This window comes from Pseudoxanthomonas sp. X-1 (assembly GCF_020042665.1).
Classification (GTDB): Bacteria; Pseudomonadota; Gammaproteobacteria; order Xanthomonadales; family Xanthomonadaceae; genus Pseudoxanthomonas_A; species Pseudoxanthomonas_A spadix_A.
On record NZ_CP083376.1, the window covers coordinates 4414306 to 4470232 of the forward strand.

The 55927-nt window shown below is 69.7% G+C and carries 53 protein-coding genes (2 of these 53 running past the window's edge); 30 read left to right on the plus strand and 23 right to left on the minus strand.

Annotated features, from left to right (window positions below; all coding sequences use genetic code 11):
- The 3 genes from LAJ50_RS19765 to LAJ50_RS19775 all read right to left on the minus strand — a co-directional run.
- On the minus strand, positions 1–730 hold the 5' portion of the coding sequence (locus LAJ50_RS19765; protein ID WP_138652361.1) for a class 1 fructose-bisphosphatase. Its footprint begins 272 nt before the window's first position; only the first 730 of its 1002 coding nucleotides appear in the window; its start codon is at positions 728–730; its stop codon lies off the left edge, out of view.
- Between the two features lie 316 nt (positions 731–1046).
- Positions 1047–1679 carry a response regulator transcription factor gene (locus LAJ50_RS19770; RefSeq protein ID WP_138652473.1) on the minus strand — a complete coding sequence of 211 codons (633 nt, stop codon included), beginning with the start codon at positions 1677–1679 and terminating at the stop codon, positions 1047–1049.
- 5 nt (positions 1680–1684) lie between these two features.
- Positions 1685–2785: a histidine kinase gene (locus LAJ50_RS19775; protein ID WP_138652363.1), complete on the minus strand. Its 1101-nt coding sequence runs from the start codon at positions 2783–2785 to the stop codon at positions 1685–1687.
- 6 nt (positions 2786–2791) lie between these two features.
- On the opposite strand from LAJ50_RS19775, the gene LAJ50_RS19780 reads away from it, so the two are divergent.
- From LAJ50_RS19780 to dld, 5 genes are all read left to right on the plus strand, one after another.
- The gene (locus LAJ50_RS19780) at positions 2792–3637 is read left to right on the plus strand and encodes a type II CAAX endopeptidase family protein (RefSeq protein WP_224096405.1); all 846 of its coding nucleotides are present in this window, start codon (positions 2792–2794) and stop codon (positions 3635–3637) included.
- Between the two features lie 18 nt (positions 3638–3655).
- Positions 3656–4231, plus strand: coding sequence for an isoprenylcysteine carboxylmethyltransferase family protein (locus LAJ50_RS19785; protein ID WP_138652365.1), 576 nt, complete (start codon positions 3656–3658; stop codon positions 4229–4231).
- A 181-nt stretch (positions 4232–4412) separates the two neighbouring features.
- A complete protein-coding gene (gene lldR, locus LAJ50_RS19790; RefSeq protein WP_138652367.1) occupies positions 4413–5243 on the plus strand; it encodes a transcriptional regulator LldR in 831 nt (276 codons plus the stop codon).
- Positions 5240–6403, plus strand: coding sequence for an FMN-dependent L-lactate dehydrogenase LldD (gene lldD / locus LAJ50_RS19795; RefSeq protein ID WP_138652369.1), 1164 nt, complete (start codon positions 5240–5242; stop codon positions 6401–6403). The genes lldR and lldD overlap by 4 nt, the downstream gene beginning before the upstream one ends.
- The gene (gene dld / locus LAJ50_RS19800) at positions 6400–8091 is read left to right on the plus strand and encodes a D-lactate dehydrogenase (RefSeq protein WP_138652371.1); all 1692 of its coding nucleotides are present in this window, start codon (positions 6400–6402) and stop codon (positions 8089–8091) included. Before lldD ends, dld begins: the two co-directional genes overlap by 4 nt.
- Before the next feature lie 398 nt (positions 8092–8489).
- On the opposite strand, the gene LAJ50_RS19805 is transcribed toward dld, so the two are convergent.
- The gene (locus LAJ50_RS19805) at positions 8490–9692 is read right to left on the minus strand and encodes an amino acid aminotransferase (protein ID WP_138652373.1); all 1203 of its coding nucleotides are present in this window, start codon (positions 9690–9692) and stop codon (positions 8490–8492) included.
- A gap of 242 nt (positions 9693–9934) precedes the next feature.
- Here LAJ50_RS19805 and LAJ50_RS19810 point away from each other — a divergent pair, with 242 nt between their 5' ends.
- Positions 9935–10237 (plus strand): YciI-like protein, encoded by a 303-nt coding sequence (locus LAJ50_RS19810; protein ID WP_138652375.1) that lies wholly within the window; start codon positions 9935–9937, stop codon positions 10235–10237.
- 12 nt (positions 10238–10249) lie between these two features.
- A complete protein-coding gene (locus LAJ50_RS19815) occupies positions 10250–10453 on the plus strand; it encodes a hypothetical protein (protein ID WP_138652377.1) in 204 nt (67 codons plus the stop codon).
- A 509-nt stretch (positions 10454–10962) separates the two neighbouring features.
- Here LAJ50_RS19815 and LAJ50_RS19820 read toward each other — a convergent pair.
- From LAJ50_RS19820 to adh, 8 genes are all read right to left on the minus strand, one after another.
- Entirely contained in the window at positions 10963–11334 is a 372-nt protein-coding gene (locus tag LAJ50_RS19820; RefSeq protein WP_138652379.1) for a DUF779 domain-containing protein, read from the minus strand.
- 31 nt (positions 11335–11365) lie between these two features.
- Positions 11366–13504 (minus strand): TonB-dependent receptor, encoded by a 2139-nt coding sequence (locus LAJ50_RS19825; protein ID WP_138652381.1) that lies wholly within the window; start codon positions 13502–13504, stop codon positions 11366–11368.
- 183 nt (positions 13505–13687) lie between these two features.
- Complete coding sequence (adhP, locus tag LAJ50_RS19830) at positions 13688–14716, minus strand: alcohol dehydrogenase AdhP (RefSeq protein ID WP_138652383.1); 1029 nt, start codon at positions 14714–14716, stop codon at positions 13688–13690.
- A 154-nt stretch (positions 14717–14870) separates the two neighbouring features.
- Positions 14871–15323 (minus strand): azurin, encoded by a 453-nt coding sequence (gene azu / locus LAJ50_RS19835; protein ID WP_224096406.1) that lies wholly within the window; start codon positions 15321–15323, stop codon positions 14871–14873.
- A gap of 207 nt (positions 15324–15530) precedes the next feature.
- Positions 15531–16769: a cytochrome c gene (locus LAJ50_RS19840; RefSeq protein ID WP_138652385.1), complete on the minus strand. Its 1239-nt coding sequence runs from the start codon at positions 16767–16769 to the stop codon at positions 15531–15533.
- 23 nt (positions 16770–16792) lie between these two features.
- Complete coding sequence (locus LAJ50_RS19845; RefSeq protein ID WP_138652387.1) at positions 16793–18505, minus strand: methanol/ethanol family PQQ-dependent dehydrogenase; 1713 nt, start codon at positions 18503–18505, stop codon at positions 16793–16795.
- Positions 18506–18549: 44 nt separating this feature from the next.
- Entirely contained in the window at positions 18550–20802 is a 2253-nt protein-coding gene (locus LAJ50_RS19850) for a TonB-dependent receptor (RefSeq protein ID WP_171044567.1), read from the minus strand.
- 285 nt (positions 20803–21087) lie between these two features.
- Positions 21088–22617 carry an aldehyde dehydrogenase gene (adh, locus tag LAJ50_RS19855; RefSeq protein WP_130532266.1) on the minus strand — a complete coding sequence of 510 codons (1530 nt, stop codon included), beginning with the start codon at positions 22615–22617 and terminating at the stop codon, positions 21088–21090.
- Between the two features lie 243 nt (positions 22618–22860).
- Here adh and LAJ50_RS19860 point away from each other — a divergent pair, with 243 nt between their 5' ends.
- The gene (locus tag LAJ50_RS19860) at positions 22861–24765 is read left to right on the plus strand and encodes a sigma-54-dependent Fis family transcriptional regulator (protein ID WP_138652391.1); all 1905 of its coding nucleotides are present in this window, start codon (positions 22861–22863) and stop codon (positions 24763–24765) included.
- A 237-nt stretch (positions 24766–25002) separates the two neighbouring features.
- A complete protein-coding gene (locus LAJ50_RS19865; RefSeq protein ID WP_138652393.1) occupies positions 25003–25917 on the plus strand; it encodes an NmrA family NAD(P)-binding protein in 915 nt (304 codons plus the stop codon).
- A 62-nt stretch (positions 25918–25979) separates the two neighbouring features.
- Here LAJ50_RS19865 and LAJ50_RS19870 read toward each other — a convergent pair whose 3' ends face one another.
- The 5 genes from LAJ50_RS19870 to phhA all read right to left on the minus strand — a co-directional run bounded on the left by LAJ50_RS19870 (position 25980) and on the right by phhA (position 29916).
- Positions 25980–26294, minus strand: a complete 315-nt coding sequence (locus tag LAJ50_RS19870; RefSeq protein ID WP_130551473.1) for a hypothetical protein — start codon at positions 26292–26294, stop codon at positions 25980–25982.
- 109 nt (positions 26295–26403) lie between these two features.
- Positions 26404–27057 (minus strand): HAD-IA family hydrolase, encoded by a 654-nt coding sequence (locus LAJ50_RS19875; RefSeq protein ID WP_205961520.1) that lies wholly within the window; start codon positions 27055–27057, stop codon positions 26404–26406.
- A gap of 390 nt (positions 27058–27447) precedes the next feature.
- Entirely contained in the window at positions 27448–28428 is a 981-nt protein-coding gene (locus LAJ50_RS19880; protein ID WP_130551472.1) for an alpha/beta hydrolase, read from the minus strand.
- Between the two features lie 87 nt (positions 28429–28515).
- The gene (locus tag LAJ50_RS19885; protein ID WP_130551471.1) at positions 28516–28959 is read right to left on the minus strand and encodes a hypothetical protein; all 444 of its coding nucleotides are present in this window, start codon (positions 28957–28959) and stop codon (positions 28516–28518) included.
- A 66-nt stretch (positions 28960–29025) separates the two neighbouring features.
- Positions 29026–29916, minus strand: a complete 891-nt coding sequence (gene phhA, locus LAJ50_RS19890) for a phenylalanine 4-monooxygenase (RefSeq protein WP_138652395.1) — start codon at positions 29914–29916, stop codon at positions 29026–29028.
- A 132-nt stretch (positions 29917–30048) separates the two neighbouring features.
- Here phhA and LAJ50_RS19895 point away from each other — a divergent pair, with 132 nt between their 5' ends.
- From LAJ50_RS19895 to LAJ50_RS19915, 5 genes are all read left to right on the plus strand, one after another.
- Positions 30049–30528 carry an Lrp/AsnC family transcriptional regulator gene (locus tag LAJ50_RS19895; RefSeq protein ID WP_138652397.1) on the plus strand — a complete coding sequence of 160 codons (480 nt, stop codon included), beginning with the start codon at positions 30049–30051 and terminating at the stop codon, positions 30526–30528.
- Between the two features lie 12 nt (positions 30529–30540).
- Positions 30541–30906: a hypothetical protein gene (locus LAJ50_RS19900; RefSeq protein ID WP_130551468.1), complete on the plus strand. Its 366-nt coding sequence runs from the start codon at positions 30541–30543 to the stop codon at positions 30904–30906.
- 9 nt (positions 30907–30915) lie between these two features.
- Entirely contained in the window at positions 30916–31530 is a 615-nt protein-coding gene (locus LAJ50_RS19905) for a glutathione S-transferase N-terminal domain-containing protein (protein ID WP_138652399.1), read from the plus strand.
- 18 nt (positions 31531–31548) lie between these two features.
- Positions 31549–31929, plus strand: a complete 381-nt coding sequence (locus tag LAJ50_RS19910) for a TfoX/Sxy family protein (RefSeq protein WP_138652401.1) — start codon at positions 31549–31551, stop codon at positions 31927–31929.
- A 61-nt stretch (positions 31930–31990) separates the two neighbouring features.
- Positions 31991–32635, plus strand: a complete 645-nt coding sequence (locus LAJ50_RS19915; RefSeq protein WP_138652403.1) for a CatB-related O-acetyltransferase — start codon at positions 31991–31993, stop codon at positions 32633–32635.
- Between the two features lie 117 nt (positions 32636–32752).
- Here LAJ50_RS19915 and LAJ50_RS19920 read toward each other — a convergent pair whose 3' ends face one another.
- A complete protein-coding gene (locus LAJ50_RS19920) occupies positions 32753–34984 on the minus strand; it encodes an NADP-dependent isocitrate dehydrogenase (RefSeq protein WP_138652405.1) in 2232 nt (743 codons plus the stop codon).
- Between the two features lie 320 nt (positions 34985–35304).
- On the opposite strand from LAJ50_RS19920, the gene LAJ50_RS19925 reads away from it, so the two are divergent.
- A complete protein-coding gene (locus LAJ50_RS19925) occupies positions 35305–36471 on the plus strand; it encodes a class I SAM-dependent rRNA methyltransferase (RefSeq protein ID WP_130551463.1) in 1167 nt (388 codons plus the stop codon).
- A gap of 296 nt (positions 36472–36767) precedes the next feature.
- Positions 36768–37226, plus strand: coding sequence for a DUF4240 domain-containing protein (locus LAJ50_RS19930; RefSeq protein ID WP_138652407.1), 459 nt, complete (start codon positions 36768–36770; stop codon positions 37224–37226).
- Between the two features lie 208 nt (positions 37227–37434).
- On the opposite strand, the gene LAJ50_RS19935 is transcribed toward LAJ50_RS19930, so the two are convergent.
- Genes LAJ50_RS19935 through LAJ50_RS19945 form a run of 3 tightly spaced genes read right to left on the minus strand, consistent with a single transcriptional unit; the run spans position 37435 to position 39847 of the window.
- A complete protein-coding gene (locus tag LAJ50_RS19935; protein WP_138652409.1) occupies positions 37435–37797 on the minus strand; it encodes a hypothetical protein in 363 nt (120 codons plus the stop codon).
- Between the two features lie 28 nt (positions 37798–37825).
- Positions 37826–39229 carry an XVIPCD domain-containing protein gene (locus LAJ50_RS19940; protein WP_138652411.1) on the minus strand — a complete coding sequence of 468 codons (1404 nt, stop codon included), beginning with the start codon at positions 39227–39229 and terminating at the stop codon, positions 37826–37828.
- A gap of 18 nt (positions 39230–39247) precedes the next feature.
- Positions 39248–39847 (minus strand): hypothetical protein, encoded by a 600-nt coding sequence (locus LAJ50_RS19945; protein WP_138652413.1) that lies wholly within the window; start codon positions 39845–39847, stop codon positions 39248–39250.
- A 191-nt stretch (positions 39848–40038) separates the two neighbouring features.
- Between LAJ50_RS19945 and LAJ50_RS19950 the strand changes: the two genes are divergently transcribed.
- From LAJ50_RS19950 to LAJ50_RS19985, 8 genes are all read left to right on the plus strand, one after another.
- Positions 40039–41277, plus strand: coding sequence for a dipeptidase (locus LAJ50_RS19950; protein ID WP_138652415.1), 1239 nt, complete (start codon positions 40039–40041; stop codon positions 41275–41277).
- A gap of 47 nt (positions 41278–41324) precedes the next feature.
- The gene (locus LAJ50_RS19955) at positions 41325–41732 is read left to right on the plus strand and encodes an MAPEG family protein (protein WP_138652417.1); all 408 of its coding nucleotides are present in this window, start codon (positions 41325–41327) and stop codon (positions 41730–41732) included.
- Between the two features lie 326 nt (positions 41733–42058).
- A complete protein-coding gene (locus LAJ50_RS19960) occupies positions 42059–42892 on the plus strand; it encodes a trypsin-like serine protease (protein ID WP_138652419.1) in 834 nt (277 codons plus the stop codon).
- Between the two features lie 252 nt (positions 42893–43144).
- Positions 43145–43480 (plus strand): hypothetical protein, encoded by a 336-nt coding sequence (locus LAJ50_RS19965; protein WP_138652421.1) that lies wholly within the window; start codon positions 43145–43147, stop codon positions 43478–43480.
- Positions 43481–43636: 156 nt separating this feature from the next.
- Positions 43637–44011, plus strand: a complete 375-nt coding sequence (locus LAJ50_RS19970) for a hypothetical protein (protein WP_138652423.1) — start codon at positions 43637–43639, stop codon at positions 44009–44011.
- A gap of 248 nt (positions 44012–44259) precedes the next feature.
- Positions 44260–44775 (plus strand): DUF2199 domain-containing protein, encoded by a 516-nt coding sequence (locus LAJ50_RS19975; RefSeq protein WP_138652425.1) that lies wholly within the window; start codon positions 44260–44262, stop codon positions 44773–44775.
- A 107-nt stretch (positions 44776–44882) separates the two neighbouring features.
- Positions 44883–45329: a hypothetical protein gene (locus LAJ50_RS19980; protein WP_138652427.1), complete on the plus strand. Its 447-nt coding sequence runs from the start codon at positions 44883–44885 to the stop codon at positions 45327–45329.
- A 247-nt stretch (positions 45330–45576) separates the two neighbouring features.
- Entirely contained in the window at positions 45577–46002 is a 426-nt protein-coding gene (locus LAJ50_RS19985; protein ID WP_138652429.1) for a VOC family protein, read from the plus strand.
- An 87-nt stretch (positions 46003–46089) separates the two neighbouring features.
- Here the strand turns inward: LAJ50_RS19985 and LAJ50_RS19990 are convergent, their stop codons facing one another.
- The gene (locus tag LAJ50_RS19990) at positions 46090–46578 is read right to left on the minus strand and encodes an Lrp/AsnC family transcriptional regulator (protein ID WP_130551450.1); all 489 of its coding nucleotides are present in this window, start codon (positions 46576–46578) and stop codon (positions 46090–46092) included.
- Between the two features lie 317 nt (positions 46579–46895).
- On the opposite strand from LAJ50_RS19990, the gene LAJ50_RS19995 reads away from it, so the two are divergent.
- The 6 genes from LAJ50_RS19995 (at position 46896) to LAJ50_RS20020 (ending at position 55906) form a co-directional block, all read left to right on the plus strand.
- Complete coding sequence (locus tag LAJ50_RS19995; protein WP_130551449.1) at positions 46896–49145, plus strand: TonB-dependent receptor; 2250 nt, start codon at positions 46896–46898, stop codon at positions 49143–49145.
- Between the two features lie 150 nt (positions 49146–49295).
- Complete coding sequence (locus LAJ50_RS20000) at positions 49296–50849, plus strand: amino acid permease (RefSeq protein WP_130551448.1); 1554 nt, start codon at positions 49296–49298, stop codon at positions 50847–50849.
- The gene (locus LAJ50_RS20005; RefSeq protein ID WP_130551447.1) at positions 50849–52300 is read left to right on the plus strand and encodes an amidase family protein; all 1452 of its coding nucleotides are present in this window, start codon (positions 50849–50851) and stop codon (positions 52298–52300) included. Before LAJ50_RS20000 ends, LAJ50_RS20005 begins: the two co-directional genes overlap by 1 nt.
- Positions 52300–52941, plus strand: a complete 642-nt coding sequence (locus tag LAJ50_RS20010) for an FMN-binding negative transcriptional regulator (protein WP_130551446.1) — start codon at positions 52300–52302, stop codon at positions 52939–52941. Before LAJ50_RS20005 ends, LAJ50_RS20010 begins: the two co-directional genes overlap by 1 nt.
- Positions 52938–53921, plus strand: coding sequence for an alpha/beta hydrolase (locus LAJ50_RS20015; protein ID WP_130551445.1), 984 nt, complete (start codon positions 52938–52940; stop codon positions 53919–53921). The genes LAJ50_RS20010 and LAJ50_RS20015 overlap by 4 nt, the downstream gene beginning before the upstream one ends.
- Positions 53918–55906: a S9 family peptidase gene (locus LAJ50_RS20020; protein WP_224096407.1), complete on the plus strand. Its 1989-nt coding sequence runs from the start codon at positions 53918–53920 to the stop codon at positions 55904–55906. Before LAJ50_RS20015 ends, LAJ50_RS20020 begins: the two co-directional genes overlap by 4 nt.
- Before the next feature lie 3 nt (positions 55907–55909).
- Here the strand turns inward: LAJ50_RS20020 and LAJ50_RS20025 are convergent, their stop codons facing one another.
- Positions 55910–55927, minus strand: partial view of a glycoside hydrolase family 30 beta sandwich domain-containing protein gene (locus LAJ50_RS20025; protein ID WP_138652431.1) — the end only. The gene runs 1419 nt beyond the window's last position; only the last 18 of its 1437 coding nucleotides appear in the window; the start codon falls outside the window, past its right edge; its stop codon occupies positions 55910–55912.

Sequence of the window (55927 nt, forward strand, 5' to 3'; positions counted from 1 at the left end):
CGATCCAGCGCATGTTGAAATCCTTGCCGCGCGGCCCGTCCCGGCCGGCCAGCAGGTCGGCCACGTAGGCCTGCATCTGCGGTTCCCAGTGGCGCTGGTTGGACATGTTGACGGCGAATTCGGCGGTCTGCGCCGGCACCTGCATGCGCGGATGGGTCAGCACGAACAGGCCCTGCTCGCGGTCCAGGGTGAAGCCATGGGTGCCGTGGCCGGTGGTCAGCACCAGCATGGTCTGCGGCCCGTAGATGCAGTAGCCGGCGGCGACCTGGTCGCGGCCCGGCTGCAGGAAGTCGGCGTCGGTGGGCGCCTCGACATGGTCCTTCGGGCAGCGCAGCACCGAGAAGATGGTGCCCACCGAGACGTTGACGTCGATGTTGGAGCTGCCGTCCAGCGGGTCGAACAGCAGCAGGAATTCGCCGTGCGGATACTCGTCCGGCACCGGCATGGCATGGTCCATCTCCTCCGAGGCGCAGGCGGCCAGGTGGCCGCCCCAGGCGTTGGCCTCCAGCAGGATGTCGTTGCTGATCACGTCCAGCTTCTTCTGCGCCTCGCCCTGCACGTTGCCGGTGCCGGCCTCGCCCAGCACGCCGCCCAGCGCGCCCTTGCTCACCGCCACCGAGATGCTGGTGCAGGCGCGCACGACGACGGAAATCAGCTGGCGCAGTTCGGCGCTGATACGGCCGGCGCGCTGTTCTTCGACCAGGTAGCGGGTCAGGGTGACGGGCTGCATCGTGGCATGGACCTTCGGGCGACGTGGGGGCCGGCATTGTCGCCGCAATCGCGTGACCGGGGATATGTCGGCGACGAATCTTGTCGTCCGGCGACGCACCCGCCGTCGCGCTTGCTCCCTCCCTTTCGCGAAGCGAAGGGGAGGGCTGGGGAGGGGTGCCTTTGCCTTTGCTTTTGCTGTTACCTGCGGCAAGAAGCAACAGCAACACCAACCCCAACAGCAAAAGCCAACCCCTCCCCAGCCCTCCCCTGCTACGCAAGGGAGGGGGCAGAGGCGCGTCGCCCGCTCCTGACGCGCGACGCGGCGCGATGAGGATTCAAATCACGCGCAGCGTGATCGCCTTCAGCACCGCCCGGGTGCGATCGCGCGTGCCGAGCTTGTCCAGGATCACCGAGACGTAGTTCTTCACCGTGCCCTCGGCCAGGAACAGCGTGCGCGCGATCTCCTTGTTGGAATAGCCGCCGGCCAGCAGCCGCAGGATCGCCACCTCGCGCTCGTTGAACGGCTCGCGCGGCGCGTCCTGCTCGCGGTAGGCGTAGCGCGCGCGCACCGGCTCGGTGCTGACCGGCTGCAGCAGCGTGTCGCCGCCGGCCACGCGCACGATGGCATCGCGCAGATCCTCCGGCGCGGCGTCCTTGAGCAGGAAGCCCTGCGCGCCGGCTTCGGTGGCGCGCAGCAGCAGGTCGGCATCGTCGAAGGTGGTCAGCAGCAGCAGCGGGGTGGCATCGCCGGCCGCGCGCAGCCGGGTCAGGGCCTCGATGCCGTCCACCCCGGGCATGCGGATGTCGCTGAGCACCACGTCCACCGGTTGGGCGGCCAGGCGCTCGATCAGCTCGGCGCCATCGCTGACTTCGAACGCCACCGCGATGCCCTGCTGCTGCAGCAGCGCGCGCAGGCCGGCACGCACCAGCGCCTGATCGTCGGCCAGGGCCACGGTGATGGAAGCGATGTGATTCATGCGGGAATCCTGGCGGTCAGGCGCAATGCGCCGTGCGGGGTGAGGTCGATGTCCAGGCGGCCGTGCGCGGCGGCGATGCGCTCGCGCATGCCGGACAGGCCGTTGCCCTCGCGCAGGCGCGCGGCGCGCTGGCCGTTGTCCTCGATGCGCAGCAGCAGCGCCCCGCCCTCGCGCGCCAGCCGCACGTGCAGCGTGTCGGCATCGGTGTGGCGGGCGGTGTTGGTCAGGGCCTCCTGCACCACGCGCAGCAGGGTCTCGGCCAGGGCCGGGTCGGTGACGGTGGCGTCGGCGGCGATGTCCAGCGCCAGCGCCGGGCGCGGCAGCGGCGCGGCCAGCGCGCGCAGCGCGGTGTGCAGGTCCAGCCCGCGCGTGTCGCGCAGGGCCTGGACCACGCTGCGGATGTCGTCGAGCAGCTCGCTGGACAGCTGCTGGGCGATGCGCACCTCGCTGCGGTCGGCCAGGGCCGGGTCGCTCGCCAGCGCGCGCAGGTTGAGCTTCATCGCGGTGAGCTTGTGCCCGGCCACGTCGTGCAGCTCGCGCGCCACGCGCAGGCGCTCGGCATCGCGCGCGCTGTCGGCCAGCAGCGCGCGCGTGGCCAGCAGATCGGCATTGACCAGGGCCAGCGCGTCGCGCGTGCGTTCGGCATTGCGCGCGTAATAAGCCACCAGCGCCGAGAACGCCTGGAAGCTGGCGTAGATGACGACCATCAGCCACTGCCGCTTGACGCCCACCGCATCCAGCGTCAGGTACAGGCCGACGTTGATCGTCAGCCCGAAGACCAGCACCATCGCCGGCCGCCAGCACATGGCCGCGTGCGCCACCAGCATCACCAGCAGCACCGGCGCGGTGCCCGCGCGCGGCTCCAGGTAGACCAGCCACAGCGCCAGCGCCGCCTGCATGCACAGCGCCGCATCGCGCAGGACCGCATGGCCCTTGATCCAGTCGTAGGCGATGAACAGCGCGGCGAAGCCGCCCAGCAGCCACCAGCGCAGGGCGCCGCCGTCGGCCTCGAAGCCGAACGACAGCGTCACCGCGGCCATGGTGATCAGGCCGGCGATGTTGAGGGGCTCGAAGAACTCGCGCAGGGTCGGATGCATGGGCCGATGCTCGCCCGCCTCCGCGCAACCGGCAATGGGCGGGTGGCAAGTCGTGACTTCCGGCAGGTCCTGGTCATGACGACCGGCCATGCCCTGGATCCGATCCGGGGCCGATGCTGGATCCTCCTCTCGCAGACCGCCCCGGTGCCTCTCATGGCGACCACCATGCCCCGCCCACCCATGCCGACCGCCTCGCTGGTCTGCGTCCTGCTGGGCTTTCCGCTAGGGTCGTTCCTGGTGTCGCTGCTGCTGTTGTGGCGGCCGGCGATGGCGGCGGCACATTGGGACGCGCAGGCGGTCGTCTTCGCCGCCGCCGCATGCTGGTACGCGGCGCAGATCGCGTTGCTGCGCTTCATCCTGAGCAAAGCCGGCTGGTCCTGGCGGGACATCGGCTGGGGATTCGGCCAGCGCGGCACGGCCTGGCTGATCGCGGCCTACCTGGTCTTCGCGTTCGCGCTGGTTGGCGGCGTGGAATGGGCGCTGGCGCATGGTCCGGCGGCCGACCCGGCGCGGCTGTCCGATCTGGCGAACCTGGCGCCACGCACGCTGCAGGCGCGCCTGATCTACGTCGTGATGGGGCTGCTGGGAGGCCTGTGCGAAGAGCTGGTGTATCGCGGCTTCGCCTTGCAGGGGCTGCGCCGCCGCGGCGTGCCGATCGTGGTCGCGTGCGTGCTGGCCTCCCTGGTTTTCGTCGCCCAGCACGGGCTGAAGTCCGTCAGCCAGTTCGGGTGGTTCTTCACGTGGGGTCTGGTGTTCTGCGCGCTGTTCCTGCTCTGCCGGCGACTGTGGCCGGGGCTCATCCTGCACTGGCTGGTCATCCTGTCAGCACTGCCCGCCGTTCTACCGCATTGACCGAAGGAGAATCCGACGATGAGGCTCGATCTGTCGCAACTGCTGTTCTGGATCGCCTGCGCCGCATGGTGGGCGGTGGAGGTGTTCATCAGCCATCGGCGCCGCAGCCAGGACGATCCGGCGCGCGACGGCGGCACGCTGCGCATGCTGTGGACGGTGCTGTACGCGGCGATCGTCGTGGCCGTGGTGCTGAGCGTGCTGGGCATCGGCCGCTGGCCGCCGGGCTGGCGCCTGCCGCTGCTGTGGACCGGCACGGCGATGGTGGTCGGCGGGCTGGCGTTCCGGCTGTGGGCCATCGCGGTGCTGGGGCGGCAGTTCACCGTGGACGTGGGCATCCAGCCTGGCCATGCGCTGATCACCGCCGGGCCGTACCGCTGGCTGCGCCATCCGTCGTATACCGGCGCGCTGGCGTGCTTCTACGGCCTGGGCGTGGGGCTGGGCAGCTGGGCCTCGCTGGCGGTGATCGCGCTGGCGGTGACGGCGGCCTTCGCCCGCCGCATGCGGGTGGAGGAAGGGGTGCTGGCCCAGGCCTTCGGCCCCGCCTGGGACGCGCACGCGGGTCGGACGTGGAAGGTGCTGCCTTGGGTGTGGTGATTGGTCTGACCTTTAAACGGGTTATGCGCGCAAGTTGACAGAAACCAGGCAGAAGGCGCGTAATTCCAGCTGGGCCGACACATTTTGGTATGACCAATCGACGTGAGTCGCACAGCATGTGCGACCTGCGCCAGCGGCCCGTGCGACGGGCGATGGTGCCCGGCCGCGACCGGAGCCCGTGATGTCCCGCCCGCAACGTCTGCCTGCCGACGCCACGCCTGTCACCGCGAGCACGTCTCCGACGCGCGCGGCCGGACGCGTCCCCGACCGCGTGGCCGCCCAGCTGCGCGCACTGATCGACAGCCGCGGCCTCCAGCCCGGCGAGCGCCTGCCTGCCGAACGCGCGCTGGCCCTGGAACTGGCGGTCTCGCGCTCGGCCCTGCGCGAGGGCATTGCCCGGCTGGCCAGCCAGGGCCTGCTGGTCAGCCGGGTCGGCGGCGGCACCTACGTGTGCGCGCCGGGGCCGCTGGACGCGGCCATCGACGCGCAGCTGGCGCCGTACCTGCCGCTGTTCCAGGGCGATCCCGAATACCGCTTCGACGTGCTGGAGATCCGCCACGCGCTGGAGGGCGCCACCGCCTGGCACGCCGCGCAGCGCGCGACCGAGGCCGACCGCGCGCGCATCGCCGCGGCCTTCGACGCGATCATGGCTGCGCACGGACAGGGCGATGCGGCCCGCCAGGCCCAGGCCGACGCCGATTTCCACCTGGCCATCGCCGAGGCCTCGCACAACCTGGTGCTGCTGCAGGTGATGCGCGCGCTGTTCCGGCTGCTGCAGACCAACATCTCGCAGAACCGCGAGAAGCTCTACACCTCGCCGCAGACCTTCGAGCCGCTGCTGGCCCAGCACCGCGCGCTGAGGGACGCGGTGCTGGCCGGTGACGCCGAACGCGCGCGCCATGCCGCGCACGAGCACCTGGCCTTCGTGCACGGCTCGCTCAAGACCCTCGACGAGGACGAGGCGCGCCGCGCCCGCGCCTCGCGCCTCCCGCCGGACCGCCCGCTGCCATGATCATCGCCTCCTCCACCGATTACCGCGCCGCCGCGCAGCGCCGGCTGCCGCCGTTCCTGTTCCACTACGCCGACGGCGGCGCCTATGCCGAGCGCACGCTGGCGCGCAACGTGACGGACCTGGGCGAGATCGCGCTGCGCCAGCGCGTGCTCAAGGACATGTCGCGGCTGGACCTGTCGACCACGCTGTTCGGCGAGACCCTGGCCATGCCGGTGGTGCTGGGGCCGGTCGGCCTGACCGGCATGTTCGCCCGCCGTGGCGAGGTCCAGGCCGCGCAGGCCGCCGCGCGCAAGGGCATCCCCTTCACCCTGTCCACCGTGTCGGTGTGCCCGATCGAAGAAGTCGCGCCGACGCTGCCGCGGCCGATGTGGTTCCAGCTGTACGTGCTCAAGGACCGCGGCTTCATGCGCCACGCGCTGGAGCGCGCGCAGGCCGCCGGCGTCAGGACGCTGGTGTTCACCGTGGACATGCCGGTGCCCGGTGCGCGCTATCGCGACCTGCACTCGGGCATGAGCGGGCCGAACGCGGCGCTGCGCCGCTACTGGCAGTCGCTGACGCATCCACGCTGGGCCTGGGACGTGGGCCTGCATGGGCGTCCGCACGACCTGGGCAATGTCTCGCGCTACCTGGGCAAGCCGACCGGGCTGGAGGACTACATCGGCTGGCTGGCGGCCAATTTCGATCCGTCGATCTCGTGGAAGGACCTGGAGTGGATCCGCGAGTTCTGGAAGGGCCCGATGCTGATCAAGGGCATCCTGGATCCGGACGATGCGCGCGATGCGGTGCGCTTCGGCGCCGATGGCATCGTGGTGTCCAACCACGGCGGGCGCCAGCTCGACGGCGTGCTGTCCAGCGCACGCGCGCTGCCGGCCATCGCCGATGCGGTGAAGGGGCAGATCAAGCTGCTGGCCGACTCCGGCATCCGCACCGGCCTGGACGTGGTGCGCATGCTCGCCCTGGGCGCCGACGCGGTCCTGCTGGGCCGCGCGTGGCTCTATGCGCTGGCCGCCGCGGGCGGGGCGGGCGTCGAGCACCTGCTGGGCCTGATCGAGAAGGAAATGCGCGTGGCCATGACGCTCACCAGCACGCGCAGCATCGCCGACATGGGCCCGCACATGCTGGTGCCCGCCGACGCGCTGCCGGCCGACCGCCTGCCGTGAGCGCGCGCGGCGACGTGGCCCTGCTGGACACGCTGCGCGGCATCGTCGGCCGCCGCCACGTGCTGACCGACGACAAGCGCACGCGCCGCTTCCGCAAGGGCCAGCGCTTCGGCGAAGGGCCGGTGCTGGCGGTGGTCCAGCCGGGCACGCTGGTCGAGCAATGGCGCGTGCTGCAGGCCGCCGTGGCGGCCGATGTGATCGTGATCCTGCAGGCGGCCAACACCGGCCTGACGGGCGGTTCGACGCCCGATGGCGACGATTACGAACGCCCGGTCCTGCTGCTCAGCACGCTGCGCCTGACCGGGGTGCAGCTGATCAACGACGGCACCCAGGCGGTATGCCTGCCCGGGGCCACGCTGGATGCGCTGGAGCGCGCGCTGGCGCCGCTGGGGCGCGAGCCGCATTCGGTGATCGGCTCCTCCTGCATCGGCGCCTCGGTGCTGGGCGGGGTGTGCAACAACTCCGGCGGCGCGCTGGTGCGGCGCGGCCCGGCCTATACCGAGCTGGCCCTGTACGCGCAGCTGGGCGCCGACGGCGTGCTGCGGCTGGTGAACCACCTGGGCATCGCGCTGGGCGAAGACCCGGAAGAGATGCTCACGCGGCTCCAGGCCGGGCGCTACAGCGCCGCCGACATCGTCAACGACCCGTCCAGGGCCGCTTCCGACCACACCTATGCCGACCACGTCCGTGACGTGGACGCCGCCACGCCGGCGCGCTTCAACGCCGATCCGGCGCGGCTGCACGAGGCCTCGGGCTCGGCTGGCAAGCTGGCGCTGTTCGCCGTGCGCCTGGATACCTTCCCGAAGGAGGACACGGCGGTGTTCTACGTCGGCAGCAACGACCCGGACGATCTCACCGCCGTGCGCCGCCACCTGCTGACCGCGCTGCCGTCGCTTCCGGTGGCGGGCGAATACATCCACCGCGACGCCTACGACATCGGCGCGCGCTACGGCAAGGACACCTTCCTGCTGATCGACCGATTCGGCACCGCGCGCGTGCTCCGGGCATTCGCGCTGAAGAGCCGCGTCGATGCGTTCTTCGAGCGGCTGGGGCTGCACGGGGTCAGCGACCGCGCGCTGCAGCGCCTGGCCGGCCTGCTGCCGCCCCACCTGCCGCGGCGCATGACCGAGTTCCGCGCGCGTTTCGAGCACCACCTGCTGATCCGGGTGGCGCTGGACAGCGCCGAGGCGACCTGTGCCTTCCTGCGCGCGTATTTCGCCACACGCGAGGGCGACTGGTTCCAGTGCGATGCGGAGGAGGGCCGCAAGGCCTTCCTGCACCGCTTCGCCATCGCCGGCGCGGCGATCCGCTACCGCCAGGTGCACCGCGACCGCGTCGAGGACATCGTCGCCCTCGACATCGCCCTGCGCCGCGACGACCGCGACTGGGTCGAGACGCTGCCCGCGGACCTGGACGACCAGCTCATCGCCAAGCTCTACTACGGCCACTTCTTCTGCCACGTGTTCCACCAGGACTACATCGCGCGCAAGGGCAGCGATCCGCTGGCGATCGAGCATGCGATGTGGAAGCGCCTGGACGCGCGCGGCGCCGAGTACCCGGCCGAACACAACGTCGGCCACCTCTACCGCGCCAAGCCGGCGCTGGCCGCCTTCTACCGCCAGCTCGACCCGACCAACCGCTTCAACCCCGGCATCGGCCAGACGCCACGGGGGCGGGGGTGGGTGTAGGGGTGGGCGGAGATGGGTGGGGAGTGAGCTGGAGCGGCGTGTGGGCGAATCTGCGTGGCCATCCGCGCTTCGTTGCCTGCTTCCGACATTCAAGCACGATGCCCAACGCCGTCATTCCCGCGAAAGCGGGAATCCATGGACGTTGACGCTTCAGCGCGAAAGCCGCTGGATTCCCGCTTTCGCGGGAATGACGGTGAGACGGGTTTGCTGGCGGCTTGCAGTGCTCGCCTGGCCATGGCTCGCATCGATGCGAATGGCCGCTCGATGCGAGCGCTCATTCCATCTGATCTGCTCGGACGGCCCGGAAGCGACGTACCGGCGCAAGCAGTGCGCGTGGAGGAGTGAAAAGTGAGCCGGGCATCCACTCACTTTCCACTCCTGGCCTCCCCCATGCGCTACTAGCCCTTGACCACCTGAGCGATGGCCTGGGCGACGCGCTCCAGGTTGCCGGCGTTGAGCGCGGCCACGCAGATGCGGCCGGAGCCGATGGCGTAGATGGCGTGCTCCTCGCGCAGGCGATCCACCTGGTCCTTGGTCAGGCCCGAGTAGCTGAACATGCCGGCCTGCCTGGAGATGAAGTCGAAATCGCCGGCGCCGGCTTCGGCCAGCTTGCGCACCAGGCCCGCGCGCAGCGAGTGGATGCGCTCGCGCATGGCGGTGAGTTCGTCTTCCCACTCCGCGCGCAGCTCCGGGTTGTTCAGCACGCCGGCCACTAGGGCGGCGCCGTGCGTGGACGGGCTGGAGTAGATGGTGCGGATGATGCGCTTGACGTGCGACTGCACGGCCTTGGCCTGCTCGGCGGTGGCCGCCACGATCGACAGCGCGCCCACGCGCTCGCCGTACAGCGAGAACGACTTGGAGTACGAGCTGGCGACGATGAAGTCGCTGATACCCGCGTCGACGATCACCTGCAGCGCGGCCGCGTCCTCGCGGATGCCCTTGTCGAAGCCCTGGTAGGCCAGATCGATGAAGGGGAACAGGTCGCCCTCCTTCAGCACCTGCGCCACCTGCTTCCACTGCTCGACGGTGAGATCGGCGCCCGTCGGGTTGTGGCAGCACGCGTGCAGCAGCACGGTGGTCTTGGGCTTGAGCGCCTTCAGGTCGGCCAGCATGCCGGCGAAGTCCACCCCGTGGGTGGCCGCGTCGAAGTAGGTGTACTCGCCCACCTCGAAGCCGGCGGCCTCGAACACGGCGCGGTGGTTCTCCCACGAAGGCTTGCTCAGCGCCAGGGTGGCGTGCGGCAGCAGCTTGCGCAGGGTCTCGGCGCCCACGCGCAGCGCCCCGCTGCCGCCGACGGTCTGGGTGGTGGCCACGCGGCCGGCGGCCAGCAGCGGCGAATCCTTGCCGAACAGCAGCTCGCGCGTGGCCTGGGTGTAGGCCGGCAGGCCGTCGATCGGCAGGTAGCCGCGCGGCTTGGCTTCCAGCGCCAGGGCTTCCTCGACCTTGGCCACGGCCTTGAGCAGCGGGATGCGGCCGGTCTCGTCGTAGTAGATGCCCACGCCCAGGTTGACCTTGCCCGGGCGGGGATCGTGGTTGTAGGCCTCGGTCAGGCCCAGGATGGGATCGCCCGGGACCTGTTCAACGGATGCAAAAGAAGACACGGCGTGACTCGACATGGCGGGAGGAAGGGGACGCGACGCGGCGCGTTCCGCGTGTCGGCGGCGATGGCCCCCGGCGCGCGAAAGGGCGCCAATCGTAGCAGGCGCGGGCAAGCGCAGAGCGCGCAACGGCGCGGGTTTGTCCCATCCTGCGGTGGTTGCGGGCGACACCATTCAGCCGCGCGGCGCGATTGAAGCCGGCCTGGCCGGGGACCACACTGGGGGCTGCCCTGCCGGAGCCGCCCATGCATTTCCTGCTGCTCTATCAGACCGCCGCCGACTACCTGCAGCGCCGCCCGCTGCATCGGGCCGCCCATCTGGCCTATGCGCGCCAGGCGGTGGCGCGCGGGGAGCTGGTGCTGGGCGGCGCGGTCGGCGATCCGCCCGAGTCGGCGCTGCTGCTGTTCCAGGGGGAGGACGACAGCGCCGCGCGGCGTTTCGCCGAAGGCGATCCCTACGTGGTCGAGGGCATCGTCGCCAGCTGGACGGTGAGGCCGTGGACTACGGTGGTCGGCGCCGACGCGGCGCATCGCGTGCTGCTCGGTTGAGGGCGGCCCGGCATGGACACCGCGAATCTGCTGTGGGGGCTGCTGTTCGGCGCGATCGGGGGCGGCTACCTGGTGTACGGGGTGCGGCAGCGGGCGCTGGTGCCGGCGTTGTGTGGCTTGGCGTTGGGGGTGTTCACGTGGTTTGTGGATAGCGCCTGGGTGACGTTTGTGGTGGGGGTGGGGTTGATGGCGGTGCCGTACTTCGTGCGGTTCTGAGGGCGCGCTTGGCCGCACGCCTCTGCGCTTTGAGTTAAAAGCACGCGCCTGCGGCGCGCTTGATGCAAAGGCTTTCGCGCCTACGGGCGCGAGCTACTTTTGTCTTGTCAAAAGTAGCCAAAACCGCTTCTCGCCGGGCCCCGAAGAGGGGGTAAAACGCACGCCGACGCTGCGCGTCGGTCCCCTGCGCTCCTCGCGAAGCAGGGCATTTATCCCCTTTTAGGGACGGCGCCCAAACTCGCTTCGCTCGAACAGGGCGCCTCTTCGGCCCTGCTTCGCTGCGGTGCTCGGCGTGCTTTACGGCTCAGACAGGTAAAGCAACAGCAAAAGCAGAAGCTCTCGAGCAACAGCAACAGCAACAGCAACAGCAACAGCAACAGCAACAGCAACAGCAACAGCCGAAGCAGCCCTTTCAGATCGTCATTCCCGCGAACGCGGGAATCCAGGGACTTTGCTCTTGCACACTTGTCCCTGAGCGACGCCAACAGGGCAAACAACGAAGGTGGAACCTAAACCTTCCCCTCCGTCTGCAACGCCTCGAACTCCTCATCCGCGAACAGCCGCGAGCGCACCAGGAAGCGCACCCCCTCGCCGTTGTCCAGCGAGAACATCCCGCCACGCCCGGGCACCACATCGATGATCAGCTGCGTGCGCTTCCAGTACTCGAACTGCGAAGGACTGATGTAGAAATCCGCCCCGCCGATCTCCCCCAGCCGCACATCGCGATCGCCGACGATGAAGTCGCCGACCGGATAGCACATCGGCGAGGACCCATCGCAACAGCCGCCGGACTGGTGGAACAGCACCGGGCCGTGGCGGCTGCGCAGCCGCTCGATCAGCTGCAGGGCGGGCAGGGTGGCGATGACCTGGCGGGTGTCCATGGCGGGCTCCTGGTGGGTTGGGTGTGGGCGATCAGCCGTCGCCGCCCCAGGTCCAGCGTGCGCCGACCATGACGCCGCGGCCCGGGCCGGGTTCGTAGTAGCGGCCATTGCCTTCGTTGACGATGACCGAGCCGATGTAGCGTTGGTCCAGCGCGTTGTCCACGCGCACGAAGCCCTTCAACGCGCCGCTGGCGTAGCGCCAGCGATAGCCGGCCTCCAGGCCGAGCAGGAAGTACCCCGGCGCGCGTGCGGTCCCCGCGTCGTTGACGGTGACATCGCCCACGCCTTCGCCATCCAGCTGCGCGCTCCAGTCGCCGTGGCGCCAGCCCAGGGTCGCGTTGAGCTGGTTGCGCGCGGTGCCGGGGATGCGCGTGCCGGCGGTCACCAGGGTGGTGGGGTTGTTGCAGCCGGCGGCGGTGCAGATCGGGAAGCTGTCGCGGAAGGTCGCGTCCAGATAGGTGTAGGCCAGGTCCAGCGACCAGTCCTGCGCCAGCGGCAGGCCGGCGCTCAGCTCCACGCCCTGGCGGCGCGCGCTGCCGACGTTGCGGTAGCTGCTGCGCCCGCCGACGTTGCGGGCCACGGCCAGTTCGTCGTCGGTGTTGGCGCGGAACAGCGCCAGCTCGGCATGCGCGCCGGATTGCGCATGCCACTTGGCGCCCAGCTCGACGTTGCGGCTGATCGAGGGCTGCAGGTCGAAGGCCAGCCCCGCGCCGCCATCGGCGCGGTAGCCGATCTCGTTGAAGGTCGGCGTCTCGAAGCCGCGCCCGACCGACACATACACGCTCAGATCCTCGCGCGCGGCGAAGCTCAGGCCGGCCACCGGCGTGGTCTCCGAATAGGTGCGCCGGCCGCTGTCGTCCGGGTTGCCGGCGGTGACGTAGAAATCGTGCGAGGAAAAGCGCACCTGGCTGTGGCGCAGGCCGGCCAGCAGCGACAGGCGCGGCAGGAACTCCCAGTAGGCCTGCGCGTACTGGTCGAAGTTCTCCACCACATCGCGTTCGTTGCGGCGCAGCCGCCCGCGCACGCCCAGCGTGCTGCCGACGAAGTTTTCGTAACCGCGCCGCTGCTGGCGCTGCTTCTCGAAGTTGGTGCCGGCGGTGAACTCGAGCGGCCGCCCGGCCGCCTCGCCCTGCCACGACCAGCGCCCGTCGGCGCCGCCGTAGTCACTGTCCAGGTCGATCACGCCGCCGGCCTGCAGCGGGTTGGCCTGGGTCGCGGCGGGAATGGCCTGGTACTGCACCACCTTGCGGTTGCCGCTCCAGGCGGACACGCGCACGGTCTGCTGCGCGCTCAGCGGCAGGGTGTAGAGCGCGCCCAGCTGGTTCTGCTGCACCGACTTGCGGGTGTCGTACTGCTCGGCCTGCGGCGTGGCCTGGGTGCGGTCGGCGTCGACCTGCGCCTTGGTCAGGCCCAGCGGATCCTGCGCATCGCTGCGGAAGGCGTTGCCGACCAGGTCCAGCGTGCCGGCGTTGCCGAGGTCGAAGGTGAACTTGGCATTGCCCGAATCGCGGTCGGCCGCGCTGTGCTGGCGGTAGCCGTCGGTCATGAAGCGCTGCACCGCCACGTTGTAGCCCACCGCGCCGGCGGTGCCGCGCACGCGGGCTCCGGCGGTCCAGCTGTCGTCGCGGCCGTAGGTGCTCTGCACCGTGAGCTCGGGCGCCTGGGTCGGCGCGGCGCTCCACAGCTGGATCACCCCGCCGGAGGAATTGCCGTACAGCGCCGAGAACGGCCCGCGCAGCACGTCCACGCGGCCGCCGCCGAGCAGGTTGAAGTGCGAGACCTGGCCCTGGCCGTCGGGCATCGCCGCCGGGATGCCGTCGGCATACAGGCGGATGCCACGCACGCCGAAGGTGGTGCGCGCGCCGAAGCCGCGCACCGACAGCTGCGTGTCCTGGGCGTAGTTCTGTCGATCGCGCGCCAGCAGGCCAGGCACGCCCTGCAGCTCGTCGGACAGGTTGACGTCGTTGTGGCCGCCTTCGCCCAGGTCGATGCTGGACACCGAGGCGGGCACGCGGAAGGCGGGGACGCGCTCCAGGCGCGTGGTCACCACGATGCGGTCCAGGGTGAGCGCATCGGTCGGCGCGGCGGCCTGATCGGCCAGGGCGGGGGTGGAGACGGACAGCGCGGCCAGGCAGGCCACGTGCAGCGAAGCAGGGCGGAAACGGATCATCAACGTCGAAACATCGTGGGGAAGGGAGCGTGCGCCCCCGCGCGGCATGGGCCGCGCGCGTCCCGTGCGGGATCGCATGCCGGGCGCACGCGACAAGGAGAACACGCCCGCGGCCCGCAGGGGTGAAGATCCGCGCCTCCGACGCGGATCCTGGTCGCGCGCGCGGTGCGCAGGCATCGCCGTCTACGCCGCCATGTCCAGCACCACCCGGCCCTCGATCCGGCCGGCATGCATCCTGGCGAACACGTCGTTGATGTTGTCCAGGGTGTCGGTGCTCACGGTCGCGGCGACCTTGCCGGCCTGCGCGAACTCCAGCGACTCCTGCAGGTCCAGGCGCGTGCCGACGATCGAGCCGCGCACGGTCACGCCATTGAGGACCATGCCGAAGATGTCCAGCGGGAACTGGCCCGGCGGCAGGCCGTTGAGCGAGACGGTGCCGCCGCGGCGGACCATGCCGATGGCCTGCTCGAAGGCCTTGGGCGAGACCGCGGTGACCAGCGCGCCGTGCGCGCCGCCGATCTCCTTCTTCAGGTACGCCACCGGATCGGTGGTGCGCGCGTTGACCGTCACCGTCGCGCCCAGGCGCGTGGCCAGCGCCAGCTTGGCGTCGTCCACGTCCACCGCGGCCACGTTCAGCCCCATCGCCTTGGCGTACTGCACCGCCATGTGGCCCAGCCCGCCGATACCGGAGATCACCACCCAATTGCCGGGCCGGGTGTCGGTGACCTTCAGGCCCTTGTAGACAGTGACGCCGGCGCACAGGATCGGCGCGACCTCGACGAAGCCGACGTTCTTCGGCAGGTGGCCGACGTAGCCGGCATTGGCCAGCGCGTACTCGGCGAAGCCGCCGTTGACCGAGTAGCCGGTGTTCTGCTGCGCCTCGCACAGGGTTTCCCAGCCGCCCAGGCAGTGTTCGCAGTGGCCGCAGGCCGAGTACAGCCATGGGATGCCCACGCGGTCGCCTTCGCGGACGTGGGTGACGCCTTCGCCCACGGCCACGACATGGCCCACGCCCTCGTGGCCGGGGATGAAGGGCGGATTGGGCTTGACCGGCCAGTCGCCCTCGGCCGCGTGCAGGTCGGTATGGCACACGCCGCAGGCCTCGATCTTGACCAGGAGGTCGCCGGCCCTGGGCCGCGGCACGGTCACTTCCTCGATCACCAGCGGCTTGCCGAACTCGCGCACCACGGCGGCTTTCATCGTCTTGTTCATCGCGCTCACAACTCCTGTGGAAAAGGTCCCGGATCGCAGGCTAGGCCGGTGCGGCGGGACCCGCCTTGATCCGGGTCAATGTCCCGACCCGGCCCTTCGGCGGATGAAACAGGCGGCGCGCGCTCGGCATCGGCACGGCCGCCATGCCTTCGACTCAGCCGAAGACGAACTTGCCCTTCATCATCGTGGAGTGCCCCGGGAAGGAGCAGAAGAAGCTGTAGTCGCCGCCCTTGCTCAACTTGGAGGTGGCGAAGGTCACCGTGTCGCTTTGGCCGCCGCCGATCACCTTGGTATGGGCGATCACGCGCGCGTCGCCGGCCTTGAGGAAGCCGGCGGCCATGCCCGCCTTCATGCCATCGGCGTCGATGCCGGCCATGTCGGCGGTCCTGGCCAGCACCCAGTCGTGGCCCATCACGTTGGCGGCCAGCTTGCCGGTATGGGTCAGGGTCACGCTCACCTGGGTGCAGGCTGGGTCGATCCGGATCTCGGTCTTGTCGAACTTCATCGCATCGTCGCCGCTGATGGCGACCGCACAGGTCCTGGCGAACGCGGTCGGGGCCATGCAGGCCAGGCACAGCAAGACCAGGGTGGAAAACAGCTTGCGCATCGTCGGTGGTCCTCTTTTCTTGTGCGTAAGGGGGCTGGAGCGGTTCGCTCCAGGAGGGGCCCACACCGCGCGCATCCCCCGCGGATGCGCACGGTGCGGGGTGGAACGCCAGAAGCGCGGGCCGACCGGGATGAAAGGGATCCAGGTCGATCTCCCGTCGCCGGGCCACGGCCGCCACGCGCCAATCCGCGTCGCGGCGGCGCTGGCCTAAGGGTCGGTGCCGCGATAGACCAGCGGCTCCTTGGAGGCCTTGGCCTCGTCGAAGGTCAGCGGCTTGTCGCCGGCCGGATAGCCGTTCTCCTGCAGCAGGAAGGCCATGATGTCGGCGTAGGTGTCGTGGTCCAGGCTGGCCGGCTGGGTGGCGGGCATGTTCTGCGAGACGATGGTGAAGATGTCGCCCACGTGGAAGCCCGCCGCCGGGTTGGCGAAGTGCTTGCCCTTCAGCGCCGGCCCGGCGCGCCCGGCCAGCGTGTCGCCGTGGCACAGCGCGCAGTTGTCGGCGTAGTCCTGCTTGCCCTTCTCGGCCTGCGCGGCGGTGAACAGCTTGGGCGCATCGCCGGCCGGCGTGGTTGCGGCGGTCGCGGCCGCCGCGCCGCCGCCTGGCCCGTTCCAGGCCAGCTGCGCGCCACGCCTGAACATCGCCTGCGTGGTCGCGTTGGCCTGGGCCTTGCCGCTGCCCTGCGGCGTGGCCAGCACCGCGTAGGGATCCAGCAGCCTGCCCAGCGTGCCGTCGGCGCCGAGCGCGGCGACGCTGGCCTCGAAGGCCTGCGCGGCCGCGGCGTTGGCCGGGTCGTACAGGGCCACCAGGTTCCAGCGCGCATGCGGCTCGTCCAGCTCGGCATAGTCGAACGGCGCGGCGTCCTTGTGCGCGCTCAGCCAGCCGACCACCGCCGGACGCCACAGCATGGCGGCGCCGACCTTGTGCTGCTCCAGCGCCTCGATGGCGTCGTCGTTGGTCAGGTGCACGTCGGCCTGCAGCTTCGGGTAATCGGCGAAGTACAGGTTGGGCGTGGTCTGGTAGGTCACCGCGACCGGGCTGCCCGGCGGCAGCGTGGCCAGCGAGCGGGCCTGGCTGCCGCGCGGGGTGACCAGCACGAAGCCGGTGCGCCCGTAGGCGGCGGTGGCCTTGAGGCCCTCGGGCACGCCCGAGGCGCTGGCATCGACCGGGAAACCCAACACCAGCTGGCAGTCCTTGGCCGCCAGTTTGTTGAACTCCTTCAGGTCGAAGCCTTCATCGTCATCGCCGGTGCCGTCGAACGCATGCACCGACAAGGTGGTCTTCTGCTGCCTGGCCACGGCCGCGGCGATGGCCTTGTCCATCGCCGCGGTCGGGCTGGAGCTGTCCACGCAGACCGAGACGGCGGCCTGGGCGGCGCCGATGCCGCCGGCGCACAGCGCCAGCGACACGACGGAACGGAGGAGGGTGGGGTGCGGGGTGTGTTTCATGGCCTGGCTCCGGGTGCGAATGCTTACAGCGAGAACACGTACAGGTGGCCGCCGAGCGGGATGTTGCGGACCTTCGGGTCCTTGGCCATCTCGCCGCCCCAGATCGGCACGCCGCCGCCCCAGCCCGCGTACACGCCGACGTACTGCTTGCCGTTGACGGTCCAGGTGGAGGGCACGCCGAGCACGCCGGAGGCCATCTGCGGGCTCTTCCACAGGACCTTGCCGGTCTTGGCGTCGAACGCGTACAGGTAGCCATCGGCGCTGCCGGAGAACAGCAGGCCGCCGGCGGTGGTCAACATGCCGCCGTTCCACGGCAGCTCGGACGGGAAGTTCCAGACCTGCTTGCCGGTGTTCAGATCGATCGCCTGCACCGCGCCCCAGTGGTTGGGGAAGGCTGGGTCGCGCTTGACCAGGAAGGTCTCGCCCAGGAACGGCAGGCCGGCCTTGTAGCTGACCGCCGCGCCCTTCATGGTCATGCAGGTGTGCAGGGTCGGCACGTAGGCCATGTGCGTGTCGGGGCTGACCGAGATCGGCCACCAGTTCTTGCCGCCCAGGAAGCTGGGGCAGGTGAACACTTCCTTGTCCACGGTCGGGCGCATCGCCGGATCAGTGACCGGCTTGCCGTCCTTGAAGCCGCTGACCGAGGTGGCCGTGGCGAACTTCTCGGCATAGATCAGCTTGCCGTTGGTGCGGTCGATCGCATAGAACCAGCCGTTGCGGCTGGCGCTGACGATGGCCTTGTACTTCTTGCCCTTGTAGGTGATGTCGGTCAGCACCGTCTCGTTGGTGCCGTCGTAGTCCCAGGTGTCGTTGGGCGTGTACTGGTAATGCCACTTGATCTTGCCGTCGGCCGGGTTCACCGCGATGACCGAGTCGGTGTACAGATTGTCGCCCGGGCGCAGCGTGGCCAGCCACGGGCCGGGATTGCCCACGCCCCAGAACAGCGTGTCGGTGTCGGCGTCGTAGCTGCCGGTCAGCCAGGCCGCGCCGCCGCCGGTCTCGGCCGCGCCCTTGGGCCAGGTGTCACCGCCCGGCTCGCCCGGCAGCGGGATGGTGTGCAGCTTCCACACCTGCTTGCCGGTCTTGGCGTCCAGCGCCTCGATGAAGCCGCGCGCGCCGTACTCGCCGCCGGACACGCCCACGATCACCTTGCCTTTGACCACCAGCGGGGCCAGGGTCATCGCATAGCCCACATCGGGCGCGTTGAGCTGCTCGTTCCAGGCCACATCGCCGGTCTGCGCGTTCAGCGCGACCACGTGGTTGTCCAGGGTGGCCATGTAGACCTTGTCCTCGTACAGCGCCACGCCGCGATTGACCACGTCGCAGCAGATGGTCTTCAGGCCGACGTTGGACAGGTCGTGGGCGTACTCCCACAGCTTCTTGCCGGTGCTGGCCTGGAAGGCGATCAGGTGGTTCTTCGGCGTGGTGATGAACAGATAGTCGCCGTTGACGATCGGCGGGGCCTCGTGGCCCATGTCGAACTCGCTCTTCCAGTCCCAGGCCGGCTTGAGGTTGGCCACGTTGCCGCTGTCGATGGTCTTGAATGGCGCATAGCCGCGGCTGGTGTAGTCGCGGCGGTACATCAGCCAGCCGCTGTCGCTGGCGGCGGCCTTCAGGCGCGCGTCGGTCACCGGGGCATACGGGGCGTCGGCGGCGCTGGCCGCGCCGCTGCAGGCCAGCACGCTGGCCACGGCCAGCGCCTTGAGCGCCTGGGTGGTGGGACGATGGATGTGCATGTGTCGCTCTCCTGGGTAATGGGTTGCCTTGGGGATGCGGTGGACTAGAAGCGGTAGCGGGCCCCGACCCATCCACCGCGCGGGGCGCCCGGCCCCAGGAACCGGGGATCGGAATCCCCGGGGAAGACGTCGCCCGGCTCGCCCAACGTGCCGAAGCTGGCGTAGCGCTTGCCGGTGAGGTTCTCGATGCGCGCGCTCAGCTGCAGGCGCGGGGTCACGTCCCAGCGCGCGTGCAGGCCGAACAGCGCATAGCCGCCGAGCGGCGCGAGCTGGTTGGACTCGTCGCCGCGCAGGGACTGGCTGCTGCGGTACTGGCCATCGATGCCGATGCGCAGGGCCTGGCTCAGCGCGAACTCGACCCCGGCCTTGAGCTGGTGCCGCGACAGGCCCGGGATGCGATCGCCGCGCTGCACGGTGATCTGCCCGTCGGCGTCGGCCTGCGGGTTGTGGACCGCGTTCTCGGTGAACCCGTCCTGGTAGGTCGCATCCAGCCACACATAGCTGGCCGACCACTCCAACCGGTCGCCCGCCAGGCGGCCCTGCGCGGACAGCTCCAGGCCCTGGCGGCGGGTGTCGCCGACATTGGCGAAGAAGCCCTCGTTGGAGGTCGCCCCGCCGACGGCCTGGAACAGGATGTCGTCATGGCTGGTGGTGCGGAACACGCCGGCCTGCCACTGCACGCCGGCGCCGCGGCCGCGCAGTCCGGCCTCCCAGCTCTTGGCCACCACCTGGTCGAGCGGCGGATCGGCGACGAACTGGTTGGGCAGCTTGCACGGCGCGTCCTCGTCCGAGCAGGTCAGTTCCACCGGCGTGGGCGCGCGGGTGGACTCGCTGTAGCTGCCATAGGCGGTGAGCGAGGTGCTCAACTTCCAGGCCAGGCCCGCGGCCGGATTCAGGCGTGAGAACACGTGCTCGCCGTTGAGGTCCGGGTTCTCGCCCGAGCGATCGGCGATGCGCGTGCGGGTGTGGTTGTAGCGGGCCGAGAGGGTCAGCGCCAGCGCCTCGGTGAGGCTGAAGGTGTCGGTGGCGTACCAGGCGTAGGTGCGCGTGCTGGCGAACACGTCCAGTGCCTGATCGGGAATCTGCAGGCCAGCATCGCGCGAGGTGCTGCGGTCCTCCAGCAGCACCGCCGGCGCGACGATGCTGGAATAGCGCACGTTGCCGCTGAGCCAGTCGCCGCCGAGCACCAGCTGGTTGTCGTGGCCCCCGAGCGGGCGCGAGAACACCAGCTGCACGTTGCCGCCGTGCGCGCGCTGGCGGCGGTGGCCGATGTTGTTCACCGCATCGTAGTCGGAGGAGACCGGATCACCGTTCTGGTCGGTGACGAAGGTCGGCTGGCCCTGGTCGTCCTCGTCCTCGCACAAGAAAGCGGGATCGTCCTCGCAGGCTTCCGCGTCGCTGGTGTCGCCGTTGAACGAGCGCGTCCTGACCGTGCGCTGGTAGGCCATCGCGCTCAGCACCACGTCGTCGGCAATGTCGTAGCGGCCGTGCAGGCTGGCCTGGGTCAGGTCGTTCTGCGTCTGGTCCGGCGCGGTGAAGATGCTGGCGTAGTCGCGGCGCATGGCCTGGATCGACTGCGCGCCGTTGCCGGTGAGGTCGGTCCTGGCCTTGGCCAGGTCCAGATCCAGCGCGGCGCGTTCGCCGCGCCAGCCGAAATTGGCCATGTAATGGCGGGCGTGGGTGGGCGAGAGATCGCGCCAGCCCTGCTCGTACAGATGGTCGGCCAGCACGTAGTAGCCCAGCGTGCCGTTGTTGCCGCCGGACTCGACGCTGGCCACCTCGCGCCCGAACGAGCCGGCCTCATACGACAGCGCCGTGCCCGGATCGTCGAAGCCGTTCTTGGACCGCAGCACGATCGCCCCGCCCAGCGTGTTCAGACCGAACACCGGGTTGGCGCCGGTGACCACGTCCAGCCGGTCGATGCCCTGCTGCGGCAGCAGGTCCCAGTTGACCGTGTCGCCGAAGACCTCATTGACGCGCACGCCGTCCTGGTAGACCGCGATGCCCTGGGCGATGCCCAGCAGCGGCGAGCCGGTGAAGCCGCGGAACTGCACATCCGGCTGCAGCGGATTGCCCTGCACGCTGTTGAGGCTGATGCCGGCCACCTGGCGATCCATGGCCTCGGTCAGGTCGACCGAGGTCATGCGGTCCAGCTGGTCCGCATCCAGCCCGCGCACCGGATAGGGCGACTTGTCCGCCGGCAGCGTGGCATCGCCATTGGGCGTCACGCCGACCACGTCGAGCGTGGGCAGCGTGGTGATGCCGGGTGTGGCGGTGTCGGCGGCCAGCGCGGGCATGAGGGCAGGGCAGGCTCCAAGCAGGGCCAGCGCCAGCGCACGGCACAGCGCGCGCCGCGACGGCATCCGCTGGGCGGAAGAGGTCGAAGACGGGGTGCGAAGACGTGCAGCGGCCGGCACGTGCCGGACACCGCTTCGCCGCTGGTCGTCGTTGCAGACGGCCATATGGAGCTCCTTGAACGCGGTTGCAGAGGCTGCGGTGCGCCGGCCTGTGGTCAGGTCGGCGCACCGCGGCGATGGATCGCATCCCGACGCGGGGAGGTGCGATGCGATCCTTCCAACCGGTCAGAAGAAGCCGAGCTTCTTCGGCGAGTAGCTCACCAGCAGGTTCTTGGTCTGCTGGTAGTGGTCGAGCATCATCTTGTGCGTCTCGCGGCCGATGCCCGACTGCTTGTAGCCGCCGAAGGCCGCATGCGCCGGGTAGGCGTGATAGCAGTTGGTCCACACGCGGCCGGCCTGGATCGCGCGGCCCATGCGGTACAGGCGCGAGGCATCGCGGCTCCACACGCCGGCGCCCAGGCCGTAGAGCGTGTCGTTGGCGATGGCCAGCGCCTCGGCCTCGTCCTTGAAGGTCGTCACCGACACCACCGGCCCGAAGATCTCCTCCTGGAAGATGCGCATCTTGTTGTGGCCCTTGAACACGGTCGGCTTGACGTAGAAGCCGCCCTCCAGCTCGCCCGGCAGCTTGTTCTGCGCACCGCCGGTGAGCACTTCCGCGCCTTCCTGCTTGCCGATGTCGATGTAGGACAGGATCTTCTCCAGCTGCTCGCCGGAGGCCTGCGCGCCGATCATGGTGTTGGGGTCCAGCGGGTTGCCCTGCTTGATCGCCTCCACGCGGGCGATGACCTTCTCCATGAACTTCTCGTAGATCGATTCCTGGATCAGCGCGCGCGAGGGGCAGGTGCAGACCTCGCCCTGGTTGAAGGCGAACAGCACGAAGCCTTCCACCGCCTTGTCCAGGAAATCGTCGTCCTCGGCCATCACGTCGGCGAAGAAGATGTTGGGCGACTTGCCGCCCAGCTCCAGCGTCACCGGGATCAGGTTCTGCGAGGCGTACTGCATGATCAGCCGGCCGGTGGTGGTCTCGCCGGTGAAGGCGATCTTGGCGATGCGCGGGCTGGAGGCCAGCGGCTTGCCCGCTTCCAGGCCGAAGCCGTTGACCACGTTGAGCACGCCTGGCGGCAGCAGGTCGCCAATGACCTCCATCAGCACCAGGATCGAGGCCGGGGTCTGCTCGGCGGGCTTGAGCACCACGCAGTTGCCGGCGGCCAGCGCCGGGGACAGCTTCCAGCACGCCATCAGCAGCGGGAAGTTCCACGGGATGATCTGGCCGACCACGCCCAGCGGCTCGTGGAAGTGGTAGGCGATGGTGTCCTTGTCGATCTCCGAGATGCTGCCTTCCTGCGCGCGCAGCACGCCGGCGAAGTAGCGGAAGTGGTCGGCGCACAGCGGCACGTCGGCGTTGAGCGTCTCGCGGATCGGCTTGCCGTTGTCCCAGGTCTCCGCGTAGGCGAGCAGCTCGAGGTTGGCCTCGATGCGGTCGGCGATCTTCAGCAGGATGTTGGCGCGCTCGGTCGGGGAGGTGGCGCCCCAGGCGTCCTTGGCGGCATGCGCGGCGTCCAGCGCGGCGTCCACGTCCTGCGCGTTGGAGCGCGGGATCTGGGTGAAGGCCTTGCCGGTCACCGGCGTGATGTTGTCGAAATACTGGCCGCTCTTGGGCTCCACCCAGGCCCCGCCGATGAAGTTGGCGTAGCGCTTCTTGAAGATGGACTGCGGGTCGGTGGACATCGGCTTGGTGCTGGTGACGGCGTTCATGCGGGGTCTCCTGATGCTTCGGTGTGTGTCGCCCAATGGGTGTGCCCACCAGCGCAAGGCCGATGCCAAAAACGCGGTGCTGCGCCGCGTCACGCTGCCAGGCCGCGGCGCGCCGAGGTTCGTCCGCCGCGGCTGCTGCGGTGCATCACGCCTGCCCGTTGCAAGCGCCCGCGCGCTGTGATGTTTATTGGGACAGCGCGCCGTTGCGCTGTCGCAAAATGCGACACCTGAGGGAGTTGGGACATGGCACAGCCGCAGACCGCTTCGGATCGCGCCCTGGGCGCGGCGCGGCGCGCGTTCTTCGAACACGGCGGCGCGCCGGTGGGCAAGGTGCCCGACACCATCCTGCGCTCGTGGGTGCGCTGTCAGCGCCTGGGGCTGCCGGCGCAGGGCGCGCCGCAGATCGAGCCGGTCAGCGCCGCCCGCCTGCGCGAGCTGCGCGAGGGCCACGAGCGGCTGTGGCGCCTGGCGCGCGCCGAGCTGGAGCTGCTGTCCTCCGACGCGGCGGCCACCGGCAGCATCGTCATCCTCACCGATGAGGACGGCTGGATCCTCGATGCCGAGGGCAGCGCCAGCTTCCTCGACCGCGCCGGCCGCGTGGCGCTGATGCCCGGCGCCTGCTGGAACGAGGCCCAGGTCGGCACCAACGCCATCGGCACGGCCATCGTCGAGGGCCGCCCGGTGGTCGTGCACGGCGGCGAGCACTACCTGGCCCCGCACGGCATCCTCAGCTGCTCGGCCACGCCGATCTTCGACCCCTACGGCACGCGCATCGGCGTGCTGGACATCTCCGGCGATGCGCGGGTCTCGCACATGCACGCCCTGGGGCTGGCGCGGATGGCGGTGGCCAGCATCGAGCACCGCTACTTCGACGATGGCATCCCCGATGCCGAACTGCTGCGCCTGCACCGCGACCCGGCGCTGCTGGGCACCGCGCGCGAGGGCCTGCTGGCCTTCCGCAACGGCAAGCTGGTCGCTGCCAACCAGGCCGGCCTGCAGCTGTTCGGCCTGGAGCGTGGTGAACTGGGGCGCGCCTCGTACACCGGCCTGTTCGCCGACGCGCTCACGCGGCTACGCGACGACGGCGTGCTGCTGGACCGCCAGGGCCGCGCGCTGCACGGCCGCGTCGAGGACGGCCAGGCCCGTCCCCGTCGCCCCGCGGTGCGCCCGCCGATCACCGTCTCGGCCGCGGTCGACCCGCAGGCCAGCGACGCCCCGCTGTTCGATGCCGGGCAGGACGCCTGCCTGGCGCGGGCCCGGCGCGTGCTCGACGCCGGCCTGCCGGTGCTGGTGCAGGGCCAGACCGGCACCGGCAAGGAGGTCTTCGCGCGCGAGCTGCACCGCCGCTGCGCACGCGCCGGCCGGCCGTTCGTGGCGGTCAACTGCGCGGCCCTGCCCGAAGGCCTGATCGAGGCCGAACTGTTCGGCTACGAGGACGGCGCCTTCACCGGCGCGCGCAAGCACGGCAACCCCGGCCTGCTGCGCCAGGCCGACGGCGGCGTGCTGTTCCTGGACGAGATCGGCGACATGCCGCTGGCGCTGCAGCCGCGGCTGCTGCGCGTGCTGCAGGAGCGCGAACTGTTGCCGCTGGGCGGCGGCAAGCCGGTCAAGCTGGACTTCGCGCTGATCTGCGCCACCCATCGCGAGCTGGACGAGGCCATCGCCGAGGGCCGCTTCCGCCCCGACCTGTACTACCGCATCGCCCACCACACCGTGCGCATCCCCGCGCTGGCCGAACACGGCGACCGCGCTGGGCTGGTGCGCGCGCTCTGGCAGCGCCTGGGCCAGGGCCGGCGCCTGACCGACGAGGCCCATGCCCTGCTGGCCAGCTACGCCTGGCCCGGCAACCTGCGCCAGCTCAGCGCCTGCCTGCGCACCCTGGTGGCACTCAGCGAACCGGGCGAGACCATCGGCGCGGACATGCTGCCGTCCTACCTGCACATCCAGCGCCCCGCACTGACCGCCGCGGCGCCCGCGCCTGTCGCGCCGGCGGCGGCGCAGGACCTGGACGCGCTGGCCGAAGCGGCGATGCGCCAGGCCCTGGCCGACTGCGACGGCAACGTCACCCGCGCCGCGCGCAAGCTCGGCATCAGCCGCAGCACCCTCTATCGCCGCCTCGGCGAGGAACTGCGCGACACCACGCACTGACGGCCTGGAGGCCGGCGGACATGACCTGGGCCGCTGCGCGGCTGCTAGACTGCGCCGGTCGAAATGGCAGCGCTTGGTCTGGGTAGGCCCAAGCCCTTTTCTCTCCGCGAGGAAAGCTCTGGCCACACCGTCGCGGTGTGCGCCCCCGACAGTCCCGCGCCCTTGTGCGCTTGCGGGCCTGTTCGGTGCCATCGCGCGCGATCCGGTTCCATCAGGCCCCCTGCAGGAGTCGAATCGATGCGCTTTTCCGATATCCCCACGCGCCGCGTGCTCGTCTATCTCGCCAACGGCGTCCAGGGCGGCGCCGTCGTGCGGGCCGCGCTCGCGCGCGGCTTCGCCGTGCGCGCCATGGTGCGCAGGCGTGCCCACACCGTGTGGTCGTCCGTCAGCGGCGTCGAAACCGTCGAGGCGGATCTCGACGACCTGGACGCCTTGCGCGCCGCCAGCGTCGGCGTGGATGCCGCGGTGCTGCAGATTCCCACCGGCCCGTCCGACACCATGGTGGCGCAGGCGCGGCGCGCGGCACAGGCGACCGTCGCGGCCGGCGTGCGCGCGGTGGTGCTGAAGCTCGCCAGCGCGAGCCGCCCCGCGCCCTGCGCCGAACCGAGCTTCGTTGGCAATGCGCGGGTGGAAGCGGCGCTGCGCGAGGCGGGGCTGTCGTTTGCGTGCGTGCGCCCGACGATGTACCTGGACAACCTGCTCAAGCCTTCGGTACGCAGGGACATCGTCGAGGACGGCGTGTTCTCACCCCCGATCGCGGCCACCCAGCGCATCGCCTGGACCTCGGTCGACGACTGCGCACGCGCCGCCGTCGCCTTGCTGGGAAGCGGCGCAACGGGCGACTACCGGATCGGCGGCGCGCGCGACCTGGACGGGCCCGCGCTGGCGGCCTGCGTGAGCGAGGGTCTGGGCCGGCCTGTCGCCTACCGGGCGCAGCCGGTCGACGCGTTCGAACGGGAGGTGGAGGCCGCCATGGGTGCCGGCATGGGCGCGCGGATCGCGTCCAAGTTCCGCTACTTCGCTTCCTTTCCGCACCAGGCCGACGCGATGCTCACCGGGCCGGGTCCGTACCCCTTCCCGCTGGCGGAGCTCGAACGCACCGACGTCACGGCCTGGGTGCGGCGTCACCGCGCCGCCTTCCTGGTGGATTAGCGCCGGCGATCAGCCCGGCGTCGACCGACATGAATCGCCGTCCGGATCGCTGCCGGGTCGCCTCAGGCGGCCGTGGCCTGCTGCCCGGCCTGGCGTCGCAGCATCGCGTCCATCAGGGCGCGCATGCGGGCGAGGTCGCGCTGGGCGGTCTCCAGCACGCGCGGCTCGTTCGCTTCCAGCACGCGCTGGGCCGCATCGGCCACGTCGTGCAGCACGGCCGCCGCGTCGATGTCCAGGAAGATGCGCAGGCTGCGCACATGGCGTTGCAAGGCCTGCTGCAGCGCCAGGTTGGCGCTGCCGGCGCAGGCGGCGATCGCGTCCAGGGTCAGGTCCAGCTGGGCCAGTTCGTCGAACAGCTCATCGGCATTGGGGCGCATCGGTCGTTTCCGGCAAGATCCCCTGTTCAGAACGGGAACGGGGTTCACAGGATCCTCCGGTCAGCACCGTGAACACCGGGTTAGGGCGGCCGGGGAGCGAGTTTCCGCGTCAGCCGGCGTCCAGCAATCGCAGACCGTCCGGTGTCACGCGCGCCTGGAGCGCCAGGTAGTCGCGCACCCGCCGGTGCGGCGTCTGGAGCGGATGCGCGTGCGCGGCCTCGATCACCAGCACGTCCGCGCCCGCCGCCTCGGCCGCGGCGATGCCGGCCGGCGCGTCCTCGAACACCAGGCAGTCTTCGGCGGCCACGCCCAGCCGCGCGGCCGCCAGGCGATAGCCGGCCGGATCGGGCTTGCCGTGGGCCACATCCTCGGCGGTGACCGTCACCGCCGGCAGCGGCAGGCCGGCCGCCTGCATCCGCCGCAGCGCAAGCGCGCGCGGCGCCGAGGTCACCACCGCCCAGCGCGCCGGCGGCAGGCCGGCGATGAACGCGGCCGCGCCGGCGATGGGCGCGACACCTTCGACATCGGCGATCTCATCGCGCGTGATGCCTTCCGCCTCGGTCTGCGCATCCACGCCCGGCAGGTCGAGGCCGGCGATGGTGTCGATGGCCCGCGCGCCGTGGATGGTCGGCACGAACGTGGCCGGGTCCAAGCCATGCCGCAGCGCCCAGCGCGTCCACACGCGCTCGGCGGCGGCGATCGAAGTCAGCAGCGTGCCATCCATGTCGAACAGGAAGGCGTGGTAAAGCGCAGAGGGATTCAAGAAGCACAACCGAAGCGACGCGGGGGGCCACCAGCCTATCGCCTCACCCGCAGGCCACGCGCGAAGGCGCGCGCGACCCGACACGTTGTTCGCGCCTCTCCCACAGCGCGAGATGCGCCAGTCCCAACCCGTGCAAGAAAGGGAGGGGGCCAAAAGCGCGCGCGGTGCGAGGAGTGGACGGCGCTGCCACGTGCGAGGTGCAGCAGCGCCCAAGATCCGCTCCTCCCCTTTGCGCGCAGCGCAAGGGGGAGGCTGGGAGGGGGTGCTTTTCGCGGTGAATCTCCGGCGACCGAGGCTTCGCGCGAAGAGCGACCCCTCCCCCTCAGTCGCTAGCCGCGACTTCGAGCTCCCCTCCGCCTGCGGCGAAAGGGAGGGGGCCAAAAGCTTTTCTCAGCGCGCTGGTGCCTGCGCCGTCTGCCAGGCCATCCAGTCCACTGCCAGACGCGGCCAGGACGCCAGGGGCAGGCCCTGGATGCGGCGCACGCCGAAGCCGTGGCCGCCTTTGGGGAAGACGTGCAGCTCGCTGGACACGCCGGCACCGAGCAGCGCCTGTTCGTACACCAGCGTGTTCTGCACGGGCACCACGTCGTCGTCCTGCGCGGCCAGCAGGAAGGTCGGCGGCGTGCGCGCGCTCACGCGGTTCTGCATCGAGTAGTCATGCACCAGCTGCGCATCCGGATGCGGCCCCAGCAGGCGCTTGCGCGAGCCGGTATGGCCGATGGCATTGCCCATGTCGATCACCGGATAGATCAGCAGCGCGAAATCCGGCCGCGCGCTGAGGCGGTCGACGGCATCCACCGGCGCGTACACCGCATCCTCGAAACGCGTGGACAGACTGGCCGCGACATGGCCACCGGCCGAGAAGCCCATCACCCCCACGCGCGCCGGGTCCAGGCCGTCCGCCTTCGCGTGCGCCCGGATCAGCCGCAGCGCGCGCTGTGCATCGGCCAGCGGCGCATCGCGGCCATCGACATGGCCCTCGTCCGGCAGCCGGTAGCGCAGCACGAACAGGGTGATGCCCGCCTGCTCGGCGAACGCCGGCACCAGCGAGGTGCCCTCGTTGTCGATCACGATGTGCGCATAGCCGCCGCCGGGCACCACCAGCAGCGCGCTGCCGTTCGGATGCGCCGGCCGGTAGACGACCATGTACGGCGCGCGGATGCCGCGGATGGAGCGGTCCGGCACCGCCGGATCATCGCTGTGGTCGACGATGGTCGGCTGCGCCGGTGCGCCTTCCGAGCCCGGCCCGGTGCCGCCCGGCCACAGCAGGATCCGATGGCTGAGCTCTTCGGGGGTTTCGGCCGAAGGCCGCTCGGCGGCCTGCGCCGACACCGCCACGGCCAGCAACAGCAGCACCTGCACCCAACGCATCGCGATTCCCTTGCCGAATGGATCAGGCCCGGATGCTACGCCCGCGGATGGCGAGCTGTGGTACAGGCGTGACACGCGAGGCGGCGCTCAAGGCGTGGCCTTCAACGCCTTCCACTCCTGCGAATCCAGCCGATAGCGGAACTGGGCCGCGTCGGTGGGATGGAATTCGGCGCCGCTGAGCAGGAACACGAACTGCTGGCCGGTGACCGAGGCCTTCATGTCGCCGAGCGTCATGATCCAGCCGGGCCATTCTTGGATCACCAGCACCGCGGGCACGCGCACCGCATTGGTCTGCATGACGTCCTCGACATGCACGCGATAACGGATGACGTTGGCGAACCCCGGACCCGTGCGCCCCTCCAGATCGATGACCGGCCGTCCCTGCCCATCGAGCATGTCCACCTCGACGATGCGGCCGACGATGACGTGATCGGACTTGGCCAGGATCTCGGACAGCGGCCGGGGGGCGATCGAGGTCGCATCGGCCGCGCCACCGCAGCACAGCGCCAGCAGCAGCATCCATCGCTTCATCGCCACGCCCTCCGGGACCGATGCGGCGAGCTTAGCGCGGCGACATCTTCCCCGCGTCGCCGCGCCTCACACGTCCCCGCCATCGGCCCAGCCCTCACCGGTGCCGCGCTGGAACACGCGATCCCGGTCCAGCACGCGCCCGGCGGGCAGCGCCTCGGCATGCTCGAGCTCGGCGTAGAGCGGGGTGAAGTCCGGCGCGGTGGCCTGGATCAGCTGTTCGAAGCTGTCGATGACGAAGTAGGTCTTCTGGTAGTCGTCGATGCGGTAGCGCGTGCGCATCACCCGCGTCAGGTCGAAGCCGATCCGGTTGGGCGCGGCCGACTCCAGGCAGTACAGCGACTCGCCCTTCGACGAGACGATGCCGGCGCCATAGATGCGCAGTCCCTGCGGCGTGTCGATCAGGCCGAACTCCACCGTGTACCAGTACAGCCGGGTCAGGTTGACCAGCGCCTGCGGGCCGATGCCATGCGCCTTGACCCCGCCGCGCCCGTAAGCCTGCATGTAGTCGGCGAACAGCGGGTTCATCAGCAGCGGCACGTGGCCGAACAGGTCGTGGAACAGGTCCGGTTCGGCGATGTAGTCGATCTGCTCGGGGCGGCGGATCCACCAGGTCACCGGGAAGCGCCGGTGCGCCAGGTGCTCGAAGAAGTCCAGCTCCGGCAGCAGGCCCTCCACGCCGACCAGCTGCCAGCCGGTGGCCGCGCCCAGCACCACGTTGAGGTCGTCGAAGCGCGGGATCTCGTCCGCGCTCAGGCCCATCGCATCCTGCGCGGCGAGGAACTCGTCGCAGGCGCGGCCCACCAGCAGCGCGCGCTGGCGTTCGAACAGCTGGCCCCAGGTCTGGTGATCGGCGGCGCTATAGCTGGCCCAGGGCTGCTCGACCAGGGCCGTGGTGTAGACCGGGACATAGCCCTTGTCGGTGAGCTGGTTCTCGACGCGGCGCGGTACGGTGTCCATGGCGGTCTCCTGCGGGCGGCAACGGCAGGCTCCCACGCTACCGGCAAGCGCGCGCAATGGGCTTGCGAAAGTTGCAGGATCTGGCCTCCAGGGCGCAATCTTGTTGCGTCATTTCATGTTGCGACGCGACAAATGGACGTCACAAGCCCGCTCGACCGCACGGATCTACGCCTGCTGGCCCTGCTGCAGACCGACGGCCGCGCCAGCAACGCCGAACTGGCCGCGCGCATCAACCTGTCGCCCTCGGCCTGCCTGCGTCGCACCCAACGCCTGGAGGCGGCCGGGATCATCACCGGCTACGGTGCCAGGCTGGAGGCGCGGGCGCTGGGCCTGGGCCTGCAGGCCTTCGTGCGCGTCCAGCTGGCCCAGCACGACCAGCCGGCGATCGAGCGCTTCGCTGCCGCCGTGTCCAGCTGGGACGAGGTGGTCGCCTGCCACGCGCTGACCGGCGACATGGACTATCTGCTGCACGTCCTGGTGCGCGACCTGGACCACTTCTCGCGCTTCCTGCTGGATCGGCTGCTGGCCCAGGCCGGCGTGGCCGACGTCAACTCCAGCTTCGTCCTGCGCACCGTCAAGGATGCCGCCGGCATCCCCCTGCCCACCGCCTGACCGGAACCGACCATGCACGCCACCACGTTGACCGCCCTGCAGCCGTTCGTCCCGGGCGGCGCGGATTTCGCCGCCAGCCGGCGCCTGTTCGCCGCACTGGATTTCGTCGAGGACTGGGAGGCCGGCGATGTGTGCGGATTCCGCAGCGGCCCGGTGTCCTTCATCCTGCAGGACTTCCACGACGACCATGTCGCCCAGAACCTGATGCTGCGCGTGGTCGTGCCCGACGTGGACGCGTGGTGGACCGAAATGGCGGGGCGCGGGCTGGAGCAGCGCTTTCCCGGCTTCCGCCTGGGCGCCCCGACCGACTTTCCCTGGGGCCGCGAAGTGCACATGATCGACCTGGCCGGCGTGTGCTGGCATATCGCCAGCGACTGACCCACCGCCATGCTCAAACTGCTCGGCAAGCCGTCCTCGATCAACGTGCGCAAGGTGCTGTGGCTGGCGGCCGAGCTGGACCTGGCGCTGGCGCACGACGCGATGGACGGCCCCGGCGCTGCGGACGCGCTGCGTGCGCTCAATCCCAACGGGCTGGTGCCGGTGCTGATCGACGGCACCGCGGTGCTGTGGGAATCCAACACCGTCTGCCGCTATCTGGCCGCGCGCCAGCGGCGCCACGACCTGCTGCCGGTCGATCCCCTGGCGCGGGCGCGGGTGGAACAGTGGATGGACTGGCAGGCCACCGAGCTCAACGGCGCATGGCGTCCGGCGTTCATGGCGCTGGTGCGGCGCGCGCCGCTGACCCAGGACGCCAATGCGGTGGACGCCAGCATCGCGGCCTGGAACCGGCTGATGGGCCTGCTGGACGCGCAGCTGGCCACGACCGGCGCCTTCGTCGCCGGCGCGGACTTCACCCTGGCCGACATCGTGCTGGGGCTGTCGGCCAACCGCTGGCGGATGACGCCGATGACGCGCCCGGAGCTGCCTGCCGTGGATGCCTGGATCGCACGCCTGGAGACGCGGGCCGGCTATCGTGCCCACGGCGGCAACGGCATTCCCTGAAGAAGCTTGAGGACACCCATGGCAACCGACGCGGACTTCATCGACTACGTGCACGCCCAGGCCGGGCTGGGCGCGGCGCTGGCATCGAAGAAGATGTTCGGCGAGTACGCGCTGTACCTGGACGACAAGGTGGTCGCGCTGGTGTGCGACAACCAGGTCTTCCTCAAGCCGACCGCGCCCGGCCGCGGCCTGCTGCACGAGGTGATCGAACAGCCGCCGTACCCGGGCGCCAAGCCGCACTACCTGCTGGCCGATGCGCTGGAGGACACCGACGCGCTGCAGCGCCTGCTGCGCGCCACTGCCGACGCCCTGCCCCTGCCCAAGCCGAAGGCCAAACAGGCGTCCGCGAAGAAAGCCGCGGCCAAGAACGCGCCCGCCAGGAAGCCGCCGCGCAGCTGACCGCCCCGCCTCCCGGCACTGGCTACCATCGCCGCCATCCTTCGCTGGCGAGGCATCCCGCATGAATGGCCCCAGTCCCGACGATCCGCATCCGATGCGGGGTTTTCCGCAGGTGTGCTTCATCCGCAACACCGTGCGCAATCCGCTGATCGAGGTCGGCGAGTACACCTACTACGACGACCCGGAAGACTCCGAAGGCTTCGAGCGCAACGTGCTCTACCACTTCCCCTTCATCGGCGACCGCCTGGTGATCGGCAGGTTCTGCGCGATCGCGCGCGGCGCGAAGTTCATCATGAACGGCGCCAACCACAAGCTGTCCGGCATCTCGACCTATCCGTTCCAGATCTTCGGCCACGGCTGGGACGCGGTGATGCCGCGGCCGGGCGAGTTGCCGTACAAGGGCGACACCGTGATCGGCCATGACGTGTGGATCGGCTACGAGGCGCTGGTCATGCCGGGCGTGCGCATCGGCAACGGCGCGATCGTCTCGGCGCGCGCGGTAGTCACCGCCGACGTGCCGGCCTACACCATCGTCGGCGGCAACCCCGCGCGGCCGATCAAGGCGCGCTTCGCGCCTGAGCAGGTCGCCCGGCTGGAGGCCATCGCCTGGTGGGACTGGCCGGTCGCGCACATCACCGCGCACCTGGACAGGATCGTCGCCGGCGATATCGACGCGCTGGAACGCGTCGCGCCCGCGCACGACTGACCACGCGCGGCGCCGCACAGGACACGACGCGCGCCGCGTCCGCCGAGGACGGCACCGAACGCAAACGGGCCGCCTGCTTTGCGGCAGGCGGCCCGTCGGGTCAAGCGTCGAGGCGGCTTACTTGCCCAGCTTGGCCAGCGCGTCGTTGAAGGTCTTGCTCGGGCGCATGGCGGCGGCGCACTTGGCCAGGTCCGGGTGGTAGTAGCCGCCGATGTCCTGCGGACGGCCCTGGGCGCCGTTGAGCTCGGCCACGATGGTGGCTTCCTCCTCGGCCAGCGCCTTGGCCAGCGGGGCGAACTTGGCCTTCAACTCGGCATGTTCGTCCTGCGCGGCCAGGGCCTGGGCCCAGTACATCGCCAGGTAGAAGTGGCTGCCGCGGTTGTCGATCTCGCCGACCTTGCGCGCCGGCGACTTGTTGCTGTCCAGGAACTGGCCGTTGGCCACGTCCAGCGCCTTGGCCAGGGTCAGCGCCGCGGCGTTGTCGTAGGTCTGGCCCAGGTGCTCCAGCGAGGCGGCCAGCGCCAGGAATTCGCCCAGCGAATCCCAGCGCAGGTAGCCCTCCTCCACGAACTGCTGCACGTGCTTGGGCGCGCTGCCGCCGGCGCCGGTCTCGAACAGGCCGCCGCCGGCCATCAGCGGCACGATGGAGAGCATCTTGGCGCTGGTGCCGAGCTCCATGATCGGGAACAGGTCGGTGAGGTAGTCGCGCAGCACGTTGCCGGTGACGGAAATGGTGTCCTCGCCCTTGCGGATGCGTTCCAGCGACAGCGCGGTGGCCTCCACCGGCGAGAGGATGCGGATGTCCAGGCCAGTGGTGTCGTGGTCCTTGAGGTACTGCTCGACCTTGGCGATCAGCTGCGCGTCGTGCGCGCGCTGCGGATCCAGCCAGAACACCGCCGGCGTGCCGCTCAGGCGCGCGCGGGTGACGGCCAGCTTGACCCAGTCCTGGATCGGCGCGTCCTTGGTCTGGCACATGCGCCACACATCGCCGGCTTCCACCGCGTGTTCGAACACCGTCGCGCCGGCATCGTCGGTCACCACCACCTTGCCGTCGCCGGGGATGACGAAGGTCTTGTCGTGGCTGCCGTATTCCTCGGCCTTCTGCGCCATCAGGCCGACGTTGGGCACGCTGCCCATGGTGGCCGGGTCGAACGCGCCATGCGCCTTGCAGTCCTCGATCACGGCCTGATAGACGCCGGCATAGCTGCGGTCGGGGATGACCGCCTTGGTGTCCTGCAGCTCGCCCTTGGCGTTCCACATCTTGCCGCTGTCGCGGATCATCGCCGGCATCGAGGCGTCGATGATGACGTCGCTGGGCACGTGCAGGTTGGTGATGCCTTTGTCGGAGTTGACCATCGCCAGCGCCGGGCGCTTGGCGTACTCGGCCTCCACGTCGGCCTTGATCGCCTCGGCCTGGTCGGCGGGCAGTTTGCCGATCACCGCGTACAGGTCGCCGATGCCGTTGTTGGGGTCGAAGCCCACCGACTTGAGCGCCTCGCCGTGCTTGGCCAGCACGTCCTTGTAGAACTCGCCCACCACGATGCCGAACAGCACCGGGTCGGAGACCTTCATCATCGTGGCCTTCAGGTGCACCGAGAACAGCACGCCCTGGGCCTTGGCGTCCTCGATCTGCGCATCGATGAAGCTGGCCAGCGCCTTGCGGCTGAGCACCGAGGCATCGACCACCTCGCCTTGCTTCACCGCCACCTTGTCCTTGAGCACCGTGCTGCCGCCATCGGCGCCGACGAAGGTGATCTTGAGCGCGCCGGCCGCGCCCAGCGTGGCCGAACGCTCGCTGCCGTAGAAGTCGCCGGACTCCATGTGCGCCACATGGGTCTTCGAATCGGACGACCACTTGCCCATGCGGTGCGGATGCTTGCGGGCGTAGTTCTTCACCGACAGCGGCGCGCGGCGGTCGGAGTTGCCCTCGCGCAGCACCGGGTTGACCGCGCTGCCCTTGACCCGGTCGTAGCGCGCCTTGGCGTCCTTCTCCGCGTCGGTCTTCGGCTCGTCCGGGTAGGCCGGCAGCGGATAGCCCTGGTCCTGCAGCTCCTTGATCGCGGCCTTGAGCTGCGGCACCGAGGCGGAGATGTTGGGCAGCTTGATGATGTTGGCTTCGGGCGTGGTGGCCAGTTCGCCCAGTTCGGTCAGGTCGTCGGAGACCTTCTGCGCATCGCTCAGCAGGTCGGGGAACTGCGCCAGGATGCGCCCGGCCAGCGAGATGTCGCGGGTCTCGACCACGATGCCGGCGGTGTCGGTGTAGGCGTCGACGATGGGCAGGAACGACTGCGTGGCCAGGAACGGGGCCTCGTCGGTCAGCGTGTACAGGATCTTGGGCGTGCTGGACATTGCGGGCGTTGTCTCTCTTGCAGTGACAGGGCAGCAGGCGCGCCGGGCGGCCTGCACGGGTGACGCCGCCGGTGGCGAGGCGGCCCGGGCATGAGGCGGGGGCAGCGGCTGGCGGCGACCGAGCGCGCCATTGTCGCCCCCCGGGCAGGGCAGGGCAAAGCGCCGCACCCGACACGCGGGCACCGCAGTGTTCCGGCAGCCGGGACGAGCGCGTTGGTTGGGTGGGTGGGAGCGGCCCTGGCGGCGGCTGGGCTTTCCCGACAGAGCCCCATCGCCGCCATGGCGGCTCCCACGCAGGCGCAGCCTTCTACAATAGGCCGATGAACATGCCCAATCCTGCCGTCCGCCTGAAGAACGCCTGGCGTTCCAGCCATCCGTGGATCTTCCAGAAGCTGGTGGACAAGCCGCCGCAGAAGCCCAAGCCGGGCACCATCGTCGATGTGTTCGGCGTGGACGGCGACTGGGTGGGGCGTGGCTTCTACAACGGTCATTCGCGCATCGCCGTGCGCATCCTGGAGACCGACCCGGACGTGCAGGTCGATGCGGCCTGGTTCCACGACAAGATCGCCCAGGCCGTGTCCCTGCGCCGCGAGGTGCTCAGGCTGGACGAGACCACCGACGCCTGGCGCGTGGTCCACAGTGAAGGCGATGGCCTGTCCGGCCTGGTGGTGGACCGCTATGGCGACCTGATCGTGGTGGAGTTCTTTGCCGCCGGCATGTTCCGCCACCGCGAGTGGATCTTCGACGCGCTGCGCGCGCAGTTCCCGGGCTGCCGCTTCCACAGCTTCGCCGACGAGCACGTGCAGAAGCAGGAGAGCTTCGATTTCCACAGCACCTCGGGCACCGAGAGCGAGGTCATCACCGAGTACGGCGTGAAGTTCCGCGCCGACCCGGCCGGCGCGCACAAGACCGGCTTCTTCGCCGACCAGCGCGAGAACCGCCAGTGGCTGAGCCAGCACGTGGCAGGCAAGACCGTGCTCGACCTGTGCTGCAACACTGGCGGCTTCGCTGTGTACGCCGCCGCGCGCGGGGCCAGCGAGGTGCTGGGCGTGGACATCGACCAGGACGTGATCGCCATCGCCAAGGGCAATGCGCGCCTGAACAACGTCAAGCCCAAGTTCGTGCAGGCCGACATCTTTCCGTACCTGCGCGATGCGGCCGCGCGCGGCGATGCCTACGATGTGGTGATCCTGGACCCGGCCAAGATGACGCGCGACCGCGAGCAGGTCATCGCCGCGCTGAAGAAGTACCTGGACATGAACAAGCTCGCGCTGGGCGTGGTCAAGCCCGGCGGGCTGTTCGCCACGTTCTCGTGCACCGGGCTGGTGAGCGAGGAGCAGTTCCTGGACATGCTGCGGCGCGCGGCCTACTTTTCCGGCCGCACCATCCAGATCCTCAAGGTCGCCGGCGCCGGCCCGGACCATCCCTTCATGGCCCACGTGCAGGAATCGCGCTACCTCAAGGCGGTGTTCTGCCGGGTGTTCTAGCGGTGCGGGCCCAAGCGCCTCAGGCCTTGGGCCACTGCCGGAAGACCACGCACACCGTGCTCGGATCGAGCATCGCGAGTTCGAGCGCGCTGCGCGCTGTCGCAAGACGATCGAGGGCTTGTTACCCGCTATCCGCTCAAGGTCGGGAGCGCGACGCGCGCATCCTCACGCCGCAGCACGACGGACGACAGCACGTTCCTGATTGACGCCGGGTAGGACCCCGAACAGAATCCGGATGTTGCTCCTGACAGGGCGTGTGCGAGTCGTCAGGAACCGGAACGACACAGGGAGGCGGCGTGGATATCGACGAGTTCTGGAAGCTGATGGGGCGTGTCGATCTGGCGGCACTGGAAGCTGGAGACGAGGACGAAGCGCTGAGTTCAGTCGGCTCGGCCCTGGCCGCAATGGACGTCACGCGCATAGCGGGCTTCCAGGAGCAGCTTGCTCAGGTTCTCTTTGCAATCGATGGCGAAAGCTACGTAAGAAATGCCGGAGACTCCGGCACGTCCGACGACGGTTTTCTCTATGTCAGGTGCTATGTGGTCGCACGCGGCGAGCGCTACTACGTCCGTGTGAAAGCCAAACCCGAGAACATGCCGAAATCCATCGACCAATGGTGCGAGTCGCTTCTCTACGTCGCTTCGAACGCCTGGGCTGCAAGGACAGGTGGCGATCCGGAAGACTGGGAATTCGAGGCAAGCGTCAGCTATGAGTCGGGAAGCAATGAATCGTTGTGGGGAGCGACCGATGCCTGACGAGCGATCCAGGCCGAACTCCCCTCGCGGGTCGGATTGATTCAAGCGTGAGGCGGCAATAAGGACAATGCCCGCGAGTTGGAGCGCAGGCCTGCCGCGGCGCGCGGCAACGATGCGTCGCCCGCGCTTGAGTTTCTGCTGAGCGAGGGCGCCAACGTCTGGGCCGAGGTCCGCGGGGCCTTCTGACCCAGGCCAACGGCCTGGGCCGTCAGGGCTTCGGCCACTGCCGGAAGACCACGCACACCGTGCTCGGATCGAGCATCGCGAATTCGAGCGCGCCCCACGGCCGCTGCCGCACCGTGGGCAGGTTGGGATGCAGTCGCTGCGGCGCGCGCGCGGCCAGTTCGGCATGCACCGCGGCGATGTCATCGACCTCGATGGCCAGTTCGGGCCGGTCCCTGGCCGCCCATTCGGCGTTCTCCACCAGATAGGCCTTGGCCCTGTCGCGTGCCACCACCGCCATGTCCGCGTCCTGGTACAGCACCGTAAAGCCCAGCGCATCGGCGAAGAAGGCCAGGCCGTCCTCCAGCCGCGCGTAGAAGATCTTCGGGATCAGGTTGTGGAACGTCATCGCGCTGCGCCCGCTGGCGGCCGGGCGCTCACTGCGTCAGCCGCGTCGGCTCCTGGGCCGGTGCCGGGTGTTGCGGCGCGGCCAGCGCCTGCGCGGCGTTGGCGCGTTCGATCCGCTGGAGCGACTCGCCCAGCGGCGTCTGCACGGCCTGGCTGGCATCGATCCACGCGCGGTGCTGGGCGGGATCCTGCAGGTGTCCCTGGACCAGGAACACCTTGGCCTGCGCGCCGTCGCCGCCGAGCATCACGTGGTCGGCGCGGCTGATGCCCTGCTCCTTGGCCAGCGCCAGCAGGCTGTGGCTCATGCGGTCGGCGTCATCGCCGCGGGCCAGGCCCTGCGCGGCCACGCCGGCCTGGATCTGCTTGAACAGCGCGTGGTCGGGATGGTCTGGCCGCGCGGGCCCTTCGCGCGTGGCCTCGACCATCGGCCCGGGCACGCCCTGGAAGACGATGGGCACGTGGGTGAAGGTGGTGGCGGTGTGGTCGAAGCGGTGCGTGGTGGGCGGCTGCGTGCTGGAATCCCGATACGGCATGGGCGAGGTGTTGCTGCCCAGGTTGAGTCCGTTCTGCTCCATCAGCTTCTCGGACAGATGCAGCTGTTTCAGGTTCATCTGCAGCGGCGCCTTGCCATCGCCATAGGCGCGCTCGGACTGCACGATCACACCCGTGCCCCAGGCCCCGTAGTAGTTGGCGTAGTCGGAGTTGCCGTGGTGCCCCAGCCGCGCCTGGGCGGGCGGGTGATCGAAGTAGTTGCGGCCCATGCCCTCGATGTTGGACGCCGTCGGCTGCATGTGCAGATCCTTGTCCAGGGTGAGGTTGGGCTTGGCGGCGTAGTGGTAGTTGGGCGGCGTGCCGGTGCGGTCGATGAAATCCCCCGCGCGGAAGGGGTTGGCCTTATAGACGTCTTCCAGCGTCGCCTTGGGCTTGTCGTGCTGGACCCGGCTGACCAGCGCGTTCCAGCCGGCGACCTCCGCGCCGGCCTCGTCGCGGCGATTGGCCGCGATCAGGGCACCGAGCGCGGCCGTGTAGTCGTGCACCGGCCCCTTGCTCTGCGCCACGTGTTTGGCGGCGTCGATGAAGGCCTGGGTGGCCTGTCCGGTCGCGGCGTGGTTGAAGCCATGCTGCAGCTCGTGCCCCAGCACGAAGGTGGGTTCGCCGGCGTCGAAGGGCACGCCCTTGGGCGGGCTGGTCAGCATCGACAGGGGCAGGCGCATCTCCTTGGCCGCGCCGTTGTACTCGCCGCCGGCATGGGTGCCCGCCGGCAGCGGCACGATGTGCTTGAGGTGGCCCTTCTGGACGGCGTCGTTGATCTGGTTCACCAACGCCGGCGAATGGTTGATCACGCTGGCGAGGTTGGCGGCCTGGTCGGCGGTGACGCCCGGCCGCTTGGCGAACGCATCCACCAGGGCCTGTGCTTCCTTGGTCAGTGGCATGTCGGCACTCCCTGGCCGTTAGGGGATGGTCACCGTGCGCACGCAGCGGTGTTCGGCGGCGCCGTCCGACTCGCCCTGCGGATAGACGCTCACCCGCAGGCCCGGCCGGTCGAACCACTCCTTGACCAGGCGCCCGTGCTCGGCGTTGTACGGCGTGCGGGTGAAACCCAGCGCCTCGAGCCGGCTGGCGAAGGCGTCGTAGTCCATCTGGCAGATCGGCGTCATCGGCGCATCGGCCGCCGATGGCGTGAAGTTGAACGCGAACTTGGCGGCGTCCGGTGACGTGGCGTCCAGCTCGATGGTGTACGACCACGGGGCATCGATCGCGGCGCCGACGCCGTACTGCGCGCTGCCATCGCGCGCGCGCTCCAGGTCAACGCCCATGGCCTGGCCGACGCGCGCCGGCGTCAGGTCCGAAAGCGCATGACTGCCCTCGATCAGCGCGAGCACGCGTTGCAGGACCTGGGCCGCATCCTGCGTCGATGCGGCGGGGGCGGATGGTGTGGCGGTGGTCACGGCGGGCTCCTCCTTGGAAGGCGCGGACATCGAGGCCTGCGAACAGGCGGGCAGTGTCGCGCAGGCCGCCAGCAGGGGGATGATCGAATGGGCAAGGCGCATGTGGTGGGCAGTCCTCACGCAGCAGGGAATCGCTGCTGGCCCCAGGTGGCGTCCAGCCAGGCGAGAGGCCGAGTGAAGCACCTCGCCCCCCGCGACGCAACCCGGCGGATCAGGTCCCGTCGCGCCGCGGCGGGAGGCGTGGCGGTTTGATCGTTATGATCGCGGCCTTCCTTCCGTTTCCCGAGCGTCCCATGAACGCGTGCCTGCGCTGCATGATCCTGGCCTTGTCGCTCATCGCCGGGCACGCCGGCGCGGTCGAGTTCACCCAGGCCGAACTGGCTCGCGCCAGCGCGCTGCAGCAGCGCCTGCTGACGCTGGATTCACACCTGGATACGCCGGCCAATTTCCCGCGGCCGGACTTCGACATCCTCGCTGCGCATCCGGGCAACGCGCTCTCGCAGGTGGACCTGCCGCGCATGCAGGCGGGCGCGCTGGACGGCGGCTTCTGGGCCATCTACACCGACCAGGGCGATCACAGCGCCGGGGCGCACTTGCACGACCGCGACGCCGGCCTCGCGCGCCTGTCGCAGATCCGCGAGATGCTCGCCGCGCACCCGCGCCAGTTCGCCGAGGCGACCACGCCGGCCGATGCGGCGCGCATCAAGGGCGAAGGCCGCCGCGTGGTCTACATCAGCATGGAGAACGCCAGCCCGCTGGTGGCCGACCCCACGCTGCTGTCGTTCTACTACGCCCAGGGCCTGCGCCTGATGAGCACGGTGCATTTCATCAACAACGAGTTCGCCGATTCGGCCACCGACCCCAAGGGGCCGGAATGGCATGGTCTGAGCCCGGCGGGCCGGCAGCTGGTGCAGGCCGCGCAGAAGCTCGGCATCGTCATCGACCAGTCGCATGCCTCGGACGAGGTGTTCGACCAGCTGATCGCGCTCTCGCCGGTGCCGATCCTGCTGTCGCACAGCGGCGCGCGCGCCGTGCACGACCATCCGCGCAACATCGACGACGCGCGCCTGAAGGTGCTGGCCGCGCACGGCGGCGTGATCCAGATGAACTCCTACCAGGGCTATCTCATCGACACCGCCGCCTCGCCCGCGCGCAAGGCCGCCGAACAGGCGCTGCAGGAGCGGTACGGCGGCGAGGCCGGCATGAAGACCGCCGACGGTGTGCGCCTGGCGGCCGACCTGAAGGCGCTGGATGCCAAGTACCCGGTCAGGCACGCCACGCTGGACGACTTCTTCGCCCACCTGGACCACGTCCTCAAGCTGATCGGCCCGGAACACGTGGGCATCGGCATGGACTGGGACGGGGGCGGCGGGTTGCCCGGCATGGAGGATGTGTCCGACCTGCCCAAGATCACCGCCTGGCTGCTGCGCAAGGGCTATAGCGAACAGCAGATCGCCGATATCTGGAGCGGCAACGTCCTGCGCGTGATGCAGCAGGCGCAGGATTGGGCGGCCAGGCAGCCCAAGCCCTAGCGCGCTGGCCCCCCGACACGACCGCACAGGACAAGGACGCATTGCCGATGTCGCCGACGCTGATCCCGCCCATGGCCGCGCATGTCGCGCTGGCCGCCCTGCTCTACGTCGCCCTGACCGTGGCCCGCGCACCGGCGGTGTGGGGCGTCGGCCGCCGCCCCGATGGCGGCGACCCCTTCGCGCAGCTGGAGCCGCGCATCAGCGCCAACCTCTCCAACCAGTTCGAGTGGCCGCTGTTCTTCCACGTGGCCTGCGTGCTGCTGCTGATGCAGGGCGCGACCGGACCGCTGATGGTCGGCCTGGCGTGGCTGTTCGTCGCCGGGCGCGTGCTGCACAGCCTCGTGCAGATCTTCATCCCCAACCTGCGCCTGCGCGGGCTGGTGTTCACGGTGAACTTCCTGGCGGTGCTGGCGCTGTGGGCCGCGCTGGTCGCCCGTTCGCTGCAATTCGTCTGACGCCTCGCCCGCCCCGGGACCATGGATCGCACGCTTCGATGGCAATGGTTGCTCCGGCCCCTGTTCTGGGCGCTGACGGTGGCGGCCGCGTCGATCGTCGGCCTGTTCCTGTGGGCCGCCGCGCCGCTGGTCCTCACCCTCGCAAGGGGCGAGGCACGGCGCGCTGTGGTTCTTCGGCGCGGGCGCTCCCGTGCTGGCCGCGGCCGGCGCGTACCTACTGGTGGCGGCATGCATTGTCGTGCGTCGTCGGACAAGGAAGGCACATGACGCCAGGGCGGATCGCTAGCCAGCCGCTCCCACAGAAACCCGATCAAGGAACCCGAACCATGCTCCGCCTCCTGCTGCTCGTACTGCTTGCCGCGCCTTTCAGCGCCGGCGCGATCGTCATCCGCGATGACGTCGACGACGCGAAGTATCGCGTGCCGGCGTCGGAGTTCGCGGCGCTGGTCGATCTGCCCGGCGAAGGGCACGGCGTCCTGATCGCGCCGCAGTGGGTCGTCACCGCGGGGCACGCCGTCATGTGGCAGACCCGGATCAAGCAGGTGACGCTCAATGGAATCCCCCGCGACGTCGAGCGCCTCGTGGTCCATCCCGGCTACAGGAAGCCGTCGCAGCAGCTGCTCGACCAGGCGCTGGCGACCTGGGACTGGACCTTGTTCAGGGTGCTGCTCTCGTCCTCGGACGACATCGCCCTGCTCAAGCTGGCCCAGCCCGTCACCGACGTCACGCCGGTGGCGATCAACGAAGACGCCGATGAGTTCGGCCAGGTCGTCAAGGTGCTGGGAGCCGGCGCCACGGGAAACGGCGTCACCGGTTATGAATTCAGCGATTCGCATCGCACCACGCTCCGCCGCGCGTTCAACAAGATCACCAGCGCCGACGGTCGCTGGCTTTGCTACACCTTCGACCCGCCGGCGCAGGGGCTGCCGCTCGAAGGCGGCACGGGAAGTGGCGACAGCGGCGGGCCCGTCCTGCTCCAGGCCGGCAACGATTGGCGCCTGGCCGGACTGACGTCATGGTCGGACCCGCAGAGCACCAACAGGACGCCTGGGCGGTATGGCCAAATCACGTGCAATGTGCGCCTGCGCCATTACCAGGACTGGATCAACGGCGTCATCGCCGGAGCGGTTCAGGCCGGCCCGCACCCAGGCGCGTCCTGACCCGCACGCCGCTTGCCAGGGTCGACGGGCGCGCTTTGACGCACGATGGCGGTCCTTGCCCTGCGATGCCTGCGCCTTGCCACAGGAGCGCATATGCGGACGCGGCGGACATATTCGCGCCGCCGCGTGATGGCTGGCGCCGACGAGACGAGAAAAATCGCGCTTACCGGGCGGCGTGATCTTGACGGCGCCAACTCCCCAGCCGAACAATCGGCGCGCTGCTCCGGATGGAGTCAACGCGGTGTCCGCCTCATGAAAGCCCGTCAAGTCTTCATCGCAGGCCTGCTGGCTTGCGCCGCCTTTTCAAGCGCAGCAAGCGGCCCCGATCTCACCCAGGACGACGCGGCCCTCATCCGCCACATCAAGGCCACCAACGAGGTGTTCGCCAAAGTGCTCGGGCCCTGCACCGCAGACACGCTGTCGCGGGGTAAGGCGGGCAAGTTCACCTACAGCGGCACCTGCCAGATCAATCCGCTGCCCGACAACAGCGATTGCGGCAGCTACAAGGTCACGGCGACTGGTACCGTGGACACCAAGACCTGGGCCACCGTCAGGGATCTCCGCCTTGCGTTGCAGTGCTCAGCGTGAGTCTGATCAAGCGTCTCTTTTCCAAGCCAGACACACTTGCCGCCTCTTCGAAACTCGACGCAGACTTGCGCTCTATCCTCAGCGTGGAGCCTGAGATTACGCTGCTGACGGAGCCCCAGGAGCTTCTCGTTCGGCATCAACGCCGGGATCCTTCCCATGAAGTACAAACTCATTGACGCCATGGCTCACAACTGGAGCCACTCGTTCATGAGCGGCACCAACTACGTGTTCAATGACTTTGTCTTCAATGACATGTATCAGCTCGCCCGCGATCGGCCAGGGGAGAAGGTCACGATCACCTGGATCCCGACTCCATCGGATGAATTGCCTGGGCTCACCACGCGGATTCAAGAGTCGCTGAAGCACTACCGCGAAGCATTGCCCAAGCATCTTCTGCGGCATCAAATTGAGGTGGGCGCTATCTCCCAGATGCGTACCGAAGTATATCTTGCCGAAAATCTTCAGGTGCACATCAGGTCATACGTGCTGGACGATCGCGGAAAGGAACATGTGCAGCTGGTGTGGCCCTAGCAGCAAACAGCCGATAACCTTCGGGGCGGGGGCGAACGCTACAAGGGGCATATGGTCGTCATCAGGCAACACGGAAGAAGCGGCGACCTTTTCGACATGGCAAGCTTCCTCAGCTATCGCCGGCCGAAGTTGAGGGTTTCAGTGGAGGCGGCCAGGGCGTGCTCTGTGTAGTGCAACGTCGAAAAACGCATCTGAGCCGAGGCCGCTCCGCGGTCAGGCCGCAACCTAGGTACAGGCTGACTACAGACATGGCCGCAATCTTTGAATTCACCTGCTCCTGTTGTGGAAAGCGGCATGAGGGGTCACCGAGTTTTGGATACAAGGCGCCGATGTACTACGACGTACTCTCGGGGCAAGACAAACAATCGCTCGCCACACTCACCGATGACCTGTGCGAGATAGCGAGCCATGAAGGAACCGACTACTTCGCCCGCGTTGCCCTGGAGTTGCCGATCCAAGGCGTGGAAGAGCCCTTTCTCTGGGGTGTATGCGTTTCGCTCAGCAGAGAGAGTTTTGAGCGATACACATCCACGTGGGGAGAGCACGACGAGTCTGACAGCTACTTCGGCTGGTTCAGCAATCGCCTTCCCTACTATCCGGACACGATCAACCTCAAGACGAACGTTCGACCTCGGAATGGTGGATTAAGGCCTTACCTAGAGTTGGCGCCAAGTGCCCATCCGCTCGCTATCCACTACTCTGAAGGCCTTTCCATCCAGGAGGCGCAAAGGATCGCAGAGAAGGTGATGCATGGAGGCAACTAGGAACTCTTGGGACCGAATCCGTTCTTGATAGCGCCTAGCAGGTCATTCGATCCGAGTTGCCTCGCGGCGAAGAGTGGATTCAGTATCGATTTCAGGAGAGTTGCGCCGTGAACTGGAAGCTCGTAGTGAGCCATGCATGCGCACTACTTCTTGCTGGAGCAGTCGCCGGAATTCTGGAGATCCAGCCTGAGTCGCGGGCGCTTCGCCATGTGGTGGCGTCGTATCTAGTGAACGCTGCCGCACTTTTTCTGGTGTTGGCCGGCATCTATGCGAACCTGGCATATCGCACTTCTTCAGGACCTTGGTTTCACGCCATCGCTGCGGCGATGCTAAGCGAGCTGGCCGTCCGAGGATTGCTTCTGCTCTTTTCCGTTGATTCGCTTGGTTCTCCATTGTCCTTGGTGGTCTTCGACTATGTGATGTCTCTGTCGGCCCTTCTGTTGGGGACGTTCGCCGGCTTGCGTCTGCGTCAAACGTGCAGGGTCGCGGTGGAGCAGCCTCACTGCGTGAGTCGCCTTGACTGTCTCGAGCAGTTGGTGTCGTTGCGCGGGTGATCGAGCGCGCATTCGGAAGGGTCACCCCCGCGGGAAGCCTGCTTCTGAGGCCTATCTGCTCGCGGCCTTTGTCGGCCGGCGCCTTGCCGCCGAGGGCGCTCACGAACGGGGGCAGCGTGCGGCGGCCGGCTCTGCGGCGCGCTACGAATCCGTCGTTTCGTTCTGCGCCGGGGCCTGACATGTCGCCAAGCCGACGCGCTATGGTCGGCTGCCGGGCCAATCCGTTCCCGGACCCCGGGAGCATCGTGTGACCAAAACCATCACCATCAGCCTGCCCGTCGCCGATCTGGAGGCATCCAAGGCGTTCTACACGGCCGTCGGCTTCACGCCCAGTGCGAAGTTCGCCGATCCCACGGCGGCGCTGATGGAGTGGAGCGAGACCATCAGCGTGATGCTGCTGACCCATGCGCGCTGGGCGACGTTCACCACGCGGCCGATTCCGCCGAGCACCTCGAGCGAGGTGGCGTTGAACATCTCCTGCGCCTCGCGCGAGGCGGTCGACGCGATGGCCGAGGCGGCCGGCCGTCATGGCGGCACGACCGACATCAATCCGGTCGAGGACCACGGCACCATGTACGGCCGCGATTTCTGCGACCCGGATGGCCATGTCTGGGGCGCGATGTGGATGGACGCGGGCGACGCGCAGGACGAAGACGCGCCTGCGGCAGATTGATCGCCGGCGCGTCGTCGGCCGATCCCATGGCGCGATGGCTCCATCGCGCCGAAGACGCGCGGTTGGCGCAGCCGCGCCGCGACGTGCTCAGCCGCGCGGCGCGTCCCGTGTCAGCGGGTAGCCGGAGAACGGCTTGACCTCGTCCATCAGGAAGTGGGAGACGATCTTCTCCACGCCGTAGTCGCCGCCCAGCAGGCCGCGCGCGATGTCCTTCCAGTGGTGCACGTCGTGCACGATCACGCGCAGCAGGTAGTCGTAGGAGCCGGAGACGCGGCTGGCCTCGACCACCTCGGGCATGTCCAGGATCCGGCGGTCGAACTCGGTGAACTCGTCCAGGGCGTGCTGCTTGAAGGTGACCTGCGCCAGCACGATGGTCGCCGAGCGGATCCGGTCCACCGCCACGTGGGCGCGGTAGCCGCGGATCAGGCCGCGCTGCTCCAGCGCCCGCACCCGCGCCAGGCAGGCGCTGGGCGACAGCGCCACCCGGTCGGCCAGGGCCTGGTTGGTGATCCGTGCATCCTGCTGCAGCACATCCAGGATCTTCAGGTCGGTACGATCGGGCGGTTTGACTGACATGACGGGGCTCTTGGCGCGTTGGGGTGCTCGGCCGCGCTGCACGATGTGCGCAATTGGCGGGCCGGGACTGCAGATCCTGCGTTATTGCCGATGTTAACCCGCCGTTCCTGCGGCGTGCGCGGAATAAATTCCTTTCCAGATCAATTGATTGAGGGCGCGAAGCGCCCCGTGGTTTCTGCTGGACGCGGTCCGGAATTTCACCTACTACTGATCCCGAGCAGGAATGCGCTGCCGCGCGATGGGGAGGTCGCGCGGGCCACCAGGGGACACCGGAGGTTTCCGCCAACCCGCCAACCGTCCAAAGGGGACCGTCCGCCATGAAGTCGTTGCCGACCACCGCTCTCTCCCGCGCCGTGCGCGCCGCCTGTCTGCTCGGCATCGCCACGGCCGGCGCCGCGCCGGCCTTCGCCCAGGACAGCGCCGGCGCGCCCGCGACGCAGGCCAAGGATCTCAGCACCGTCGTGGTCACTGCCGGCAAGCGCAACGAATCGGTGCGCGAGATCGCCGGCTCGGTCAGCGCCATCACCGCGACTGAACTGGACGCGCTGGGCGCGCAGAGCCTGTCCGACTACATCCAGCGCACGCCGGGCGTGGTGTTCAACAGCTACCAGCCGGGCGTGTCGCAGGTGGTGATGCGCGGCATCGCCACCAGCGCGGGCAACGTGCAGGGCCAGACCACCACCGGCTTCTTCCTCAACGAGGTGCCGCTGACCGAGCCGGGCTGGACCATCGTGGTGCCGGACATCGACACCTTCGACCTCAACCGCGTCGAGGTGCTGCGCGGTCCGCAGGGCACGCTGTTCGGGTCGGCTTCGATGGGTGGCGCGATCAACTACATCGCCAACCTGGCCGATGCCAGCGGCTTCGACGCGGCGGCCGAGGCCACCGTCAGCCAGACCAGGAACGCCGATGTCGGCTTCGGCGCCAAGGCGATGGTCAACGTGCCGGTCAAGCAGGACCTGCTGGCGTTCCGCGCCGTGGCCCAGTACCGCGACGATCCGGGCTACCTGGACAACATCGGCACCGGCAAGCAGGGCGCCAACACCACCAAGCTGGCCGGCGGCCGCTTCTCTGCGGTGCTGACCCCGGCCGCGGGAACCACGCTGTCGTGGCTGAGCCTGCTGCAGAACACCGACTCGGACGACAACGCCTACCAGATCAAGGGCCTGGCCGACCTGACCCGCAAGACCGCCGTGCCCGAGTACACCGACACCAAGGTCGCCGTGCACAGCCTGCGCCTGGACCAGGACCTGGACGGCATGACGCTGACCGCGCTGCTGGCCTACCAGAAGAAGAAGCAGGACTGGCGCTTCGACTACACGCCCATCCGCGGCGCCTACAACGCCGATCTGGACCTGGACCTGACCAGCCCGCTGTCGATCTATTCCGGCGGCGAAAGCACCGGCAAGAGCCTCGAGGTCCGCCTGGCCTCGGACACGGGCAGCCGCTTCGAGTGGCTGGTCGGCGGCATGTACTTCGACACCAGCAAGGATCTGTACGAGACCATCGGCGCCGACGGCGCGGCCGCGGCCTTCGACAACTCCTCGCTGTACGGGCCGGGCGCGGGCGCGGTGATCGCGCCGGACGGCCGCATCTTCAATGCGTTCTACACGCATCTGTCCGGCTCGGAGGCGGCGCTGTTCGGCGAAGGATCGTTCTCCTTTACTCCGGAGTGGAAGCTCACGCTCGGCGGTCGCCTGTTCCGCACCAAGGTCGACTCCACCGCCACCCAGGTCGGCTTCTCCACCTATCCGGGCAATCCCATCGTCACGCCGTCGCAGACCAAGGAGAACGGCTTCAATCCCAAGGTCTCGCTGTCCTACACGCCCAACGACAGGGTGATGTTCTACGGCCTGGTCTCCGAAGGGTTCCGCTTCGGCACGCCCAACACCAGCGGGCTGAGCGCCTACCCGATGCCGTCCGGCTCCAAGTCCGACAGCCTGGTCAACTACGAGCTGGGCACGCGCACCAGCTGGGCCGATGGCCGCTTCCTGCTCGACGCCACCGCGTTCTACGTGGACTGGAAGGACATCCAGCTGCGCCTGCAGACGCCGGACTTCTACAACTACGCGGCCAACGGCGGCAAGGCGTACAGCCGCGGCATCGAGCTGTCCACCCGCTGGCGTCCGACCGACCAGTTCGAATGGGCCGGCAGCGTGACCTGGCAGCATGCGCGCCTGGACCAGGACCTGTTCATCCTCTACGCCGGCACCGCGCCGGCCGGCTCGCAACTGCCGGGCTCGGCCGACTGGTCGATCAACAACACGCTGCGCTACCGCTTCGATGCGGCCTACGACCCCACCCTGTCGCTTTCGCACCAGTACCTGTCCAAGGGCATCAGCGACCTCAACTCGGCCGTGCCGGGCGCGACGCCGAACGTGCAGGGCAACTACAACCTGTTCGACCTGCGCTACAGCATGACCTTCGGCGGCACCGAGGTCAGCCTGTGGGGCACCAACCTGACCGACAAGCGCGGCGTCACCCGCGAGGTCGCCGAGGTCAACGGCATCGGCCAGGGCATCGTGCGTCCGCGCACCGTCGGCATGACGGTGCACTGGAAGTACTGAGCCGCCAGCAGGCCGATGCGGCGCCGTGCTGCGGCGCATCGGCCCGGATCGCATCGATGCGCCGCCTGAGCCTCCGCGCCATGTCCGTCTCCTTCGCCGTCGATGCGCGCGCCGGGACACGCATGCTCCATGACACCCAGGATCCCCAACATGGCTGACGCTTTCCCACCGCTGGACCGCTGGCGCCAAGCGCTGCACCGCAAGTCGATCGACGTGGTGGTGGCCGATACCGAACGCGCCGGCCTGCAGCGCAAGCTCGGCGCCGGCAGTCTGCTGATCCTCGGCATCGCCAACATCCTCGGCGCCGGCATCTATGTGATGACCGGCGAGGCCGCGGCCAGCTTCGCCGGGCCGGCGGTGCTGCTGTCCTTCGTGCTCGCCGCGCTGGCCTGCGGCTTCACCGGGCTGTGCTATGCCGAGCTGGCGTCGGTGATCCCGGTGTCCGGCTCGGCCTACAGCTATTGCTACGTGACCCTGGGCGAGGGCTGCGCCTGGGCGCTGGGCTGGATGGTGATCCTGGAATACGTGCTGTCGGCCTCGGCGGTGGCGGCGGGCTTCGCCGGATATCTCACCAGCCTGCTCGGCGACATCGGCGTGCACGTGCCGGCGTGGCTGGCCACCTCCACCATCACCGCGCTGCAGCAGGGCGGCCATACCGTGCTGGCCAACAGCGGCGGCATCAACCTGGTGGCCGCGCTGGCGGTGCTGGCGGCGGCCTGCGTGCTGATCGCCGGCGTCAGTCAGTCGGCGCTGGTCAATGCGGTGCTGGTGGTCATCAAGGTGGGCGTGCTGGTGTCCTTCATCGCGGTCGGGGCGCGCTACGTGGACAGCGCGCACTGGCAGCCGTTCCTGCCGGCCAACGAAGGCGGCTTCGCCTACGGCTGGCCGGGCGTGCTGCGCGCGGCGGCGATGCTGTTCTTCGCCTACCTGGGCTTCGAGACCGTATCGATGGCGGCCTCGGAGACGCGCAATCCGCGCCGCGATGTGCCTTTCGGCATCCTCGGCTCGCTGGTGGTGTGCACGCTGCTGTACGTCGCCGCCGGCGCGGTGCTGACCGGGATCGTGCCGTTCCGCGAGCTGGGCGTGCCCGATCCGGTCGCGCTGGCGGTGGATCGCATGGGCTGGCCGTGGTTCGCGGTGCTGATCAAGATCGGCGCGCTCACCGGCCTGGGCTCGGTGCTGCTGGCCAACGGCTATGGCGTCTCGCGCGTGGCGGTGAACATCGGCCGCGACGGCCTGCTGCCGGGGCTGTTCGCGCGCGTGCACCGCACCCGCCGCACGCCGTGGCTGGGCAATCTCACCTTCGGCGTGATCGCCGCGGTGCTGGCGGCGCTGCTGCCGATCGGCGTGCTCGGCGACCTGATCTGCCTCGGCATCGCCTCGGCCTTCATCGTGGTGTGCATCGCGGTGATGTGGCTGCGTTCGGTGCGGCCGGAGCTGCGCGGCGGCTTCCGCGTGCCGCTGGGCGGGGTGTGGATCGGCAAGGCCTGGATCGGCACCGTGCCGGTGCTGGGCATCGTGCTGTGCCTGACGATGATGGCGCCGGTGCTGGGCGACATGGTCCAGCAGGTGCGTCGCGGCGATCCCCTGGCGGCGCTGATCCTGGCCGGCTATGTCCTGGCCGGCGCGTTCATCTACTTCTTCTATGGCCAGCGCCACGCGCGGCGCCTGGCGCATGCCGCCGTGCGCGCATCGGAATCCTGATGTCCTTCCCGCAAGTTCCCCTGTCCCAGGCGCTGTCGCTGGGACGTCTCGACGCGCACGACCAGGCGGCGCTGCTGGCGCGCGGCGAACTCTCGCCGGCCGAGCTGACCGCCGCGGCCATCGTCCGTGCGCAGCACTTCGAGCCGACGCTCGCCGCGCTGAGCCACACCGACTTCGCGCGCGCGCTGGCGCAGGCTGCCGCGCTCTCGCGTCCCGACGCCGACGCGCCGATGCGCGGCGTGCCGTGGCTGCCGAAGGACTCGCTGCGCGTGATCGGCATGCCCACCCGCGGCGGTTCGCGCAGCCGCAGTAGCGTGCCGGCCCGCGACCAGCACGCCTTTGCGCAGCGCTGCGCCGAGGCGGGGCTGGTCGCGCTGGGCAAGAGCGCGATGCCGGAATTCGGCCTGATGGGCGTGACCGAACCGCTGCTCGGTCCGGTCACGCGCAATCCCTGGTCGCTGGCGCATTCGCCCGGCGGCTCCAGTGGCGGCGCCGGCGCGGCGCTGGCCGCGGGCGTGGTGCCGCTGGCGCAGGGCAGCGATGGCGCCGGGTCGATCCGCATCCCTGCTTCGGCCTGTGGCGTGGTCGGCCTCAAGCCCGGCCGTGGCACCACCGTGCGCGTGCGTTCGCGCCATCCGATCGAGGACCTGATCGTCGCCGACAGTCTGATGTCGCGCAGCGTGCGCGACACCGCCTGGGCCTTCGCCGCGCTGCATCCGGATCGCCCGGCGCCGGTCACCGCGCCGCTGGCGCGTCCGCTGCGCATCGGGCTGGCGGCCGAGACGCTGCAGGGCGTGGCGCCCGAGGCGCAGGTCGCCGCGGCGCTGGCGCAGGCGGTGGCGCTGTGCGAGGCGCTGGGGCATCGCGTCGAGGTCGCCTCGCTGCCGCTGCGCGGCGCGCAGGTGTTCGAGGCGGCGATGACGCTGTGGTCGCACCTGGGCGCCGATGCGCTGGAACTGGCTGAAGTCGCCTTCGGCGCGGCCGAGGCGCGCACGGCGCTGGAGCCGTTTACCGTCGGCCTGTCCGACTGGAACCGCGCCCACTGCGGCGTGGCCGAGCTGGAGCGGGCCTACGCGGTGCTGGCCGCGCTGCCCGGCGCCTTCAATGCCTTCCACGCGCGCTACGACGTGCTGCTGACCCCGACCCTGCGCGCGCCGCCGCCACGCCTGGGCACCTTCGCGCCCGATGGCGACTTCGCTGCGGTGTTCGCCGGCATGTTCGACTGGATGGGCTACACGCCGCTGCAGAACCTGGCCGGCACCCCGGCCATCAGCCTGCCGCTGGCCCACGGCGAGGATGGCCTGCCGATCGGCGTGCAGTTCGCCGCCGATCGCGGCCAGGAACCGCTGCTGCTGGCCTTGGCCCTGCAGCTCGAATCGGCCGCGCCCTGGCGCGACCGCTGGCCGCCGGTGTCGGTGGCCGCCTCTGAATCCGGCAAGGACACACACTGATGGGACATGCCCGCGACAGCCGTTTCGCCGCGCGCGACAGCAACGACCTGCTGCGCCTGCTCGCCACCCAGCCGCTGGCCTGGCTGGTGTCGGCCGGCGGCGAGGACGCCTGCTTCAGCCCGCTGCCGCTGCGCGCGCAGCTGGACGAGGCGGGCGAATTGGTCGGCCTGATGGGCCACCTGGCCAGGCGCAATCCGCACGTCGCGCGCCTGGCGCGCGATCCGCAGGCCACCGCGCTGGTGCTGGGCCCGCAGGCCTACGTCTCGCCGAGCTGGCTGGACGATCGCACCCAGGCGCCGACCTGGAACTACGCCGCAGCGGTGTTCCAGCTGGAGGTGACCTTAAGCGAAGCGCCGCAGGACATCGCGGCAGAACTCGACGCCTTGGTCACGCAGATGGAAGCCGGGCGCGCGCGTGCCTGGGCGCTGGAGGAGATGGGCGAGCGCTATGCACGGCTGGCGCTCGGGGTGACCGCGCTGCGCGGCCGCATCGTGGCCCGGCATTCGACCTTCAAGCTGGGCCAGGACGAGGCCCGCCACGACTTCGCCCAGATCCTGGCCGGACTGAGCGCCGGCGGCGAGGACACGCTGGTGGCGTGGATGCGCGACTTCGCCGAGCGCGAACACGGAGGCGCCGCATGAGTGCCTCGCTGGATGCGCTGGATCCGCAGCTGCGCCGCTTCGTCGAGGACGTGTGCGAGGAGGGCGCGCGCCTGCGCGCAGGCCGCGCGCTGGACTGGCCGCAGCGACGCGAGATCGCCGCGCGGGTGCGCGCGCCCTGGTGCGCGGGTGGCCCGGCGATGCGGCACGTCGAAGACCACGGGCTGGAAGCCGAAGGCCAGGCCTTCCGCGTGCGCGTGCTGCGCCCGGACACGGCACCGAAGGTCGCGCCGGCCCTGTTCTACATCCACGGCGGCGGCTGGTGCATGTTCAGCATCGACACGCACGATCGGCTGCTGCGCAGCTATGCGCACGAGGCGGGCGTGGTGGTGGTGGCGATCGATTACGCGCTCTCGCCCGAGCATCGCTATCCGCTGGCGCTGCGGCAGTGCGTGGTCGCGTTGGCCTGGCTGCGTGAGCAGGCCGGCACGCTCGGGATCGACGCCGGGCAGCTGGCGCTGGGCGGCGATTCGGCCGGCGGCAATCTGGCCGTCGCCACCGCGCTGCGGCTGCGCCAGGCGCAGGCCTTGTCCGGCGTGCGGGCCCTGCTGCTCAATTACGGGGCCTTCGACACGCGGATCTCCGCCGCCGCGGCGCGCCTGGGCACCCCGGAGGACCTGCTGACCGTGGCCGAGATGGAAGAATTCTGGACCAGCTACCTCGGCCCCGACGCGATGACCAACGACGACCCCCTGGCGCAGCCGCTGCGCGCAGACCTGCACGGCCTGCCGCCGGCGCTGCTGCTCTACGGCGACCGTGACGTGCTGGGCGAACAGAGCGTCCTCATGGCCCAGCGCCTGCGCGAGGCCGGCGGCCAGGTCGAGCTGCGCCGCTACCTGGGCGCGCCGCACAGCTTCGTCGAGGCCATGGCCGTGTCCGAGCAGGCGCGCGCGGCGGTGGCCACGGGCGCGGCCTGGCTGCGCCGCCATCTGGTGTCTTCCTCGCAGGAGAGCGTTGCATGAAGCGGATCGTGTTGAGCCGCCTGTTGGCCGCGTGCTGCGGCATGGGCGCGGTGTCCGCGGGGGCGCAGACGCCCACGGCCCCGCATCTGCCGACGCCGGCCGACTTCGTCGCGCTGGCGCAGGTGGGCGATCCGCAGATCAGCCCGGACGGCGCGCGCATCGCCTACGGCGTGGCCACGCCGCAGGGCGATGGCAAGCCCGCGCACCGCCAGCTGCAGCTGATCGCCGCGACCGGCAAGGCCGTGCCCCGTCCGCTGGACGGCGCGGGCGAGGCCGATGACAGCGCGCCGCAGTGGTCGGCCGACGGTTGCCAGCTCCTGTTCCTGTCCGATCGCGCCTTGCCCGGCGCCGAGGGGGCGCCCAAGCCCGCGGCGACGCAGGTCTGGCGCGTGGATGCCGAAGGCCGCCAGGCCAGGGCGCTGACCCGCGCGGCCAGCGACGTCGCCAGCTTCGCGCTGTCGGCCGATGGCACACAGCTGGCCTACCTGGCGGTCGATCCGCCCTCGCCGGCCATGCAGGCGCGCATCGCCGCCAAGGACGATGCGGTCGAGGTCGATCGTCCGCGCCTGTTCAAGCGCCTGTGGGTGCAGGACCTGGCCGGCGGTGAGGCGCGCGTGCTGAGCCCGCCCGGCCTGCAGGTGCAGGACGTGGCCTGGGCGCCGGACGGCCGCACGCTGGCGCTGCGCGTGTCCGACGACACCACGCTGAGCGGTTACTGGTACCAGTCGCGCGTGGTGCTGCTGTCGCTGGCCGATGGCACGCTGAGCCCGCCGCTGGAGCCGATGGCCTCCGCGTTCCCGCTGCAGTTCTCGCCCGACGGGACCCGGCTGCTGTACGGCCGCATCGCGCCTTACGGCATGGTGGCCACCGTGTACGCGCATGAGCTGGCCAGCGGCAGGCGCGTGGCGCTGGCCGAGGACTGGCCCGGCACGCTGTGGCTGGCGCGCTGGCAGGACAGCCGCACGCTGATCGCGCAGGGGCTGCACGGCGTGCGCGGCGAATTCCTGCGCGTCGATGCCGCCACCGGCGCGTGGCGCACGCTGGCCACGCCGCAGATCGCCTATCCCAGCTTCAGCACGGCGCGCACGGGCCGCACCGCCTTCATCGGCCTGCGCGACGCCCAGCCGGCCGAGGTGTGGACCCTGGACGGCGGCACATTAGACGCGCGCACCGACACCAATCCGCAGGTCGCCGGCTGGGCGCATGGCCAGGTGCGCGAACTGGCGTGGACGTCCTCGAAGGACGGCCGCCGCATCACCGGCGTGCTGCTCACTCCGCCCGGCTGGAAGGCCGGCACGCCGCTGCCCACGCTGGTGCAGGTGCATGGCGGCCCGGCCGAAGCCTGGTGGTCGGGCTGGATGGGCTCTTGGCACGACTGGGCGCAGCTGTTGTCCACGCGCGGCTATGCCGTGTTCCTGCCCAATCCGCGCGGCTCGGAAGGCCAGGGACACGCCTTCACCGAACTGGCCCGCCACGACTGGGGCGGCGCCGACTTCCAGGATCTGCTCGACGGCGTGGACATGCTCGAACGCGAGGGCGTGATCGACCCGCAGCGCTTGGGCATCGGCGGCTGGAGCTACGGCGGCTACATGTCGGCCTGGGCGGTGACCCAGTCCAGGCGCTTCAAGACCGCGATCGTCGGCGCGGGGGTGATCGACATCGGCGCGGCGGCGCTGACCACCGACGTGCCGACCTACGCGCCGGGCTACTTCGGCGACCCGGTGAGCAACCGCGCCGAGTACGACGCGCATTCGCCGATCCGCTACGTGGACCGGGTGAGCGCGCCGGTGCTGATCCTGCATGGCGAGGCCGACGCGCGCGTGCCGCTGAGCCAGGGACAGATGTTCTATCGCGCGCTGAAGTTCCATGGCACACCGGTGGAGATGGTGACCTATCCGCGCGGGCCGCACTGGTTCACCGAGCAGGCCGCCGGCCGCGATGTCCAGCAGCGCGTGCTGGACTGGCTGGACACGCACCTGCGCTGAGGGTCAGCGCGCTGGCGCCCA

Excerpts from the sequence above, each read along its gene's own strand:
- LAJ50_RS19920 (WP_138652405.1), bottom strand. The coding sequence starts at position 34,984 with ATGTCCAGCACGCCCAAGATCCTGTACACGCTGACCGACGAGGCCCCG.
- LAJ50_RS19935 (WP_138652409.1), bottom strand. The coding sequence starts at position 37,797 with ATGACGTTCCACAACCTGATCCCGAAGATCTTCTACGCGCGGCTGGAG.
- LAJ50_RS19910 (WP_138652401.1), top strand. The coding sequence starts at position 31,549 with ATGGCAACCGACGCGGACTTCATCGACTACGTGCACGCCCAGGCCGGG.
- LAJ50_RS20020 (WP_224096407.1), top strand. The coding sequence starts at position 53,918 with ATGAAGCGGATCGTGTTGAGCCGCCTGTTGGCCGCGTGCTGCGGCATG.
- LAJ50_RS19925 (WP_130551463.1), top strand. The coding sequence starts at position 35,305 with ATGAACATGCCCAATCCTGCCGTCCGCCTGAAGAACGCCTGGCGTTCC.
- LAJ50_RS19895 (WP_138652397.1), top strand. The coding sequence starts at position 30,049 with ATGGACGTCACAAGCCCGCTCGACCGCACGGATCTACGCCTGCTGGCC.
- LAJ50_RS19820 (WP_138652379.1), bottom strand. The coding sequence starts at position 11,334 with ATGGACACCCGCCAGGTCATCGCCACCCTGCCCGCCCTGCAGCTGATC.
- LAJ50_RS19950 (WP_138652415.1), top strand. The coding sequence starts at position 40,039 with ATGAACGCGTGCCTGCGCTGCATGATCCTGGCCTTGTCGCTCATCGCC.
- LAJ50_RS19915 (WP_138652403.1), top strand. The coding sequence starts at position 31,991 with ATGAATGGCCCCAGTCCCGACGATCCGCATCCGATGCGGGGTTTTCCG.
- azu (WP_224096406.1), bottom strand. The coding sequence starts at position 15,323 with ATGCGCAAGCTGTTTTCCACCCTGGTCTTGCTGTGCCTGGCCTGCATG.
- LAJ50_RS19815 (WP_138652377.1), top strand. The coding sequence starts at position 10,250 with ATGGACACCGCGAATCTGCTGTGGGGGCTGCTGTTCGGCGCGATCGGG.
- LAJ50_RS19860 (WP_138652391.1), top strand. The coding sequence starts at position 22,861 with ATGGCACAGCCGCAGACCGCTTCGGATCGCGCCCTGGGCGCGGCGCGG.
- LAJ50_RS20010 (WP_130551446.1), top strand. The coding sequence starts at position 52,300 with ATGGGACATGCCCGCGACAGCCGTTTCGCCGCGCGCGACAGCAACGAC.
- LAJ50_RS19900 (WP_130551468.1), top strand. The coding sequence starts at position 30,541 with ATGCACGCCACCACGTTGACCGCCCTGCAGCCGTTCGTCCCGGGCGGC.
- LAJ50_RS19880 (WP_130551472.1), bottom strand. The coding sequence starts at position 28,428 with ATGCGTTGGGTGCAGGTGCTGCTGTTGCTGGCCGTGGCGGTGTCGGCG.
- LAJ50_RS19865 (WP_138652393.1), top strand. The coding sequence starts at position 25,003 with ATGCGCTTTTCCGATATCCCCACGCGCCGCGTGCTCGTCTATCTCGCC.
- LAJ50_RS19955 (WP_138652417.1), top strand. The coding sequence starts at position 41,325 with ATGTCGCCGACGCTGATCCCGCCCATGGCCGCGCATGTCGCGCTGGCC.
- LAJ50_RS19775 (WP_138652363.1), bottom strand. The coding sequence starts at position 2,785 with ATGCATCCGACCCTGCGCGAGTTCTTCGAGCCCCTCAACATCGCCGGC.
- LAJ50_RS19965 (WP_138652421.1), top strand. The coding sequence starts at position 43,145 with ATGAAAGCCCGTCAAGTCTTCATCGCAGGCCTGCTGGCTTGCGCCGCC.
- LAJ50_RS19810 (WP_138652375.1), top strand. The coding sequence starts at position 9,935 with ATGCATTTCCTGCTGCTCTATCAGACCGCCGCCGACTACCTGCAGCGC.
- LAJ50_RS19945 (WP_138652413.1), bottom strand. The coding sequence starts at position 39,847 with ATGCGCCTTGCCCATTCGATCATCCCCCTGCTGGCGGCCTGCGCGACA.
- LAJ50_RS19785 (WP_138652365.1), top strand. The coding sequence starts at position 3,656 with ATGAGGCTCGATCTGTCGCAACTGCTGTTCTGGATCGCCTGCGCCGCA.
- adh (WP_130532266.1), bottom strand. The coding sequence starts at position 22,617 with ATGAACGCCGTCACCAGCACCAAGCCGATGTCCACCGACCCGCAGTCC.
- LAJ50_RS19995 (WP_130551449.1), top strand. The coding sequence starts at position 46,896 with ATGAAGTCGTTGCCGACCACCGCTCTCTCCCGCGCCGTGCGCGCCGCC.
- LAJ50_RS19960 (WP_138652419.1), top strand. The coding sequence starts at position 42,059 with ATGCTCCGCCTCCTGCTGCTCGTACTGCTTGCCGCGCCTTTCAGCGCC.
- LAJ50_RS19840 (WP_138652385.1), bottom strand. The coding sequence starts at position 16,769 with ATGAAACACACCCCGCACCCCACCCTCCTCCGTTCCGTCGTGTCGCTG.
- adhP (WP_138652383.1), bottom strand. The coding sequence starts at position 14,716 with ATGAACAAGACGATGAAAGCCGCCGTGGTGCGCGAGTTCGGCAAGCCG.
- LAJ50_RS19940 (WP_138652411.1), bottom strand. The coding sequence starts at position 39,229 with ATGCCACTGACCAAGGAAGCACAGGCCCTGGTGGATGCGTTCGCCAAG.
- lldR (WP_138652367.1), top strand. The coding sequence starts at position 4,413 with ATGTCCCGCCCGCAACGTCTGCCTGCCGACGCCACGCCTGTCACCGCG.
- LAJ50_RS20005 (WP_130551447.1), top strand. The coding sequence starts at position 50,849 with ATGTCCTTCCCGCAAGTTCCCCTGTCCCAGGCGCTGTCGCTGGGACGT.
- LAJ50_RS20015 (WP_130551445.1), top strand. The coding sequence starts at position 52,938 with ATGAGTGCCTCGCTGGATGCGCTGGATCCGCAGCTGCGCCGCTTCGTC.
- LAJ50_RS19850 (WP_171044567.1), bottom strand. The coding sequence starts at position 20,802 with ATGCCCGCGCTGGCCGCCGACACCGCCACACCCGGCATCACCACGCTG.
- LAJ50_RS19990 (WP_130551450.1), bottom strand. The coding sequence starts at position 46,578 with ATGTCAGTCAAACCGCCCGATCGTACCGACCTGAAGATCCTGGATGTG.
- LAJ50_RS19845 (WP_138652387.1), bottom strand. The coding sequence starts at position 18,505 with ATGCACATCCATCGTCCCACCACCCAGGCGCTCAAGGCGCTGGCCGTG.
- LAJ50_RS19780 (WP_224096405.1), top strand. The coding sequence starts at position 2,792 with ATGCTCGCCCGCCTCCGCGCAACCGGCAATGGGCGGGTGGCAAGTCGT.
- LAJ50_RS19905 (WP_138652399.1), top strand. The coding sequence starts at position 30,916 with ATGCTCAAACTGCTCGGCAAGCCGTCCTCGATCAACGTGCGCAAGGTG.
- LAJ50_RS19970 (WP_138652423.1), top strand. The coding sequence starts at position 43,637 with ATGAAGTACAAACTCATTGACGCCATGGCTCACAACTGGAGCCACTCG.
- LAJ50_RS20000 (WP_130551448.1), top strand. The coding sequence starts at position 49,296 with ATGGCTGACGCTTTCCCACCGCTGGACCGCTGGCGCCAAGCGCTGCAC.
- lldD (WP_138652369.1), top strand. The coding sequence starts at position 5,240 with ATGATCATCGCCTCCTCCACCGATTACCGCGCCGCCGCGCAGCGCCGG.
- LAJ50_RS19885 (WP_130551471.1), bottom strand. The coding sequence starts at position 28,959 with ATGAAGCGATGGATGCTGCTGCTGGCGCTGTGCTGCGGTGGCGCGGCC.
- LAJ50_RS19975 (WP_138652425.1), top strand. The coding sequence starts at position 44,260 with ATGGCCGCAATCTTTGAATTCACCTGCTCCTGTTGTGGAAAGCGGCAT.
- phhA (WP_138652395.1), bottom strand. The coding sequence starts at position 29,916 with ATGGACACCGTACCGCGCCGCGTCGAGAACCAGCTCACCGACAAGGGC.
- LAJ50_RS19870 (WP_130551473.1), bottom strand. The coding sequence starts at position 26,294 with ATGCGCCCCAATGCCGATGAGCTGTTCGACGAACTGGCCCAGCTGGAC.
- LAJ50_RS19825 (WP_138652381.1), bottom strand. The coding sequence starts at position 13,504 with ATGATCCGTTTCCGCCCTGCTTCGCTGCACGTGGCCTGCCTGGCCGCG.